Source organism: Bradyrhizobium sp. CCBAU 11430, from assembly GCF_028128855.1.
In the GTDB taxonomy this organism is placed as follows: domain Bacteria; phylum Pseudomonadota; class Alphaproteobacteria; order Rhizobiales; family Xanthobacteraceae; genus Bradyrhizobium; species Bradyrhizobium ottawaense.
On record NZ_LBJV01000063.1, the window covers coordinates 1 to 53,224 of the forward strand.

Sequence of the window (53,224 nt, forward strand, 5' to 3'; positions counted from 1 at the left end):
GCGGAGCGACGGTGGAGCCCGGCGGCGGCGCCAGCGGCTGGGTCTCGACCGGCCCTGGCATCACGTTGCCCTGCCGGCCCGGCGGCGGCGGCATCGGGCGCGACGGCAGCACGCGGCCCTGCGGCGGCAGCTCCGGCACCTCTTCGTCGTCGTCGGGGATCTGCTGCGGCTGGGGCTGGCCGCGTGGAATGTTGCCGGGCGGGCGCAGCGGCGGCGGATCGGAAAAGATCGTGCCGATCTGCGCCTGAGACGGCGTCGCAGCCGTCAGCGCGGTGGCGGCCAAAAGCGCCGCAAGACCTGTCAGGGTAATGGTTCGAAACATCTCGCGCGGCTTCAACAGCGAATCGGGCTTGTTGGACATTCTACAGGGGATACCGCCGCTCGCAGGCCCTCCGGTTAACACGGGGAATACGGCGGGGGAAGGGCGGCATCCCTGCCCTGCCCGCCGTCCGCTGGCCAGGGCGGCCGACCGGTGGGATAGTCGGAAAGCCCTCCCAGGGGCGCGAGGCGGGCATCGCCCGAAAATGACATTCAACGATAACCGGAACCCCCGAGGTGCCCCCCTCCATGCCCGTTGTGCTCGATCCCGATGCCGCCGCCGTCTACAAGGCTTTCCAGGAGGCCGGCCGCCCCGCCTACGAGACGCTGACAGCGCCGGAAGCGCGCGCCTATTATGCTCAGGCGCGCTTTGCCACCAACCCCGAGCCGCCTGAGCTCGCGCGCGCCACGCCGCTATCGATCCCGGCGCCGCACGGGGTGATCCCCGCCCGCCTCTACGTGCCGAAGGAGCCGCGCCGGCACGACGGCCTATCGCCGGCGCTGATGTTCTTCCACGGCGGCGGCTGGGTGATCGGCGATCTCGATTCCCACGACGTCGTCTGCCGCCAGTTGGCCCACGCCGGCGCGCTGATCGTGATCTCGGTCGACTACCGCCTCGCGCCCGAGCACAAGTTTCCCGCGGCTACCGAGGACGCCATCGCCGCGACCCGATGGGTCGCCGCGAACGCGCGCGAGCTCGGCATCGACGCCTCGCGCCTGTCGATCGGCGGCGACAGCGCCGGCGGCAACCTCACCGCGGTCGTTGCGCTCGCCGCGCGTGAAGCTGGCGGCCCCGCACTCGCGGGCCAGGTGCTGATCTACCCCGCCACCGATTTCGCCATGACGCACGGCTCCCACAGCGAGCCCGAGACCAGCGTGCTGCTGACGCATTCGGTGATCCGCTGGTTTCGCGACCACTACCTCAATGGCGCCGCCGACATCCATGACTGGCGCGCTTCACCGGCACGTGCGCAAGACCTTGCCGGCCTGCCGCCGGCCTATGTGCTGACCGCCGGCGCCGACCCGCTGCGCGACGAAGGCGACGAATATGCCGAGCGGCTGAAGCAGGCCGGCATATCCGTCACGACCAAGCACTATCCCGGCCAATTCCATGGCTTCTTCACCATGGGCAAGCTGCTGCAACAAGCCAACATCGCCGTCGACGAGATCGGCGCGTGGCTGAAGGGATTGGGATAGCAACGCCGCGAGCATTGGCTTCGTCCTTGACCAGAGCCGCCAGGAGGCGCATATTCTAGCCAGAATTTCTAGCTAGAAAGTCTGAGTATGACCAAGCGAGTCTGGTCGGTGCAGGATGCAAAAAACCGCTTCAGCGAGGTGGTCCATGCGGCGCAGCGCGCACCGCAAACGGTGACGCGGCATGGCAAACCCGCTGTGGTGATCTTGAATGCCGCAGAGTTTGAACGCTTGCAGGAGCTGCAACGCGCTCGGGCGCCCTCTCTGACCGATCTGCTTCTTGAAATGCCGCAAGACGACGGGGAATTTCCGCGCGCGCGTGTCGCGGATCGTGACATCGGCCTCTGATGTTTCTGCTCGACACCGTCACGCTGTCCGAGCTGCGTCGGACCAGACGCAACCCGTCGGTGGTCGCCTGGATGGAGCGGCAGCGAACGGCAGATCTTTTCCTCAGCGTCGTCAGCATCGGCGAAATCGAACGCGGAATCGAACGTCAGCGCGCTGCAGATCCGAGCTTTGCCGATGCGCTCGCCACCTGGCTGGATCGCGTTCTCGCTCTCTACGGCACACAGGTCTTGCCGTTTGACCTCCAGACCGCGCGTCGCTGGGGAGCTCTCAGCGCCGCGCTCGGCAATGACAGCGCAGATCTCATGATTGCCGCCACCGCGCTCGAGCATGGACTTACTGTCGTGACGCGCAATGTCTCGGACTTTGAGCCTACGGGAGTTCGCGTCGTAAATCCATTTGAAGGCAAGTAGCCAGCCAAGCTCTCGAGTTGCTCTCCCGGACGCCAAAATGCACCCTGCTCTCCTACATGCCCTCCCCATGCGCGGCCTGACATGGCTCGGCAGCCAGGGCACGCGCGGAGTCGCCGCTGTCGTCTTCATCGCGGCTGCGGTGCCACCGCTCGGCGCGCTGCTGCGTCCCTATCTGACCGAGGCGATCCTGTGCCTGCTCTGCATCTCCTTCATGCGGGTCGATCTGGCCGCCCTCTACGGCCATTTGCGCCGGCCGGCGCTGGTTGCAACCGCCACGGCCTGGACCACGATCGGCGTGCCGCTGATCGTCGGATTGATCGCCCACGCAACCGGGCTCACGGCTCGCGCCCCCGGGCTTTCGCTCGCACTGATGCTCCAGAGCATGGCCTCGCCGATGATGGCCTCCCCGGCCCTGGCCGCACTGATGGGTCTCGATGCCACGCTCGTGCTGATCACGCTGGTGACCTCGACCGCGCTGGTGCCCTTCACGGCCTCGCTATTCGCCGGCCTCTTCCTCGGCGACATGCTCAGCGTCACGCCGTTGACGCTCGGCCTGAAACTGCTCGGCATCCTCGCAGCATCGCTGCTGGCGGCGACCGCCATCAGATGGCTCTTCGGCGCGGCGGCAATCCAGCGTCACAAGACGCCGATCGACGGCCTCAACATCATCATCCTCTTCATCTTCGCTGCTGCGATCATGGGCGATGTCGTCAGCGACCTCATCACACAGCCGCTGTTCACCCTCGGCCTCGCAGCTCTCTCGTTCGCGATCTATTTCACCCTGCTCGCGATCACCACGCTGCTATTCCGCCGCATCGGCTATGAGCGCGCGCTGGCGCTTGGGCTGATGGTGTCACAGCGCAATCTCGGCCTGATGCTGGCGGCTACGGCCGGCGCATTACCGCCCACCACCTGGCTCTATTTCGCGATGACGCAGTTTCCGATTCACCTTGCGCCTTACATGCTGATGCCGATCGCGCGGCGCCTGACGGTACGCGCGAACACCTCCAGCTCTGCTGCGACAAGCACCCCCTAACCCGCCCTCGCCGCGCGCCGCAGCGCCTGCGGCGGCTGGCCGAAGGCGCGGATGAAGGCGCGCCGCATGCGCTCGGGATCGCCGAAGCCGGTCGCCTCAGCGACCAGCTCGATCGCCTCGCGCGAGGACTGCACGCGCTCGCGCGCGACTTCGAGCCGCAGCCGCTCGATCGCCTTCGACGGCGTCGCGCCGGTCTCGGCGGCGAACGCGCGGGCGAAATGCCGTGCGCTCATGCCGGCACGATCTGCGAGGTCCTCCACCGTCAGCGGCGCCTCGAGATTTTCGCGCGCCCAGGACAACAGCGCGCCAAATCGGCCGTTCGGCGTCTTCAGCTCCAGCAGGGAGGAGAACTGCGACTGCCCGCCGCTGCGGCGATGGTAGAGCACGAGCTGCCGCGCGGCTGCCTGCGCGATCTCCTCGCCATGGTCCTCGGTGACCATCGCGAGCGCCAGATCGATGCCCGCCGTAATTCCTGCCGACGTCCAGACATTGCCGTCGCGGGTGAAGATCTGGTCCGGCTCGAACTTCACCTTCGGATAGCGCGCGACGAAATCGCGCGTCCGCCCCCAATGCGTGGTGGCGCGGCGGCCGTCGAGCAGCCCCGCCTCGGCCAGCACATAGGCGCCCGAGCAGACGCTCGCCATGCGCACGCCGCGCCGCGCCAGCCGCTGCACGAAGGCGCGCGTGACCTCGCAGCGCGCGGCATCCGCAACGCCCGCGCCGCCCGCGATCACCAGCGTCGTGATCGCATTCGCCGACTTGAAATCACGCGCCATCATCTCGACGCCCGACGAGCTGCGCACCAGTCCCGCGCTCGCGGCCAGCACGCGCAGCGCAAGCGTCTTGCCGGTGCAGCGCGCCGCGACCTCGAACACCGAGATCGGGCCGGCCGCATCGAGCAGCTGGAAATCCGGGAAGATCAGGATGCCGATCATAGGGTATGTCCGAAATAGAGGGAATTACGCCATTTCAGACACAACCGCACCATGCCAGTCTTCGCACGTCAAGCTCATCTTTGGAGGACCTGCCGATGTCGTCACCGCTCCAGATCGGTCTTCTGGTATTTGCGCGCGTCACCCAGCTCGACTTCACCGGTCCCTTGCAGGTGTTCTCCATGGTGCCCGGCGCCAAGCTGCACCTGATCTGGAAGCGGATCGAGCCGGTGCCGAGCGATTCCGTGCTGACGCTGACACCGACCACGACGTTCGCCGACTGCCCGCAGCTCGACGTGATCTGCGTTCCCGGCGGCGGCGGCACCAACGACTTGCTCAACGATGAAGAGGTGCTGGATTTCCTGCGCAAGCAGGCCGAAGGCGCAAAATACGTGACCTCGGTCTGCACGGGATCGCTTGCGCTCGGCGCCGCCGGCCTGTTGAAGGGCTACCGCGCCGCCACCCATTGGAGCGCGATCGAGATGCTCGGCCAGTTCGGCGCCATGCCGACCAAGACACGCGTCTGCGTCGACCGCAATCGCATCACCGGCGGCGGCGTCACCGCGGGAATCGATTTCGCGCTGACGCTGGTCTCCCTCATGGTCGATCGCACCACGGCGGAGGCAATCCAGCTCCAGATGGAATACAACCCCGCCCCGCCCTTCAATTCGGGCTCGCCCGATACGGCGCCCGCTGAAGTCTTGGCCTTGCTGAGAGAGCGCGGCGCGCAAAACCAGGCGCGGCGCCTGGAAGCGGTCAAGCGTGCGGCGGAGCGGGTGAACTAGCGCGGGCCGATGCTCGCGTGTCCCGGACGCGCTGCAGCGAGCAACGCTGCTGCGCAGAGCCGGGACCCAGGGGCTACACGGGTCGCTGCAGCATGGGCCCCGGCTCTGCAGCGCTTCACTTCGTGCCGGGCAGCGTCCGGGGCAGTGACCGTCGTGCTGGTCCCCCCAAAAGAAAAAGGCCGCTCGGTTTCCCAAGCGGCCTTTCCTGTCTTACGGCGGCTGCACATTCCATCGGGCGATTTCGGAACTTCCAGACCGGGGGCCTATCTCCCGATCGAGTCCTTACTCGGCGGCCGCTGCATCTCGGGACAGTCGCGAACTGTTGCCCGAACCGAACGCGATGGTCTCCCATCTCCGTAAGATGGAGTCATTGAGCCGCATGGCTTGCCTGGCCGCAATGTCCGCGCAGACGCCGTCCCCGCTGTTCCCGTTGTCCACAGCAAGGTGAGTCGGATGCGCGTGCATCCAACCGAACGATCGAGAGTCGAAGGAGGACGGAAAGCCTAGCCAGGCGTCCAGGGCTGATAGTCGCCGGTCGCCTTCGGACGCTTGCCGCTGGCCAGGGTCGAGCCCGAGGGCCGATAGGCCTTTGCCGTGCCGGTGAGATTCGGCTGGTGCGGCTTTTCCCATTCGCGCGGCTGATAGTTGGCCTCGGTCGGTGGCACATCGACGACGTGATGAATCCAGCCGTGCCAGGACGGGGGGATCCGGCTGGCTTCCGCATAGCCGTTATAGACCACCCAGCGTCGCTCAAAGCCGAGCGTCGGATCGACCGCCCCGCCGCGGGTGCGATAGTAGAGATTGCCCTGCTCGTCCTGGCCGACCAGCTCTCCGTACCGCTTGGTCCAGAGCTGGGTGCCAAAAGTCTGGCCATTCCACCAGGTGAAGAACTTGAGGAAGAATTGTTTCATGCGGCAAGGGCCCTGCTTCGTCGGGTCCTGATGCCATCCGGGCGGCGAAATGTCCAGTTCGGCGGGACGGCGGCGCCCTCGGCAAATGCGCCGGGCTCGCCAGGAACGCTGCCGCAAATCGGACGCGATCCGTTCATGCCGGGTACAGCCATTGAGAGCGAGGCTCCGTTCACGCGCAAACCGGCGTGATCCCAGGAACCCCAGCCCTTTCATAGGGTTTGCTTCCGGGAAAGGAGTTTTATCATGAAAAGTCTGAAAGTTTTGAGTGCCGCCGCAGCGCTGGCGCTCGTTCTACCCATGACCTCACCGAGCTTTGCACAGGGGCCGGGCGGCGGTGGCCGTGGCGGCGGTGGTGGCGGCCACGTCGGCGGTGGTGGTGGTGGTGCTCACATCGGCGGTGGCGGTGGCGGCGGCGCTCACTTCGGTGGTGGCGGCGGCGCGCGCATGGGCGGCGGCGGCTTCGGTGGCGGAGCACGAATTGGCGGCGGCCCCGCGTTGCAGGGAGGTGGCGGCAACTTCGCGGCCGGCCCAGCGGTACGTCCGGGCGGCGGCACGTCCTTCACCGGTGGCGTCAGCCGCAACTTTGCAGCCGCCAACGGCGGCACCTGGCAAGGCCGCGGCGGCAACTGGAGCGGCGGAGGCTGGCATCATCATCATCGTCGCGGCGGCTTCTGGCCGGGCTTCGCGGCCGGTGCGGCGATCGGTGGCCTCGGCTCGTATGCCTATTACGGCGGCGGCTATTACGATGACCCCTACTACTATGGCGACAGCTACTATGATGAGCCGTCCGTGGCGGTGGTCCCGGATAGCGGCGGCGACCCGGCCTATTGCGCGCAGCGCTACAAATCATACGACCCGGCTTCGGGCACCTATCTCGGTTATGACGGCCAGCGGCATCCCTGCCCGTAAGACGGCCTGAACAATCGATACAACAAGTCGCATGGGCGGCACCGGTGATGGCCGGCGCCGCCCATGTCTGTTCTGCGAGCCACTGCATTTCGCCAGTCACTCCCGGGACGCCCTGCCGAGGGATGAAGCGGCCATGGCCCGTTTCGGGGCGCGCCGTTGTCTTGACCAGTGTCCGATTGTTGTCTTGCCGATCGCGTTCGGCCTCGCGATCCCCTCGACTTTGCTTCAACCTTTCATCGAAGCTGCTCGCACTTCGCGCGCCGCGTGCGCCTTCGCGCGAACCATGACGCATAGATGACGCGGGCCGAAATAAGAGAGGGAACACGCGCCGCAACCCTATGCACCGCACCGTGCATATCTACCCCGATCCAATCCAAAATTGACCCGAGGCACGATTCGCGGATATCACCAATCACAGTGGGGACTTCGATTACTGGGAAGTGTCATGCCGCGTATTCTCGTGGTTGATGACGATCCGATGGTCGGCGCGACCATCGAGGTCCTCCTCCAACGTCAGGGCTTCGACGTCACGCTGGCCGACGGCGGCGAAACAGGACTGGCTGCGCTGGAAGCGCAGGCCTTTGAGGTGATGCTCGTTGATATCTTCATGCCGCATATGCGCGGCTTCGAGTCCATCCGCATCTTTCACGAGCGCGCGCCAGCTACTCCGCTGATCGCAATGTCCGGCTATGCCTTCGCCTCATCCGCCTCGCCCTCTCCCGATTTCCTCCGCATGGCGCTGGAGCTCGGCGCAACGCGCTGCCTGCGCAAGCCGTTCACGCCGGACGCGCTGCTGACCACGATCCGGGAATGTCTCGCCGGTCCGGGCGAGAGCGCACAGCCGAAGGACAAGAAAGAAGCCCCTTGATTCCAACGCAGCGCGTCATTCTCGGTGCTGGACTTGCCATCCTCCTGATCATCACCGCGGCCTCGATCGCCCTCGACGTCAAGTCGCGGTCCGACGCGACGTGGGTCAATCACACCGTCCAGGTGCAGAAGAAGATCTCCGATCTGCGCGTGCTGCTGCGCCGCGCCGAGAGCGCCGCACGCGGCTACGAGCTCTATCGCAGCCAGACGCTCGCCGACGAGTTTCAGGGCGTGCGGGTCCAGATCGCACCGGCGCTGGCCGAGCTGAAGCGCGGCGTGCGCGACAATCCCGATCAGGTCGCGCTGCTGGAGGGCACCGAGCCGCTGGCGCTGCGCCGGGTCGAGATCGCCGCCGAAGCGATGCGCCTGCGCGCGGCGAACGACCAGGCCGGCATTACCGCGCTCAACAGCAAGGCCGAGGGCCGCGGTCTGATGGACACGGTGATGGGCAATCTCGACCATCTGAGCGCGGATGAAGAACGCCTGCTCACCGCGCGCTCCCAGGATTCACGCCGTACCGGCATCGTGCTGCTCGGCATCGACGTCGCCGGCGCCGTGCTGATCCTGCTGCTGGTGGCGCTGGTGATGCGCGAGAGCCAGCGCGCCACGGTGCAGCTGCAGAGCACGCTGACTGAGACCACGGCCGCCAAGGATGCGCTCGCGGCGGCGGTCGCCGAGCGCACCGAGCATCTGGTGACCGCGCATGACGAGCTGCGCCTGTCGATCAACGTGCTGCAAAGCACGTTTCACAGCATGGCGGAGGCGGTGCTGGTCATCGACGCCGAAGGCAACGTCCTGCTGTCCAATCCGGCCGCGGAGCGCATGCTGCTGCATCGCGCCGGCATGAACCTGCGCAATCTGCGCGCGATGTCGGATGTGTTTCACGGCGATGGCGTCACGCCGATGAAGGCCAGCGAGCTGCCCTCGGTGCGCGTGCTGCGCGGCGAGCAGTTCGAGGATCTGGAGATGATCGTCCGCCCGCACAGCGGCAATCCTCCCCGCCATCTCATGATCAGCGGCCGGCCGATGCTGGACGGCCAAGGCGACATCTCCGGCGCGGTGCTGGTCTATCACGACGCGACCATGTCGCGCGAGACCGAGCGGCAGCTGTACCAGTCGCAGAAGCTGGACGCGATCGGCAAGTTGACCGGAGGCGTCGCTCACGACTTCAACAACATGCTGACCGTGATCTCCGGCAACACCGAGACGCTGGTGGCGAGCCTGAAACAGCAGCCCGAGCTTCAGCGCGCGGCGCAGCTGATCGACGATGCCGCCGAGCGCTGCGCCGAGCTGATCCAGCATCTGCTCGCGTTCGCGCGCAGGCAGCCCCTGCAGCCGCGCAACGTCGAGATCAACGCCGCGATCGCCGACATCGCGAAACTCCTGCGTCCCACCCTCGGCGAGCAGATCCAGATCGAGACCGTGCTGGAACAGGGGCCGATGACCGCGCATATCGATCCGTCCCGGCTCACCAACGCCGTGCTCAACATGGCGATCAACGCGCGCGACGCCATGCCGAACGGCGGCAAGCTGCTGCTGGAGACCCACCGCGTCGTGCTGGATGAGGCCTATGCGCAGGCCCATGCGGACGTGGTGGCCGGCCCCTACGTCATGCTCGCCGTCAGCGACACCGGCACCGGCATGTCGCCCGATATCCAGCTGAAGGCGTTCGAGCCCTTCTTCACCACCAAGGAGGTCGGCAAGGGATCGGGCCTCGGCCTCTCCATGGTCTACGGTTTCGTCAAGCAGTCCGGCGGCCACATCAAGATCTACAGCGAGGAAAACCACGGCACCACGATCAAGCTCTATCTGCCGCCGGGCGAAGGCACGGCGGACGTGGCCGCGGCCGTCGCGCCGCAGGTCGAGGGCGGCGCCGAGACCATCTTCGTCGTCGAGGACGACAACCTCGTGCGCAACTTCGTCACCGCGCAGCTCGAGAGCCTCGGCTACAAGACGATTGCCGCGCCCGACGGCAAATCCGCGCTGGAATTGATCGAGGCCGGCCAGCCGTTCGATCTCCTCTTCACCGACGTCGTCATCCCCGGCGGCATGAGCGGGCGCGACCTCGCCGACGAGGTGGCCAAGCTGCGGCCGGGTGTGAAGGTGCTTTACACCTCCGGCTACACCGACAACGCCATCGTCCATCACGGCAAGCTCGACGACGGCGTGATGCTGCTGACAAAGCCCTATCGCCGCAACCAGCTCGCCGAGATGATCAGGAAGGCGCTGAATGGCGGGACGATGACGGCGAGCTAACGCGTGAACTACCGAAGGCGCGTTGCCAGTCACACCATATAACGGGGCGAGGGCACTGGCTCAGGATGTGAGTTCCGGTTGTCTCTTGAGACGCCGTGGCTAGCCCGGATCCGCGCCCGAGGTGTTTAGACACCGCGCCGTGAACGAGTAAGGCCGATTTGATCTCGATCGGGCCGGTCTCAAGCAAAAATCAAGCGCATCTCAAGGACAAATCGTCTCACCAGCCCAATCTCTGAGCATGCTCTCGGCGACAAATGTTGGAGCCGATGTCGCGACAGTCCGCTCGCGGAGCGCGATACCGAGCGCAGTCACCGGATGCACAGCTAGGATCTTGGTCTGCGGCCGGAATTGACGGCGCAGCTTCGACAGGTGCTCGCATGAAGAGACGAGAGTTCATCTTGTTGATTGGTGGAGGACTGGCCTGGCCTGCGATCGCGCGGGCGCAGGGCGGAGCCAAGCTGCATCGTATCTTCTGGGTCTCGACTCAGTCCGAACCGGATCCCTTCCTGGACGGCTTTCGCGAGGGAATGCGCGCGCTGGGATACGTCGAGGGCAAGACCGTAACCTTCGAGACGCATTATGCCCCCGGAGATCCGCAGGCACTGCGCAAGATCGTCTCCGAGTTGCAGCGAGGGGATATCGACCTTGTGGTCTCGGGCGGTCCGGCGACACGCGTCATGACTGCGGTCACCGACATCCCCGTACTGTTTGCACTGAGCGGTGACCCCGTCGCTTTGGGTGTGGTGAAGAGCCTTGCTCACCCCGGCACCAATTTCACCGGCAGCACATTCCTGTCGCTCGAGCTGGCAGGAAAGCGCGTTGAGCTGCTCAAGGACATTTATCCAAAGCTGCGAAAACTGGCGGTCTTCTCGAACACGGATCATCCGGGAGAGCCATTGGAATGGCGTGCGACTTTGGAGTCGTGCCGGAAACTCGGCATCGAGGCAGCCTACGTTCCGTTCTGTGGCGCTCGCGAAATCGAGAATGGGTTGATGGCTGCCGGCAAGGTGGACGCGGATGCTCTCCTCGTGTTTCCCGATGCTGTGACGCTGGTGCATCGTGCGAAGATCGCGGAGTTTGCAATCGCGCACCGGCTGCCTTCGATGTTTGGCTGGTCAGAATATTGTGACGCTGGAGGTCTCTTGAGTTACGGCGCAAACCAGCGCACGACCTATTTTCGGCTTGCCACTTATGCCGATCGCATCCTGCGCGGTGAAAATCCGTCAGATCTTCCGGTGATGCGCCCCGAGAAGTTTGAACTGGCAGTCAATCTGAAGACAGCCAGGCTTCTGGGTACGGACCTGGATGTGTCGTCGATCCTGTTTCGCGCCAGCAAGGTGATCTCCTGAGAGTAGTTATGTCGGACGGTGCTGCGCAGCCCTCTTCGTGTACGATGCCCCCGCGTCGCTCGCTGTTCTGCAAGTACTTCGCGACGTTGTTTGTCGCTGCGGTCGTGCCTCTGATACTCGGCGCGGCCGTCGAGGCTTCTTTCGGTTACCGAGACCAGCGCCGCCAGATCAGCGCGGTGCTGCAGGCCGATGCTCGCGCGGCGTCCGACAGGATCGAGGCGTTCACCGATGGCATCCGAGATCAGCTGGGTTGGATGGTGCAGCTTCCCTGGTCTGCCGGAGACGATGCGCAACATAAGATCGATGCCTTGCGCCTCCTCCAGCAGGTGCCCGCAATCGTTTCGGTTTCGCTTCTGGATGAGACCGGTACCGAACGGATCTTTGTTTCCAGGCTGCATCTGAACAGGACCGGGCGCGGCATTGATATGTCTACGGATCCCGCTGTTCTGGGCGCACGCGCCAACAAGGTTTGGTACGGACCGGTTCAGTACCAGCGAGATTCAGAGCCCTACATGAGGATCGCGGTTGCTGGGAGCCTGCCGGCCGCGGGGGTTGCGATCGCCGAGGTCAATCTGAAGCTGATCTGGGATGTCATCGCAGCCATTAGAATTGGCGAGACCGGCTACGCCATTGTTGTCGATGATTCCGGTCATCTGATCGCACATCCCGATATCAGTCTGGTCCTGCGCGGCCGCGCCAGCTCGGGCAGTTTCGGCCGGATCAAGCATCTCGCCGGCGCGGCGAGCGAAGCGGCGGTGATAACCGGGGACCAAGGCAACCCGGTGCTGGCGCTATCCGTTCAGGCCGCCGATGTGGGATGGACGGTGATCGCGATGCAGCCGGCCTCGGAAGCCTTTGCATCAATTCGCGCGGCGTTGTGGCGCTCGTCAATTCTCATTGCCTTTGGTGTTCTCATCGCGCTGGCGCTCGCCTATTGGCGCGCGCACAGAATGTCCGGCCCGATCAAGCAACTGGAAGAGGGCGTGGAGCGGATCAGAACCGGACAATTCGAGCATCGCATCAAAATCTTCAGCGGTGACGAGTTGCAGCAACTGGCGTTGCGCTTCAATGAAATGGCTTCTGAACTGGCGATCTCGCAGCAGAAATCTGTGCGGATCGAACGGCTGAAGCAGTTCCTGCCATCACAGGTCGCCGAATTGGTCGAGCATTCTCATGAACTGCTCGAAGGGCAGCGACGCGAAGTAGCTGTCATTTTTGGCGACTTACGCGGCTTCACGGCGTTCTCCACGCGCAATGAACCCGATGTCATCATGGCCGTCATGCGAGAGTACTACGAGGCCGTCGGCGCCGTGACGACTCGTCACGAGGCAACGCTCATCGGCTTTGATGGCGACGGAGTCATGCTCCTGGTCAATGCCCCGGTCGCATGCGAACAGCCGGCAACTCAAGCGGTCCGACTCGCGATTGACCTGCAAATGACGGTGCAGTCCCTTGCCGGCAAATGGTGCGACGCCGGCCACGCGATCGGCTTTGGTGTGGGCGTTGCCATGGGACCGGCAACGGTAGGAACGGTTGGTTATAACGGTCGGCTGGACTACACGGCGATGGGAGCCGTGGTGAATTTGGCGTCGCGGCTCTGCAATCTCGCGAAGGACGCGCAGATCCTGGCTGATCCCACTATCGCTGGAAGGGTAAGGGATAGCGTTCCGTTGGCATCGCTCGGACAGCGGACCATCAAAGGCTACGACCAGGCCCTCGAAGTCTTTGCTGTCGCACCTGCTGACCTGCCGTTGAAACCGCCGGGCTCGAGACAACACCGGCGAGAGAAAGAGCCTCAGGACCACTGATACCCCGGCGTCCGGACGGCTAGCGCGTCGCCAGCACCACGGCCGCCAGCGTGAAGACCAGCGCCGCGATCTGCCCTGCCCCCAGCGGCTCGCCAAGCGCGAGCGCGGAGGCGACGACGCCGATGACAGGCACCGCCATGGTGCCGATCGCGGCGACGGAGGCCGGCAGGCGGGCGAGCGCTGCGAACCAGCTGACATAAGCGATGCAGAACTGCACCACGGTCGAATAGACCAGCAGCCACCAGCCGACCGGCGTCACCTGGGACAGATGCGTGGTCTCGACCAGGAGGCCGATGATCGAGATCGGCAGGCAGCCGATCCCGATCTGCCAGGCCGCGGCCGTGATCGGCGGCAGATGGATCGGGTACTTCTTCGAGAACACCGTGCCGACGGCAAAGCCCAGCGCGCCGGCGAGCGCCATGACGATGCCCGGCAGCTTCTCGACGCTGGCGGCAATGCCGTTGCCGCCCATGATCGAGGCAAGCCCGACAAAGGCCATCACCAGCCCCAGCGTGCGCAGCACGGTCGGCCTCTCGCCCAGCACCGGCCATGCGATGATCGAGGCCCAGACCGGCATCGTGTAGGCGATCAGCGCCGCCTCGCTCGCGGGCAGCCAGAGCAGCGCCAGGCCCATCAGCACCATCCAGCCGGTGACGTTGAGCACGGCGGCGGTCAGGAGTCGCGGCCAGATCGCAGGGTCCACCTTGAGGCTCTGCCGGCGGATGATCGCCAGCGCCGCCAGCAGCACCGCCCCGAGCACGCCGGTCACCCCGCGCAGCGTCAACGGCGGCAGCTCGGAGAGCAGGAATTTGGTCACCGGCCAATTGAAGCCCCAGCCGATCGAGGTGATGGCAAGGAACATCAGGCCGGCCGGGGCGATGCGCGGCCGCGCATCCCGGCGAGTCGAATCAAGCATGTGGGTGGTCCGGCAAAATCGACCCTCAGCTTGGCCCGGATTCGCCCCTCTCGCCACGGCCTCGGCGGGCATGCCTGCCCTCACCTTCCGTAGGGCTACGTGAGTCCCGCTGACGCAATCCCATTGCTCAAAAATATACCTGCCCTGTGAACAGCGGGATGAAGCATCCGCAGCACCACGGGATGCAAATTTTTTCGGTTGGGAATCTCTGAGGACTCACTGATACTTGCCTCCACAACAGGCGCGGGCTTGCCCCCTGTTATCCCCCGCAATCCACCATATTTAGTATTTGATTCAGGAACTCGTACTAGTTCTTGACGGGCGCAACGGAGAGTCCTAGCTTTCGGTCCGTTCGGCGCGAGTGAGTTTGCGTCCCGCCGGCACTCCCCCAAAGGGTCTCGCAAATCTCAACTCCGCCAAGCCAGCCAAAGGCAGCGGATGAGGGCTTGTCTGCCCGCGAAAGCGGACTTTTCGGGCGCCAGAACGGGCCGGCAACAGGCTCGGATGGCATCGATAGAAGTTGTGATGGTGTGGGGCGTTGAACGCATGTCGCGCGCATCCCGTTGGGGCGGATGGGCGTGGACATGCCGGCGGATGATCGATGCAGGCATCGAAGAGTCGCGTCGGGAGAACAAGGGCCGGGTCCACCGGCTGAACTGCGATGCCCCAGGGCCGAACGGCCGCAAGGCATCGCGAAACGAAATGTCGACCCGGCACGCCCTCAACGAGGGGCGGATCCGGTCAAAGAATAGGACGGGGCAAGACGATGCGGATTGAGCGGCGCCACACCACCCAGGGACAGTCACCTTACGCGGGAATCGATTTCCGCCAGACCACGTCGGAGATCAGGAATCCCGACGGCTCGGTCGTGTTTAAACTTGATGGCGTCGAGGTCCCGACCGAGTGGTCGCAGGTCGCCTCCGACGTGCTCGCCCAGAAGTATTTCCGAAAAGCCGGCGTTGCCGCGCGCCTGAAGAAGGTTGAGGAGGAATCCGTCCCCTCCTTCCTGTGGCGCTCCGTGCCCGATACTGACGCGCTCGCTGCGCTGCCTGAGAAAGAGCGCTATGTCAGCGAGCTCAGCGCAAAGCAGGTATTCGACCGCCTCGCCGGCTGCTGGACCTATTGGGGCTGGAAGGGCAAGTATTTCTCGACCGACGAGGACGCGCAGGCCTTCTACGACGAGCTCCGCTACATGCTCGCCATGCAGATGGTGGCGCCGAACTCGCCGCAATGGTTCAACACCGGTCTGCATTGGGCCTATGGCATCGACGGCCCCGGCCAGGGCCACTATTACGTCGACCCCTTCACCGGCAAGCTGACCCGCTCGAAATCGTCCTACGAGCATCCGCAGCCGCACGCCTGCTTCATCCAGGGCGTGGGTGACGACCTCGTCAACGAAGGCGGCATCATGGACCTCTGGGTCCGCGAAGCCCGCCTGTTCAAATACGGCTCCGGCACCGGCTCCAACTTCTCGCGCCTGCGCGGTGAAGGCGAAAAGCTCTCCGGCGGCGGCCGGTCATCCGGCCTGATGAGCTTCCTCAAGATCGGCGACCGCGCCGCGGGCGCGATCAAGTCGGGCGGCACCACCCGCCGCGCCGCCAAGATGGTCGTCGTCGACGTCGATCACCCCGACATCGAGACCTATATCGACTGGAAGGTGAAGGAGGAGCAGAAGGTTGCCGCCCTCGTCACGGGCTCCAAGATCAACCAGAAGCACCTCAAGCTGGTGCTGAAGGCCTGCGTCAACTGCGAAGGCTCGGGCGACGACTGCTTCGATCCCGAGAAGAACCCTGCCCTCCGCCGCGAGATCAAGCTGGCGCGCCGCAGCCTCGTGCCTGACAATTACATCAAGCGCGTCATCCAGTTTGCCAAGCAGGGCTACAAGGACATCCAGTTCGACACCTACGACACCGACTGGGACAGCGAAGCCTATCTCACGGTCTCCGGCCAGAACTCCAACAACTCGGTCTCGCTGAAGGACGATTTCCTCCGCGCCGTGGAAACGGATGGCGACTGGAACCTGAACGCCCGCACCTCCAAGAAGGTGACGAAGACGCTGAAGGCGCGCGACCTCTGGGAAAAGATCGGCTACGCCGCCTGGGCGTCGGCCGATCCGGGCCTGCACTTCAACACCACCATGAACGACTGGCACACCTGCAAGGCGTCCGGCGACATCCGCGCCTCCAATCCGTGCTCGGAATACATGTTCCTGGACGACACCGCGTGCAACCTGGCGTCCGCGAACCTGCTGACCTTCTACAACACCGAGACCAAGCGCTTCGACGTCGAGGGCTATGAGCACCTCTGCCAGCTCTGGACCATCGTGCTCGAAATCTCGGTGATGATGGCGCAGTTCCCGTCGAAGGCGATCGCCGAGCTCTCCTACGAGTTCCGCACGCTCGGCCTCGGCTACGCCAATATCGGCGGTCTCCTGATGACCATGGGTCTCTCGTATGACAGCAAGGAAGGCCGCGCGCTCTGCGCAGCCCTGACTGCTGTGATGACCGGCATCACCTACAAGACCTCCGCGGAGATGGCGGCCGAGCTCGGCACCTTCCCCGGCTACAAGAAGAACGCCGCGCACATGCTGCGCGTGATCCGCAACCACCGCCGCGCCGCGCACGGTGAGTCCTCCGGCTACGAGGCGCTCAGCGTCAATCCCGTGCCGATGGACCTCGTGTCCTGCCCGCAGGCTGATCTCGTCAGCCATGCGCAGGCGGCCTGGGATGCGGCGCTCACGCTCGGCGAGCAGCACGGCTATCGCAACGCCCAGACCACGGTGATCGCGCCGACCGGCACGATCGGCCTCGTGATGGATTGCGACACCACCGGCATCGAGCCCGACTTCGCGCTGGTGAAGTTCAAGAAGCTCGCCGGCGGCGGCTACTTCAAGATCATCAACCGCGCGGTCCCCGCGGCGCTGCGCGCGCTCGGCTATCGCGAAGCTGATATCGCGGAGATCGAAGCCTACGCCGTCGGCCACGGCTCGCTGTCCAACGCGCCGGGCATCAACGCCTCGACCCTCAAGGCCAAGGGCTTCACCGATGAAGCCATCGCCAAGGTCGAGAAGGCCCTGCCGACCGCCTTCGACATCAAGTTCGCCTTCAACAAGTGGACCTTTGGCGAGGATTTTATTCGCGACCAACTGGGAATCGGCGCGGAAGCCATTGCGGCTCCGGGCTTCGACCTCCTCCAGGCCGTGGGCTTCACCAAGCGCGAGATCGAGGCCGCCAACGTCCACATCTGCGGCGCGATGACTGTCGAAGGGGCCCCGCATCTGAAGGCGGAACATTACTCCGTGTTCGATTGCGCCAACCCCTGCGGCAAAATTGGAAAACGTTATCTGTCGGTCGAGAGCCACATCCGCATGATGGCGGCAGCGCAGCCCTTCATCTCGGGTGCGATCTCCAAGACCATCAACATGCCGAACGACGCCACGGTGGAGGACTGCAAGTCCGCCTACATGCTGTCGTGGAAGCTCGCGCTGAAAGCCAACGCGCTCTATCGCGACGGCTCCAAGCTCAGCCAGCCGCTCAACTCGCAGCTCATCAGCGACGATGAGGACGAGGACGATGCGGTCGAGAGCCTCTACGAGAAGCCGATGGCGGCGCGTGCCGCCCAGGTCTCGGAGAAGATCGTCGAGAAACTGGTCGAGCGCATCATCGTGATGCGCGAGCGCGAGAAGATGCCGGATCGCCGCAAGGGCTACACCCAGAAGGCGGTCGTCGGCGGCCACAAGGTCTATCTGCGCACCGGCGAATACGATGACGGCCGTCTCGGCGAGATCTTCATCGACATGCACAAGGAAGGCGCGGCGCTGCGCTCCTTCATCAACAACTTCGCCATCGCGGTGTCGCTCGGCCTGCAATACGGCGTGCCGCTGGACGAATATGTCGACGCCTTCACCTTCACCCGCTTCGAGCCGGCGGGCCCGGTGCAGGGCAACGACAGCATCAAGTACGCGACCTCGATCCTCGACTACGTCTTCCGCGAGCTCGCGGTAAGCTACATGTCGCGCTTCGACCTCGCCCATGTCGATCCCAACGAGACCGGCTTCGACGCGCTCGGCAAGGGCGTCGAGGAAGGCAAGGAGCCGGACGAGAACGGCGGTCATCACGCGACCCGCCTGGTCTCACGCGGCCTCACCCGCTCCCGCACCGACAACCTCGTGGTGATGCGCGGCGGCTCGGCTGCCGTCTCGCAAGACAACGACGGCGCCCCCACCGGCGGCAGCAAGGTCACGGCCCTCGCCGCGCACGGCACCAGCGCCCGCGTCGGCGACGCCCTCGAAGGCGCCGTCGCCCTGAAGCAGGAAGCGGCCCACGACCTCTCCCCCACGGAGAAGCTCGAGGCGCTGCAGTGGAGCAAGGCCGGCAGCACCGCCCAGACCCTCGTCCCCACCAAGGCCGAGCGCCGCGCCGAAGCCAAGGCCAAGGGCTACGAAGGCGAGATGTGCAGCGAGTGCGGCAACTTCACGCTGGTGCGGAATGGGACGTGTATGAAGTGCGATACTTGCGGGAGCACGACGGGGTGCTCGTGAGGCGACAGGCCCTCAGAACCGGACTGCCAGGTTCTGGGGGCCTATACCTTGGTCTCTCATGAAGAAGCCACATCCAGCAGAATGTGTGTGCGCCACTTGCGCCAGCGAGAAAGATTTCGATTTTCCAGAACATCTTCTCGACAAAATCACGAGTGGCGATGTTGTCGTCTTCGCAGGAGCAGGCATCAGCACCGAAAACAGAGCGCACTGCAAATCTCCTCTAAAGGAATGCCCAAAGTGCATTCTCATTCTCACACCTAACTTTTTGACCAACAATGGTTGGAGCAAGCGGGAGTACGACTCAATCTTCACGCGCGAGTTAGTCGAAAGGCAGCAAGTTATTCTACCAGTTTGGTCTGACGTGGATGCGGCCGGTGTTTACGAGTACTCGCCGATCTTAGCTGACCGCGTCGCCGTTAATTGGTCCCTCGGTGTCGAAGAGGTTGCTCGACGTCTGGTGAGAGCGCTCGATACGTAGGCATAGCTCGAATTAAGGTGACAGCGCAGGAAATTCGTTCGCTATTACCGAATCGGCTACTTCGGCTAATTTTCGCCATGCGCCTCTGATAAGTGCACGCCGCAATTCCTCCGAATTGCCTTTGCGGTCGACCCCTTCACCCCTAAACTCCCAACCTCACCGGCATGGGTTCCGACGAGCCCGGTAGACGCGGAGTAGAAGTCATGCCCAAACCGGAAAGCTTCCCGATCGAGAAGATCTTCGTTCCCACGAAAATGAAGAAGGCCATCAAGCCCGAGGCCGTCACGGAGATCGCGGAAAGTATTCTGGACATCGGACAACAGGCCCCCATTTCCATTCGGCTCGACGGAGATCGCCTCGTTCTGGTCGAGGGACTGCATCGGTTAGAGGCCTGCAAGGCGCTCGGCGAGACGACCATTCTCGGCGTCCTGGTCCCGGCCGAGCTTGCTCAACCCAAGCCGCTGTTGGCCGAAAGACCTGAAGTCGAGGCGGAGCGCATCAAGATGGCGCGATTGAAACAGCTGCGCCTCGAGAAAGAAGCCGCAGAGGCATCGACGGCTGCCTTGAAGCGCGCTGGCGCAACGCAAGCGCCGCGCACCCGTCCGACGAAGGGCATCCGCGACAATCTGAAGGCATCACCGGGCCGGACTGCGAAATCGACACAGAAGACATTGTCGGACTGGATCACGCAGCAAAAGGGCAGCGGCGGCCGCTATTGATTGCGGGGATTGCGGTGAGATTGAACTAAATCGTCGATCATAAATCGATCAGCTCGCCGTCATCCTGCGGGAGCGATAGCCGCTAACCGCGGCGACCTCTCCTCGCATCAACCCCGAATTGCGGTGACGGTGCACTCAACTCTCGTCTCATCTTTGGAGACTGAATTCCAAATTCACGCCTCCCCCAACCCGAGAATGAAGCTCTCAAAATCCTGCGCGAGTACATTCGTATTCGGGAACTCTGCGAACATTTCGCCACCGTCCGGCGGCTCACGCTCGTGCTCCCAGTAGAACACCTGGCCATAGCTGTCCGGCTCCAGGCTGAGCAGGAACAGGTCGCCGCCGGGATCGGGAGCGAAGGGGCAGCTCAGGCGGGGGATTCGATTCATGCTCCGATACATGTCGTAATTGTCGATGACGCCGTAGCTGTCGGTCGGATGGGTCGTGAACAGCAAGTCCAGAACGGTGCGGTCGTTGCGCCAGGGCAGCTCGACGCCGCAGGGCTCGAAGCCGCCGCCGTCGGATTGCGCCAGCAGCGCCTGGTAGGGCGCGGGCAGCGGCGCGCCGATATGTTGCTCCAGCGCACGGATGGCGTCGGCGGACGCCGGTGGGCGTCGGTTGTCCATGAGATCGAGATAGTTCATGGGGCTAGCGTCCTGTCCCGTGTCATGAAGTCGCCGCTCCTGTGGGCGAGCTCTCTGTCTATGCTGCGTGGTACCAGCTGCATGGTCTTCATGTCTTGATGGTGGCGCCATGTATCATTGTCTCCGCGATTTACGCCCACAGCGCCCATGCCAAGGAAAAGCAAGCTCCTCCTCCGCCTTCGCAGAGTCCGGCGGAGCGTCCAGTGGGCGCGAAAGAAATTCGCGCGCGCGCCGCGGACGGTCCGGATCACGGGCGGCGTCTTGATCCTGCTGGCAACGCTCGCGCTCCTCAACATCGCCTATCAAATCATCCGCAAGCCGACCGAACTCTTCGCCGTCGTCGGCCACGCCCTCGACAAGGAGCCAGCGGAGACCTGGGCGAGCTACGGCCCCCTCTTCCGCACCTATTCCACCGCGACCATCACGCCCGAATTGCTGGCCGCGCTGGCGCAGGTCGAGAGTTCGGGCAATCCGGTGGCGCGCACCTATTGGCGCTGGCGATGGAGCTTCAATCCGCTGGCGATCTACAAGCCCGCCTCCAGCGCGGTCGGGCTCTTCCAGATGACCGATCCGGCCTACACGGAAGCCGCGCGGTTCTGTGTTCGCGGCAACACGGTCACGCAGACCGGCTGCGGGTTCACGTCCTTCTATATTCGCGCGATCCCGAGCCACTCCATCGAGCTGGCCTCGGTGTATCTGGACCGCCAGGTGGCGCTGGTTCTCGACCTCGCCGGCGATGCGAAGCCGAGCGCGCAGCAGAAGCAGGATCTGGCCGCCTTCATCCATCTCTGCGGCGCAGGTCCCGCGGCGGCCTATGCGCGGCGCAAGTTTGTGATGATCGCTGGGACACGCTGCGGCGATCACCTCGTCGCGGGCTATGTTTCCAGGGTCAACGCGATGAAGCGGCAGTTTGTGCGGCTGGCGGCGGACCACGATAATTGAGGAGCACAGCCCCGCTGTCGAGTCCGCCATAATTTTTCCTTTGCACGCGCGTTGTGTTGGACAGTGGCGAGACTTATCCTTCCCTTTGATCGGACTGCCTCCCATTGACGCCCGACCGGATGGAGAGCGCATCGGTGCCTGAAACGAACGACCCCAAACCTGATACCGGCAAGCCTGATACCGCCAAACCTGATACCGGCAAGCCGGACGAGGCGCGCGGCGACGGCGGGCTGGCGCGGGCCCTTGACCGGATCAGGAGCACACAGGCAGACCTTGCACGGCTGGACCAGCTGGTTTCCGGAATGGAACACGATGGCGAAGGCAAGCCAGCCTCGCGCGCAAGCGCCGGTGCGGCGGCAGCCGCCACTCCCGGAAACAAGGCGCCGACGCCGGATGCCAAGCCTTCGAGTGCAAAGCCTCTGAATACCAAGCTTCGCGATCAAGGCTTGAAAGGAGATCGGACCATGATGCGCGCTTTGGTTGGCCTCGTGCTGGCGATCGGCCTTCTCGGCGCCGCCTTCGCTTCGCAATATCGCGATGAGGCCAGCTCAATCAGCAAGTCGATCATGGCACGATGGGCTCCGCCGGCCGCGAGCAGCGCCCCGCAAGCGTCCGCGGTGGAAGGCCCAGTGCAGCCGCCGGCCGTGCTACTGGCTGCTGCGGGTGATCCGAGCCCGGCGCCCGCGCCGCCGGTCCTCAAGGAAACGGAAAGCGCCCCAAAGCCTGACACTCCAAGGCCTGACGCTCCAAGGCCTGCTGCCACGGCGCCCGACCCGTCATCGTCCGATCTCGCGCAATCGCTCAAGGCCATCACGAGCGAGCTTGCGAGCATCAGCGGCAAGCTCGAGCAACTGAAAAGCCGCAACGAGCAGACCCTGCGCGAGCAGGCCGACACCATTCAACAGCTCAAGACAGCGCAAGAGAAGGGTGCGGCGGACAATGCGCGCCTCGCTGCGCAGGTCCAGGCGCTGCAAACGCAACTGACCGCGTCACCCGCGTCTGCAGCCGCGAAGCCCGTCGTGCGCAGTGTGAACAACGATGCGGCTACGCGTGCCCGGCCGCACATCCCGGCGGCCGAACCCCGGCGGCCCAGACCGCCGCCGCGAGGCCCCTGGATGCCGCCGTATATGGACCCTTATTACGGCGATCCGGATTGGTGAGCGAGCTGCCGTAGGGTGGGCAAAGCGACTTGTCCGCCGTAGCTCGAAGAGCGAAGGCGGAAGCGTGCCCACGTCTTGGCTGATCGAGGAGAAGACGTGGGCACGGCGCAAGTGCGCCTTTGCCCACCCTACGAAGCTACTACGCTCTACGTTCGCCTCACCGTATCTCGTTCATCGTCACCTGGGCCGCGATCCCCGTCAGCTCGGAATCTTGCGCCGCAAGCTCCTCATCGGAAGACGGGCCAACCGAGACTTCAGTCATTCTGCGTTTGACCTGTTCGCAGGTCTTGCGCACGTCTTCGGTGAACAGCGCGCATTCTTCGATGCGCTTGAAGATCTTCCGTCCCTCTTCACGATACCCCGCTGCCGTTTCTCGCATGAAGGCGATCGCATCATGAACCTGGGCCGTCAGCGCCTCGCATTTTTGCGCGGCGTCGATCAACTCGGTGCCCATGGCCTCGATCTCTTTTGCAGCGGACTCATAGTCGCGAACGACCGCCTCTGCACTGAGCGCACCGACGCGCGAGACGCCCGCGGTGTGCTCGACGTAATCAGGCAGATTAATTGAAGTAATGGAGCTTCCCGAGCGGATCGACGTGATGTCGGCTTCGAGTTGGACCAAGTTCACTCCGTCCCGCCTGTGCAATTGTTCGACACTTGCCATGACCAATCCTCCCAATACGCGCGCCCAGCACCCCAAACAGCATTGGGTTTATTACGGGGATAAGTGTCGTTCTACCTCGATGTACTCTTGACAGTCTCCACTTTGCCATTTTCTCCCAATCGTCACCTCTGCACGCAGAGATGACGAGCCATCAAACTTCAACTTGTCGGCGTACCAGATGGAGGAGATGTTGTGTTCTCAAGCACCCGACCTGTCAAAGACATCGAGCGTGGCGGAATCGAGGGCTGCCGCACGCGCACAACCTGTCATCGGCGGCGTCTCAAGCCAACAGCGAGTATTCAGCCCTGCGTCCGCGCCGCCCGATCACATGCTCAGAATGTGATCGTGCCTCACCACCAATACGGCCAGCGCCATCCTTCATAGCGAACATAGGAAGGCACCAGCGGCGGGCCGTAGGGATCGACGCGGTCGTCCTCGGGGCGATACCGATAGCGCGGAACGACATTGTAATCCCACGGCGTTGGCCTGAGCACCGGCGCCGTGACGATGAGCCGCTCTTGCGGTGCGCGAACGACGACGGCTTTCCGCGTTCGGGCCTCAGCACCTGATGTTGCAAGGCTGCTCAGCACCAGGGCGGTCCCGAGCGCGCAGGCGGCGGTCATTTTTGTCATGCGGTGGTCTCCTTCGCGGCAAGAGTGCAAAAGGACTCGGGGCAAGGCAAGCAAATTTCGCGCGACTTTTTCTGCGGCCATCCTTCGAGACGCCCGCTTTGAGCGGGCTCCTGACAGGATGAGGGTGGAGTACGCGGCGACAGGTTCAGCAGGCCACGATCCCCCTTAGCCTCACCCTGAGGAAACCGCCACCGGGTCCGCAAAGCGCGGCGCGATGACAGGCCCCGCGATCATCTCGAAGGACGAGGCGCGCGCTCGGGCGTTTCAGCGGGCTACGAAGCCCTACACCGCGTCGACCTCCTCAGGCACCGGTCCGGCCACGAGCCCGTCGAGACTGACCATCAGCAAATCGGCGATGTGCATCAGCTGGTACAGCGGAATGTCCGCTTCGCCCTGCTCGGCCAGTGCCACGAAGGCCGGCGTGACACTGAGGCGCTCGGCGAGCTGGCCTTGCGTGTAGCCGCGCATCTCGCGCGCGGCCTTGACGCGCACGCCGATGCCGAGCCGGTGCCGGGCCTGCTCGTCCGCCGTCATCATCGCGGCCTGCTCGTCCGCGCTCGCATAGCCGTCCGCGAACGCGCCGCCGATCAGCCTCTCCTTGCGCCAGGCGAGCCGGCAGCCCTTGCGCAGACCGCTGGAGAAGATCAGCGAAAACTGTTCCGGCACCCATGCCGAACTGTTGAGAGCCACGCGCGCGCCGGTGCCGGAGACATCGCGGATCGTGCAGGGCACGCTGACGATGCTGCCGGTGCCGTTGTCGAACTCGACCATGCCGGTGCGCAACGTGTGATGCCTGACTGCGGCGCGATGATCGCTCATGACAGCTCCCGAAAACTTGCGGTGGCGCCGCATGGCGTATCCGACGCATCCGAAATCGGGGCGAAGATACCGCGGAATTTCTCCGTAACTCCTAAGCTTCCAGCGGTTCAGTCGTGACCGGATGCCATGGTAAAGGAATTGCTCCCGGGCGGCCGCTCTCGGCGGCGTTCGCGTAGCCCGGACGGCGCGCAAGCGTAATCCGGGAAAGGTGTCCGCAGCGCACGGATCGCCGGTCACTCCCGCGCGCGGCGCAGGGCGTGCTCCAGCGTCTTTCTTTGCTTGTCCCAACGGGCCTGCTCAGCCTCGGCGCGTTCGTCGAGCGCGGCCCGCTCGGCGTCGATCTCCTCTGCCCGCGCGTCGTGCTGCCGCCTCGCCTTGGCCAGCGCCGCCTCGGCGATGGCGACCGCCTTGTCGCGGCGGGCGCGCGCCTTGGTGCGGGCGGCCTCCTCCTTACGACGCTGGGCCTCCCGGCGCTTCTCCTCCCTCGCGAACGCCGCGGCGGCCTTGCGCGCCGCTTGATCGTCGATCTCAGGGGATGCTCTCCGCACCGTCCTGGCGGGACGCTTCGTCGATCCCGGCCTGCTCTTGAGCTCGGTCTTTGTCTTGCTCTTGCTTCCGGGTCTGGCTTCGCCCTCGGCGAGATCCGTCGGCAGGGCGGCACTCTCCGTGAACGGGCCGTCCGAGCCGACCGGGCGCCTGAGCACGACACCGGGCCTCGCCATGGTCGCCGCGACGATATCGCGATCCTCAGTCTCCTTCGCCGCGCCCTGATGGAACAGGTTGGAGCTCGCGCCCCAGGCCTCCAGCGCCGCCTTCATCGAAGGTGCCGCGATGGCCTGATCGTAGAAGCCGAGCGAGGTCTGGTAAGTCTTCAGCTTTCGTTTCGGTCTTGCCGGCATGTCGTCCCGATTGTGGTTTCGCTAATCCGGGCTACGAACTTCCAACCAACGCATCATACCCCTTCTCGCTGAACGCCAGCAGACAGAACCCGTGCCCGAACGGATCGGCCAGCATCGCGATCCGCCCATAGGGCGCATCGCACGCCGGCGCTTCCAGGATCGCGCCGGCACCGAGCGCACGCGCGACTGCGGCGTCGACATCATCGACGACGACGTCGATATGCACGGGCGTCCAGTGCCGCTCGTAGCGGCGGCGGTCTGCGCCGGCACCTAACGTGCCGGCCTGCTTGGTCAGGAGATAGACTGGCGCCGGCCAGCCAAGCAGCTCGACGAAGTCGGTGCCGAAGCGGCGGCCGACGGTGAGACCGAAGGCGGCGGTGTAAAAGCTCGTGGCCTGAGCGATGTCGGGGACGTCGATGTTGAGGAGGAAGGTCATGCCGGACTCGTTGCGCGGTTGCGCAGCGAGCGTAGCCCGAATGGAGCGCCAACGTCATCCGGGATGTTGCCGCTCGCTCGGCCCCGGATTTCGCGGAGCCTGTCATCGGGCCGCGCCTCGCGCCGACCCGTTGGCTCCGTCCGGGCTACGCCCTCCGCACAAAGCTCCTCGCGGACGGCACCATGGCATGATGCCACTGTTTTGCCCGACGCGGCAAAGAGAATTCGCAATAACCGAAAACACAAGCCTTATCAAGGCCGTATCTACTGTGCATGGGGTTGTTTTCGCAAAATCGCTTCCGGCGGCCTCACTTGCCTCTCAGGCTGAGGATATAGGCCGAAAGCGCATCCGCCTGCTCCGGCGCGATCACGAGGTTCGGCATGTTCTGGTGGCTGGTCCGCCAAAACACCTTGAGCGACAGCGCGGTGGTGCCGCTCCTGTCGGCGATGGCCTGGAAGCTCGGGGCCTCGTCGAAGAAGCCGGCCATGTGCGGCTCGACGGCGTGACAGCTCTGGCACCACGCCTCTGCCAGACGATGCCCTTCGTCGACCGCGCGCGGACCGGACCTCGGCGCCCCCGCGGCGGTGTGGACGACGCTGAACAGAAACAGCACCGACAACGCGATCAGGACGGCGAGGCCGATGTAGATTCGAGCGCTGTGCGACATGACTATCCCTCGCGATGGCCCGGCAGTTTAGCCAGCTTGACGCCTGGCCGGCACACCGAGTTGATCTGCGTCAACGGATTGCGCCTTCGCATCGCAGCTCCGCGCGCAACCTCAGCACGTCACGAGCTCGGTGTGGCCTCGTGGATCAAGCCGGTCGCAGGGATCGCGGCAACCGCGTAGGCTCGCGCCCGTCAACGACTCACGGAGGCACCACCATGAACGGCAATCGCTATTACGGCGTCCGCGTCGAGGGCGCGAAATACGGCGTCGGCTTCGGCTCCGCGCTCGCCATCGCGATCTCCTACACCAACAACCATTCTATACTGTGGGCGATCGTCCACGGCATACTGGGCTGGTTCTACGTGATCTTCGTCGCGCTGTTTCGGTGATATCGCACCGGCGGGCGATGGCGGTTGCAGGCCGGCGGCAGCTTTCCCTTGCTTTCCTCGACCCTGCCCCTAGGGTCGCGCCGCGAACGAAGCGATCTACGAGAGTTCAACGAGACTTGCCATGACCGACACGATGAAATGCCCCGCCTGCAGCTCCGAGCACGTCTATCAGGACCGCGATCTCTGGGTCTGCCCGGAATGCGGCCATGAGTGGAGCGGTGCGGCGGAGGCGGCGGCGGACACCGCGCAGGACGCGGGCGTGCGCGATGCCAATGGCAATGTGCTCGCTGACGGCGACAGCGTCATCGTAATCAAGGATCTCAAGATCAAGGGCTCCTCCTCGGTGGTCAAGGGCGGCACCAAGGTGCGCAACATCCGCCTGCAGGACGCCAGCGACGGCCACAACATCGCCTGCAAGATCGACGGCATCGGCGCGATGAACCTGAAGTCGGAGTTCGTGAAGAAGGCGTAGCTCGCGCCTACCTTTGCCGCTGCGCCAGATAGAAGCCGCACAGCACCGTCACCAGCCCCGCGGCCTGCAGCATCGTCGGCGGCTCGCCGAGCAGCAGCCAGCCGGTGAGCAGCGTCAACGCCGGCACGCAGGCCGGAAACACCGCGGCGCGGGCAACGCCGAGGCGCTGGACCGAGACGGCGTAGAGATAGAGCGCGGCGGGGCCGGCGAGCACGCCCTGCGCCAGCGCCTGGATCGCATTCTCGCTCACGCCGATCGCCGCAACATGGGCGAGCCCGACGGTTGCGATGTAGACCGGCAGCAGCAGCAGCGACAGCACGTTGATGACCAGCGCTGCCGACACGGCCGAGACGCGCCAGTGGCGCAGAGCTGCGCCGAAGCCTGCGAACATCAACCCGGTGAGCACGAAGATCAAATCGCCGAGCACGCCGTCGGCCCCGATATGACCGATCGATTCCGCGCCGATCACGCCGAGGCCGCCGACGATGACGACGGCGCCGGCAAGCCGTGAGGCCGAGATGTGCTCCTTCAGCACCACCACCGCGAGCAGCAGGCCGCCGAGCGTCGCGCAGGAGGGCTGGATCACGCTGCCATGGCCGAGCGGCACGAACAGGAAACCGGTGTAGGAGATCAGCGACATCACGGGGCCGCCGAGCACCATCAGCACAAGGCCCCTGCTCCAGCCGATGCCGCAGAGATCGGAGATGCCGGCGCGGAACACCAGCGGCAGGAACGCGATCCCCGACCAGACATAGCGATGCACCAGGAGATCGACCGGCGTGAAGCCGAGCTTGAGGCCATGCCGCGTGGCGGCAAAGCCCAGCGCCCAGAACAGCGCCGCGGCAAGGCCGCAAGTTACGCCGACCAGTGCCGGCGCCGCATCCTTGTTCTGAGAGAGAGCGTCTGCGCCGCTCGTCCGCTGATCCATGGACCAAGCCTTATGTCAGCGCATATACCGCCTCAACCCACGCGGCTGCAGGGCTGGCACGCGGCGGTGATTGTGGGCTCATGCATCACGCCTCCTGCTCGAAGACCATCCGCCATCCCTTGCGCGTATCCATGTATTCCCGCACCTGCCTGATCCGGTCGCCCGACACCGTGAACACGAAGCAATAGTCGTTCTCGTACGGCTTGCCGCCGCCCAGTGTGGCGCGCATCCGCTCCTCCACGATCACGACATCGCCGTCGGCGTAGACGCCGCGGAACGCGATATCGATGTTCGAGAACATCTTGTGCATCTCCTGCGCGATGAAGCGCGCGATCTGGTGCGGTCCGGCCATGTGGTCGGTGTGATCGAGCGCGACGGCGGTGGCATTGCCCTTCGGCGCGATCCATTCGGCGTCGTCGGTGAACAATGCGGCGATGCGCTCGGCATCGCGCGACGAAAAGATCTTCCACGCGTTCAGGACGATATCTTTTGGGCTGGACATGATGCGCTCCCTCGTTTTCGTTGAGGGGCGTCTTCTAGGGCGCGATGCGCCTTGCAGCTCGCCACAATCGGACTCGGTCATCCCGCAGCCCTTCCGCCGCTACCGGCATGCGCTATGATCCGGCCATGCTGTGCTTCGATGTCTGCAACGCCGCGCGCCTGCGCCGCGATCCCCGGTATGACGGCCGCTTCTTCACGGCGGTGAAGACCACGGGGATCTATTGCCGCCCGGTCTGTCCGGCCAAGCAGCCGCTGACGCGCAATGTCGCCTATTATCCGACGGCGGCGGCGGCCGAAGCCAGCGGCTTCCGGCCCTGCCTGCGCTGCCGACCCGAGACTGCGCCGTTCTGCCCGGCCTGGAACGGCACGCGCTCCACGGTGGCGCGGGCCATGAAACTCATCGATGGCGGCGCGCTCGACGAAGGCTCCGTGGTCGATCTGGCGATGCGGCTCGGCATCTCCTCGCGTCATCTGGCGCGCCTGTTCGAGCGCCACGTCGGCGCGACGCCTCAGCAACTCGCCAGGACGCTGCGGGTCCAGCGCGCCAAGCGCCTGCTCGATGCCAGCAACCACACCATGACCGATATCGCATTCCAGGCCGGCTTCGGCAGCCTGCGCAGATTCAACGCCGCCTTCGCCGAACTCTACGGCCGCTCGCCGTCAAGCCTGCGCGCGCGGAGAGCTTAGCGCGCCGCGGGAAGTCGCTCAGAAAAATCCGGGGCTGAGATCGAGGCCGTAGGTCAGGCTCAGCACGAACACGAACAAAGCGGCGGCGGCGAACAAAGCTGTCTGCTTGAGAATGAACGCACGCGGCGACGTGGTGGCGGCAACGACTTTCTGCGCAACGGGCATAATGGCCTCCATTATGACTTCAAAATTGGCCGCAACAATGCGGCGGCCGCATCAAGCAACGCGACGTGCAAAGCAACTGTTAAAAGGATCAAGCCCGTTATGAACGGGCATACATCACCGGCACCTTCACGCGAACTTGTTCGCGGCCGGATTCTCAATCAGCGCATCGGTGTCAATTCATCGTGCCAGACATTTGCACGATGCGCGAGCAGCGTCGATTTCGATCACGTGATGCAGATGGAGTCCCGCCTCTCCGCGGAACCCATCTGCCGTTCACGATGTCAGCTTAGTGGGCCACGCCAACGGTCGCGGTCTTCACCTTGCGAGGGCTGAGCACCTTCGCCTGGTGGACCGAGGCCAGCGTGGTCGACGCAGCGGTCTGCTGCTCGACATGCCCGGCGCCGAGGACGCGAACCTGCAAGGGCGTGACCGGAAATCCATTGGTCTCGTAAGTCGGCAGTTCGGCGGCGAAAGCCGCGGTGCTGCCCGCGATCGTCAGGATGGCGGCGGCGATCGACAGAGTCTTCTTGTTCATTGGTAATGCTCCTGAGTGGAAGAGTCGGAGCATATTTAGGCGCGTTTTGCTGCGTTGCGACATGTTTTGTTGCATTGCAACAGCGCGTGCTGTGCATGGCGATATGTTTAATGCGTACAAGGCGTTGGCCGAATCACCGCCGGCCGCGACATGACGGTTTTATGGACGGTGCTCAGCCACCGAGCACATTGCCCCAGCCATCGAAGAGATAGGCCTTCCAGGCCACGGTTCCGTCCTCGCCCGGGCGGCTGGCCTGGCGATAATCGTCGGCCTGGTCAGCGGTCCAGGTGATGATCGTGTCCGTGAGGCGATCGTGCAGGATGGCGGGCTCGGTGGGATCGAAGGCGTCCATGGGACGAAGCGAGGAATGCGTCATGGCCGACCAAACGCGCCAGCCGCAACAAAGTTGCCGCAACGCATCGGCAAGAGTGTTGCCCACCCCACACTCCAGCATTGATGCAGTTGCGCGAGGCGCCCCTATTTCAACGCCGTCGCCAGCGCCTGCAGCTTTGCGACGAGATTGGTGCCGAGCGCATAGATGATCTCGATGATTGCGAGCGCGATGCCGGCTGCGATCAGGCCGTATTCGATCGCGGTGGCGCCGGATTCATCGGCGACGAATTCAGCCCATTTGCATTTCAACTTCACAATCGTGTCCTTCCCAACTCTGCCGGAACGGCCGGCAGGCGAGAAATGCACGATTACAATCCAAGATTGAATGAATTCGATCGCTTCAAGTTACGACAATGAACGCCGCATTTGCTGGCGATTCCGTTGAAAACCGCAGTGGGAACTCGCGTTGCAGCTTGGCAACACCTCCGCGAAAAGCCCGATTTCGCCGAATTACGCCATTGCGTCGCCACACGGTCCCCCGAACAATCGACGCGCTGCGTGCCTTTCCGTGCAAGACTGTTTTTGCATCATGACTGTTCCGACAAAGCGTGTCCGAACAGAACCGTTTGGAGGCAGGGATCATGAACGATCGGCGGTCTCTTCTGGTGGCGGTCGCGTGCCCCTCGGCCGTTCTCGCCGGCTGGCTGGCACTTTCCCTCTCCGCCTATGCCCCTGCCCTCATCGAGAACAGCGGCGCCAATGCCGCTGCCGTGTCGCGCGCGAAAGATCTCAGCCGGCTCGACCTCGCGGACGTGCCGCACGCTGCGACGATCGAGGACGGCATCGCCTTGACCGCCGACATCGCGGCTGCGGTCGCTGCGGCACCAACCCCGACGATCACTGAAGCGGTGCCCGAGCCTCCCGCCATCAAGCTCGCCTCGGCAGATCCCGCGCTGATCCTTCCGACGGAGACGCCGCCCGCGCCGCAGATATCGCCTGAACCAGAACCCGTTGTCAGCGAGGCTGCCCCAGTTGCAGCGCCGGCGCCCGTCAAGCTCGCATCTGCCGATCCCACCGAGATCGTGACGACCGACGCGCTGTCCCCCGCGGCGATCGCGAGCGGCCCCGTCACGCCGGCGAGCAAGGCATCGCCGCCGGCCGACACCGTCGCCGTGCTCGACGAATGCTTCGTCATGGATGCCTGCATCGACCGCTACCTCTGGGCGCTCTATCAGCGCACCGCAAAAGAGGACTCGATCAAGGTCCAGGAGCGCCGCGCCGTCACCATCAAGCGCAAGGGCAAGACGGTCACGGTGATGCGCAGCTTCACCAAGCTGGTCGACCAGGATTTCACCTGGAAGGATCCGAAGGCCGCCGAGCACGCCGGCATGTCGATGATGGACTACGTCATCGGCGGCATGGACAAGAGCTTCAAGCGGAAGCTGTTCCGCACGCTGCTCGCCGCGGAAGCCGCTGGACTCTCGCCCGGCATCACCAGCGCGTTCCGTGACGATTATCGCCAGTCGATCGCGAGCGGTCTGAAGGCCGCCTCCGACCGCTCCTATCACGGCGGCAGCACGCGCGGCGGCTACGGCCATGGCATGGCGGCGGATATTGTCAGCACCCAGGGCAATAACCGCGCGCAGCGCTGGGTCTCGACGGAAATTCTGTGGAAGTGGGTCGACGCCAACGGCAAGGCCTACGGCATCGGCCGGCCCTATCTCGGCCGCGATCCGCCGCATGTCGGCCCGGTCGACGGCGCTGAATACATCTCAAAGCGTGGCACGAGCGAGCGCAAGGAAGTCGCCAGCGCCAAATCGAAGAAGACGAGGACTGTTGCGAGCGCCAAGCCGTCAAAGGCCCAAAAGGCACAAGCCGCGCGTGAGCAGAAGAGCCCGGCCAAGCCGCAGAAATCGGCGCAATCGACCGGCAAGCGCGCGACCTGAGACCATTACGGCGCGCGCCCCGGCGTCGGCAGCGGCACGAGCCGCATCTCGGCCGTGCCGGCGTCCTGCGTGCGCACCAGCACCGCAAAGATGGTCTCGACCGCCAGCCGCACTGCGACCTCCGTCGCCTCGCCCTTGGCCAGATGCGCGGCGATCAGGCCCGTGAGGAGATCACCGGTGCCGTAGGGGCGGATCGGCAGGCGCAGCGTCGCGAAGCGCGACAATAGCCCGTCGGCGCACAGGATAGTCTCCAGCTGTCCTTCGGGCGTATCGGCGAGCGTGCAGCCGGTGGCGACGATTTCGATGCGGCCGATCCCCGCCAGCGCCGCACACGCGACGCGCAGTCCCTCCGCATCCGCGGTTCTGAGGCCTGTGAGCAGCTCGAGCTCGAACTGGTTCGGCGTGGTGAGGTTTGCTGCCGGCAGCAGCCGGTGCCGGACCACGTCCAGGATGCCGTCGGCGACATAAACGCGGCCATCGTCGCCGATCACGGGATCGCAGAGATAGACGAGCTTCGAATTCCGCGCGAGCGCCCGCTCGACGAAATCGGCGATGACGGCGGCGTTGCCCGGCGAGCCGAGATAGCCCGTCACCAGCACGGCCGCTTCGTCAACAAGCCCGCGCTCCTCGACGCCGGTCAGAAGATCGGCAACGAGCTCGGTCTCCAGCACCCGCCCGTGCAGGCTCGGATAGCGCGGATGGTTGGACAGCAGCGTCGTCGGCACCGCCGCAACGTTCACGCCCTCCGCCTGGATGGCATAGGCGGCGGCGCTGTTGCCGACATGGCCGTGGACCACCTGGCTTTGAATGGAGATGACGAGCATGAAAGAGGTCCGTAGGGACAAACGACGGGCGATGCAAGTGTAGCCCGTCTCCGCCCCGCGAGCACGCGGCGCCCGCACTTCAGCGTCGCGCGAGTTCGCCGAGGTAAGCGCAGAACATGTCGGCCAACCCGTCGGCATGGCGCGCGATCTCGGCCTCGCTGCGCGGCGTCTCCGAAAACCGCTTGCCGACCTCGCTCAGCGTCGTCTTGATGAGCTCGCCGGCAAGCGCGCGGGTCGCCTCGGAGGCTTTGGGCAGCGCCTCCCGCATGAACGCCGCGATGATCCCCTCACCGGCGGCCCGCGCGTCCTGCGCCTCGGGCGCGTCGCGATAGAGCGGTGCAGCGTCGCTGAGCGCGCCGCGGATCGCGGCCTCCTCGCACTCGGACAGAATGAAGGCGTGGACCAGCGCGCGCAGCCGCACCGGCGGTGGCTTCGTCCGGTCCGCGAGGATGCCGCGCAAGAGGTCGCTCGTGCGCCGCCACTCATCGCTCTGGAGACGGAACAGGATCGCGGCCTTGTTCGGAAAATATTGATAGAGCGAACCGACGCTCACCCCGGCCCGCTCCGCCACTCGCGCCGTGGTGAAACGCTGCGCGCCCTCCTTCGTCAGGACCTGAACAGCGGCATCGAGAATGGCCGCGACAAGCACGCTGGAGCGGGCCTGTTGCGGCTGTTTTCGTGAAGAAATTGAACGGCTTCGACGCTCGGCCATGGCTCACTCGGGCAATGCGAATAGGAAATGCGACGAATTAGTCGTATTTCACTCGGCACGCAAGCACGCGTTTCTTCGCCAAACCTGGAGACCTCCAATGACCACCCCGACCATCACAACGCTTGCGCCGCTGCTGGACCGCCTGTTCGACGAGGCCGATGCAGCAAACGGCGCAACGCGCGCCGCCGTCGCGGATTTGTCCGACGCAGAGCGGGCGCGCTTGATGCGCAGCAAGACCGACTATCGCGACCTCTACGGACGCCTGAAGGACGCACCGCTCGCGGTCTCCCGCGAGACAGGCCACCTGCTCTACATGCTGGCACGCAGTTCAAGCGCCAGGGTGATCGTTGAGTTCGGCACGTCGTTCGGCATCTCGACGCTGCACCTTGCCGCAGGCCTGCGCGACAATGGCGGCGGCCGTCTCGTCACCAGCGAGTTCGAGCCGTCCAAGGCGGCGCGGGCGCGGGAGAATCTCGTCGCCGGCGGCTTGATCGACCTCGTCGAAATCCGTGAAGGCGACGCGCTGAAGACGCTCAGTACCGATCTGCCTGCTACGATCGACCTCGTGCTGCTCGACGGCGCCAAGGCGCTCTATCCGGAGATCCTTGATCTGCTGGAAGGCCATCTCGGACCGGGTGCGATCATCGTCGCCGACAATGCCGACGACAGCCCGGACTATCTGGCGCGCATGCGCGCGCCCGGCAGCGGCTACATGTCCACGCCCTTCGCCGAAGACGTCGAACTCTCCGTGCGGATCAGCTGACACCAGTCGAAACGCCACGAAATTTTGGAGCCGCCGCGCTATTCACCAGGCGGCGGCTTCATGCTGCGTTCCCTGGTGTCGCAGCCTCGTCACTCACACGTGATACCTCGTTCTGGCCAAAGCCTGGCCCGGCGTGCTAAACATACCTACCGCGCGGTATCTTTCCGTCCGCCCCGCGCCGGAGTTGATCATGACCTCCGCCTTCAATGCCTACGCAGCGCTCGCCCTCGCCATCGTTCTCGAGGTCACGGCGTCCGCCTTCCTGCAGCAATCCGCCCAGTTCACCCGACCGTGGCCGACGCTGGCGATGGTGCTGTTCTATGTCGCCTCGTTCTATGCGCTGTCGGTGGCGATCCGCGTCATTCCCTTGAGCATCGCCTATGCGATCTGGGGCGGGGTCGGCATCATCCTGACGGCGACCGTCTCCTTCGTGCTGTTCCGCCAGATGCTGGACGCCGCGGCCTTCGTCGGCATAGCGTTGATCGTATCCGGGGTCCTGGTTATCAACCTGTTCTCGCAGGCCAGTGTGCATTGATGGCGGAAAGCCGCTACACCCGCGCCAAGCAGCCGGAGCAGGTCCGGCGCGCCCTGCTCGACTGTGCCGCGGCAATCGCCATGGACCATGGCGTCGCCGGAGTTACCGTGCAGGCGGTGGCAGTCGCGGCCGGCGTCACCAAGGGCGGACTGTTTCACCACTTTGGCAGCAAGCAGGCGCTGATCGAGGGCCTGTTTGCCGACCTGCTCGCGCGCGTCGATGCCGAGATCGACGCCGCGATTGAAGCCGATCCGAAACCGCGCGGCCGCTTCACGCGGGCCTATGTGAATGCCGTGTTCACCGGCCAGGCCTTCGGCTTCGCGACCCCATGGGCGGCGTTGAGCATGGTCGTCGTCACCGATCCGCCGCTGCGCCGGCTCTGGAACGACTGGATCAAGGCGCGCCTGAAGCGTCATCGCACGACCGACGACGCGCCCGATCTGCAAATCGTACGTCTCGCTGCCGACGGCGCATGGCTCTCCTATGTCACGACGGGACAGACGCGGATGAGCGCCGAGCTACGCGCCGTGCACGCACGGCTGCTCGCGCAGACCTATCGGCGCAGATAGCGGCCCCGCACGTCCTACTGGCTCTGCACCGGCTTTGGCGGACGCGATGCGGATCGCGCGGGCTTCTTGGCGGGCTTGGTAGCAGCGCGCGGCGGCGGAGTATCGACTGACTCAAGATACGCCGCGAGCGCCTTGGCCGAGTCCGAGCTGGTCGCGTAATGATCCCTGAGAAACCAGGACAGCGTCAGGCTGAAGCGACCCTTGGCAAGGCCACGCGGACTGCGATGGCAGGTCGCACAGCCCTCAGCGAAGAGCTTTGCGGGCGGCTTGCCGGCGTCGAGATTTTGCGCGGCGCCGGCCGTCACCGTCAGAACAGCGGCGGCTGCAACGGTCAGCACGGGCACGATCCGGTCGCGCCCCGATCGAAACAGCGATCTCAAATGCCGTCCCCTCGCCCGCCCTTCGGTCACGCCGCCGACAGCTGATCGAACTCCGGCGGTGCGTAGGCCTTGCCGTCCTGGTCGGTGATGACGACCCGCCACCCCTCGCTCGCCCACACCTTCGCCTTCGCCACGATGAGCAGCCGGCTCTCTCGGGCGAAACTGTACTTCTCGTTGTCGCGTTCTGCGATCATCTTGTAGGCCAATTCGCATCCCCTTGCGTCGCCCTGCACCCGCCTCCTCGTGGCAGCGGGCTTTGGCGGCAATTCGCCGGGAGCGTGGCAATTTGGTGCCATCCGCAGGCATGGCGCAGATGATCGGCCGGCGACCGGCGTCGAGCCGTGCCCCGCAAGAATGCGATTCCAACCCGTCGCAGGTCTCCCCCTGCGACGACGGAGCCGTCTACAAGTCGTGCTGGGCCATGTCGTGCCGGATCGGCCGCCGGGGGCGGCCCGTCACGGCAGCAACGGAACCGATCGTCCCATGGCCGAGCCCCCGCTAGTGCACGCGGATGATGTGGGGTCGGCCGAGATCAATCAGCCCTTGCACCGCAGAGAGGCGGTCGTCGAGGGCTGCGATGGTGAGCAGCAGGTTGTTGCGGCGCTCGTCGAGCATGCCCATCTCGGCGCCGGTGAGCTTGGCGCTCGTCCGTTCCTTGTGGATTCCTTCGAGGGATTCGCGCAGTCCGGCAATCAAGCCGGTCAGCTGCTTGGCCTCCTTCGTCATCGAACGCTTCGCGACATTCTGGCGGCGCGTCTCCGCCTGGCTCTGTCTCATGTCATCCTCCCGTGCCCCGCTGCCCCGAGTGGATGCTTACAGCTTTGGGTAGACATGTTACGATCGATGAAATCTGCCCGCGAAGATCTGTCTTAAATTGTAAAGGCCTCGACACAGCGAAGAAAAAGCCCGGCACCAGGGCCGGGCTTTTGCTTGGCAATGCTAGTGCTTCTGATGTCCGCCAGCGGGGCCGCCCGCCGGGGCGCCGCCGCCACGCGGGGCGGCATTGATGTGCGGAGCACCGCCCCCGCCGCCGTGCGGCATTGCGGGCGCGGCCGCGCGCGGCGCCGGCATCTGCGCACGGGCATTCATCGGCGAACCATGGCTCACGCTTGGCTGGGCGACATGCGGCGTCGCGGGACGCGCTGAAGGCGCGGCCACACGCGGCGCTTCGTGCGCGCGGGCCATCGGCTGCGAGCGCACCGTAGCGCGGGTCGCGGCGTGCTCGCGCATCATGCGGGCTTGTGCATCACGCGGATTGCGGGTCTGCACATTGGTCCGCTCATGCGCGATGCGCTCACTTCGTCCAACGCGGGCCCGGTCGGGCGTAACCGCAGCGCCGCGCTTGGCGATCGCAGCGTCGCGCTTGGCGATCGCAGCGTCGCGCTGTGTGGTCGCGGCGTCACGCGTTGAGATCGCGGCGGCCCCCTTGCCGCGCACACCGCTGCGTTCGAGTGCGATCGCGGCGTCGCGCGTTGCCGCGCGGCCGATGCGGGCAGCACGCGGATCGATCGTCATCCGCGTCGCGACGCTCTGATGCGAGGTCCAGTAATTATTCCAATAGGCATGGCGTCGATACCAGGGACGTCCCCCATAGTAACTCGACCAATACGAGGTCAGCACGAAGGGAACGACGGGCACATCGATCTCGTCGACATAGTCGGGGAGATAGACGTAGTGATTGCGATAGAGATATTCGAGATATTGCGACGACACCCAGCCGCGATCATCAGAGAAGCTGACGTCGCACCAGGCATTGCCGCGCAGGCAGCCATGGATGTTGACGCGGGCGCCCCCGGGGACGCGATCGACCAGGGGAAAGCCCGAGCCCGGTCCGGCGCGCAGGCCGGTCGAGACGGTAACGATGCCCGGCGCGGCCAATGCGGCTGTCGGGACCAGCAAAAATGCTGCAACTAAAGCGGTTCTGAACTTCATGGCGCATTCCTCCTTTGAGAGGCGGAACGCGCCAGCGGAACAGGCGTTCCGCGCACGAGGGTCTCATCCGTCGAAAGACTGAAACGCACGCCGCGCGCGGTTCAATATTCATCCGCCGTTCATCGACCTGCGCAGACGCAGCTCGACCGTCACTTGATCCGCAACATGAACCCGTCGAAGTAGGACGCGAGCCCGGCATAGTCATCGAGCGGCAGTACGCTTGCGACATACTGGTCGGGCCGCACCACAACCGTGCAGCCCGCCTTCCGATCGATGCCGCGCATCGCAAAGACGTCGTGGCCGCTCTTGAGGTCCGGACAGAACATTTTCTCGTAATCATACAAGCCATAACGGCCCTTGCTTGGGAGCAACATGGGCGGCATTGCCTCGATCGCGAGCTCTCGATGATCCTGCTGAAACACTGCGCGCAGATCGATCACGCTGTCGATGTCGAGATTTCTGGACGTATATCGCCGGATCGGCGATTCCCGGGACTCGGCGAAAAAATTGCACAAGCGACGAATGGCCGAGTCCGAGGCAGCGGGATTCTCAGCGGGCGAGAACGCGTAGATCCGAAAACGACCGTCGGCCTGCGCGGCATGACCCAAATGCACCGGCTTTGCGTCCGCAAGTCGGATCACGGGCGCCGAGTGGAAGCGCTTGCCGATGATGAATCCCTCTGCGAGATGCTGATGCGAGGCTGCACCGGTGAGAATCGATGGCGTGTAATGTGTCGCCGTGCCCGCGGTGTAGCGGCCATGCCTGACAAAATAGTCCTGTGTCCTGGCGGCGTCGCCGCCACCCGCTTTTGCTGACGAAGCTAAAATTCCCGCCCACTCGCGATCGAAATCGATCAGCTCTTCCGCAACCGCCTGACGCTCCGCCGAATAGGAATGCATCAGGCTCGGGGCGCACTGCTTCCGGAGGACGGCGGCAAGCTTCCAGCCCAGATTGAAGGCGTCCTGCATCGAGACGTTCATGCCCTGCCCCGCCTTCGGGCTATGCGTATGGCAGGCATCGCCGGCGATGAAGACGCGCGGCAGGCGCGTTGCGATCTCGGCTTCCGGCACGTCGTCGAACTTGTCGGTGAGACGCTGGCCGATCTCGTAGACCGACCACCAGGCGATCTCCTTCACGTCGAGCGTATGGGGCTTCAGGATCCGCTGCGCTTTCGCGATCACGTCATCGGCGGTGACGTTGCGGCTGGCGACGCGCTCGCCGGCATCGAGCTTGGCGAGCTCGACATAGATGCGGACCATGTAGCCGCCTTCGCGCGGAATGATCAGCAGGCTGCCGTCCTTCGCCGATTGGATCAGCGACTTGAAGCGGATATCCGGGAAATCGGTCACCGCCAAGACGTCCATCACGCCCCAGGCGTGGTTGGCGGAATCGCCGTGCAGCTCGCGCCCGATCGACTTGCGCACGGTGCTGCGCGCGCCATCGCAGCCAACGACATAGCGCGCCTTGATCTGCTCGACCTTGCCCTCGCTTGCGGCATCGACGCGTTCGAGGCGCACGGTCACGGCATGGTCGGCTGGACCTGCAGCCGGATCGACCTCGAGGTCGAGCAGGCGGCGGCTGTAGTGAGGGGCGAGCTTGGCCGGCGATTTCCGCATCACGTCGAGAAAGCCGTCATGGATGCGCGCCTGGTTGAGGATGACATGCGGGAATTCGGACAGGCCGTCCTCGACGTCCTGCACCCGGCCGCTGCGGACGATGGTCTCGGGCTGGCCCTCGTCCGGCTTCCAGAATGTCGTCTCGTTGACCCAATAGGCCTCCTTCAGCACGCGCTCGCTGAAACCGTAGGCGTGAAACATTTCCATGGTGCGGCAGGCGATGCCGTCGGCCTGCCCGACCAGCAAGCGATCCGGCTTCTGCTCGACGATGCAGGTCTTGATCTCAGGGAATTGCGCAAGCTGGGCGGCGAGCGTGAGGCCGGCCGGTCCACAGCCGACGATGAGGACATCGACCTCGCCAGGCACGGCGCCCGCCGCGCCCGGGGCTTGAACGCGCTCGGCGGGGTCGGCGATGTCAGGGTCGCCCGGCTGAAATCCATTCAGATGGAATTGCATGAGGCTCTCCCGTCAACCTTCTGTTTTGATATTGCTCAGTATGCTGACTATCAGTATGCTTGTCAACGATCGTACGCCGTCCTGCCTCCGAGGAGAATTCGGTGAAAGACAACAACGACATGCCCGGGCATCTGGCGCGCCGGTTCCAGCAGATAGCCGTCGCGGTGTTCCTGGCCGAGGTCGAGGATGCCGGCTTCGATCTCACGCCGGTGCAATACGCCGCGCTTGCGACCATCAAGGCCAATCCGGGGCTCGACCAGGTGACGCTTGCAGGGCTGATCGCCTATGACCGCACCACCATCACCGGCGTGATCGACCGCCTCGTGCAGAAGGGACTGGCCGAGCGCCGCGCTTCCAGCCGCGATCGCCGCGCCCGCGAACTCGAGATCACCGACGAGGGCCGGCGCACGCTGCGCAAGATCACCCCGGCCGTGGAATCGGCCCAGCGCATCCTGCTGCGTGGCCTCAGCGCAAAGGAGGGCGAGGATCTGATGCGGCTGCTGCGCAAGGCGATTGCCGCCGGCAACGATCTGAGCCGCGCCCCGCTCCGCGATCTGCAGGCATGATCCGGTATTTTTGTACGTAATTGTCGCAGGCCTGCGAAACCAGGAACTAACCTTCGGCTGTTACGGTCGGCAACATTCTGCGCTTAACGCGCGATTAACTTTGCCGGTCGGGAGATCAGGATGTTCAGGTTCCTCATTGCGGCAGCGGCCGTCGCGCTCTCGACCGGTCATGCGCTCGCAAACGGCCATGGCGGCGGCGATGCCGCTCCTCCGCCCAAGCCCGAAGCGACGACCGCACCGGCGAAGGTGGTCCTGACCAAGCAGGGTCCCAAGCTCGTCGATCTCAAGGGCATGACGCTCTACTATTACGAGCGCGACACCACCGGAAAGACGTCGAACTGCAACGGCAAATGCACCGAGAGCTGGATGCCGTTGCCCGCAACGGCCGACGCCAAGGCCATTGGCGACTTCACCGTGATCAGCCGCAACGACGGCAGCAGGATGTGGGCGTACCGCTATCGCCCGCTCTACACCTCGGCCGCCGACAAGACGCCGGGCGACGTCAACGGCAATGCGACGACCCTGCAATGGCGCGTCGCCCGGCCCGGCGAATAAGCAAAGCCGCCATCAGCGTGCCCGCATGCGCACGATGATCAACTCGTCGGGATTGGGACGCTGTGCGCTCACCCGCGCCAGCGCGCGCCGGTCTCGGCCTGCGCGTTCTGTCCGGGCGGCAGCACCACGACCATCGAATTGAGCTTCACCCGGTCGTAGAGATCGATCACGTCCTCGTTGCGCATCCGGATGCAGCCGGACGAGATCGCCTGCCCGATATATTCGGGCTGGTTGGTGCCATGAATCCGGTAGAGCGTGTCCTTGTTGCCGGAATAGAGATAGATGCCCCGCGCGCCCAAGGGATTGGCGGGACCGCCGGGAACGCGCGCCGGGTACGGCCCGAGCCGCGCCTGGATATCTGCCGTCGGAACCCAGTCCGGCCATTCCGCCAGGCGACCGACCCGCGCGACGCCGGAGAACGCCATGGCTTCCTCGCCGACCGCAACGCCGTAGCGGATCGCCTTGCCCTCTGGCAGCACGTAATAGAGATAGCGTGCGTCGGTATCGACCAGGATGGTACCCGGTTGCTCCTTGCGCTGATAGTCGACGACGTGACGGAGATATTGTTCGGGCACATTCGCTTGCGCGTAAGGCGTGTGCGCAAGCAACTGCCGGTCGCGCGGCGTCATGCTCGCGTCGGTCGACGGCGAAAGCGTTGCCTGCATGCAGCCGCCCAGCGGCAACAAGGCAACGACGAACAAGGCGATTAAAGATCTTGGCACCGCCGGCCCCCGATAGCGGATAGCAGCGCCCCCAGCATCCCCAGATGCTGCCAAAATCGTGCTGAAAACAAGGCAGCGCGGAACACGTGCGCGTGTTCAACAAAAGGGGTTCCATCACCACAAACGGCGGAAGACCGTCGCATCATCTCCATCCCCTCGCCTTGCTTTGGTCAAACCCGGCTGGACTCGTGCGTCATCGTGCGAGGCTCATCCGGTTGGGATGGACTCACCCCAAATAGATCGGCTCGCGCCAATGCGGACGACCAGTATTTCAAGCGCCCGGCCTTCAAACACCGGGCTTCAAAGGAGCTGCGATGCTCGCGACGCTGAACCCCAAGCAAATCGTCGATGAGATCGTGAAGGACACGGTCAAGGACAACGATCCGCACGACGCGATTCAGATTTCGCCCGACATTGTGCTGGCCTCGCGCCCCATCAGCGTTGCGCCCGCGCTGGCGCCTGACATTGCGACGCGTCCGGAGCCGAAATTCGCGCCGGAGCCCAAAGCCTTGCTCGAGCGCAAGATCTCTATTGAGCCCAAGTTCAGTCCCGTCTCGGAGCCGCAGGCGGCGCCCCCGCCCTCTGTCGACACGGCCGTCCGTGTCGCGGCGAGCGATGGCCTCGGTCCGCGGAAGCGATCCCCCGCGGGCAAGTGGCTGCGCGGCGCTTTCGTCACGTTTCTGTTTGCAGGCGGTAGTGCGGCCGCCACCATCGCCTGGGAGAAACACGGCGACACCGCCAAACAGATGTTCGCCGAATGGACACCGGCATTGACGTCGCTGCTGCCATCGACATCGCAGACCGCGCCGGTCGCTGCCGCGCAGGCCGCACCGCCCGTGGAGCAGGCCGCCCCGCCCGCACCGCAAGCGGCAACCGATCAAACGGCCGATCAATCGGCGACACCGCCCGCAGTCCAGGTCGCGGCCGCTGCGCCCGCAGCGACGCAGTCCGATGCAGCGCAGTCGGTGCAAGCGATGACGCGCGACCTCACCGCGATGGCGCAGCAGATCGAAACGCTCAAGGCCAACATCGCCGAGTTGAAGGCCGGACAGGAGCAGATGGCGCGCGAGATGGCAAAACCGCCTGCGCCGAAGCCGGTAGCTGAGGTCAAGCCTGTTGATCCGCGCACACGTGCTGCTGCGGTCCCACCGCGAGCTCCGTCACCGCCGCCGGTTCGCAAACCGAAACCGGTCGTGTCGCACACCTACATGCCGGCCTATTCGCCCGCGCCGCTCGCAGCTTCGCCGCCGCCTTCGCAGGCTGCCGCGATGCCGCCGCCGCCAGCCGCACCTGTTACCACGACTCAAGCCGTCGCCGATGACGATGGACCGGTCGTGCGCCCGCCGATGCCGTTGCGCTAGACCGAGACCGCGCAAGCAGCACGGCGCGCTGCGACAACATCGCGTAGGCTGTCCGAGTCGATGTGATGCGTTGAGTCCGGACAATTACGGAAAGCGATTTTTCTCGCTTAAGAGAAAAGGCCGTCGGGATCTATGCCGGCGGCCTTCTCTTGCAGCTGCCGGTTCCCGGAGCCCGGTTCTGCTGCAATTCCATGCCTTATGATCACGCCAACATATTTAATTAAATGTTAAGGCCGTCAGACGCTGCACATCATTTCTGCGCCATAAGCACAGAGATTGCGCGGTCCGTTCATCGGTAGATGTCGACTCAGTGGTACCATCCGACATGTGTTGAGACTTCCACTGAAGCTCATCTCGTCACACCGGGGAATTCGGATGCCGTACTACTCTTTCGATCTTGTGGTTGGTGGAGAGTTCAGGAACCAGGGCGGAATCATCCTCGAAGACATCGAGGTTGCCTCCGATCGCGCCGACCAGCTCGCCACCGAGCTGTCGCAGGTGAAGCCGGAGCTGCAGCAAAAGGGTTGCGCGGTGCGCGTTACCGATCGCGACGACAACGAGCTTTACCGCACGCCGCTCGATCCCGTGCCGGCCTGGCGCCGCTGACTACTCGTCAAGCGCCGGCGGCTCGAACCAGTTCGTCAGCGACAATCCGCCGTCGACGACGAAGGCTGCGCCGGTGACGTAAGCGGAGAGCTTGTTCGACAGGACGGTAAGCGCCATCGGCGCAAGGTCATTGGCCTCGCCGAGACGCCCGCGGAATGTGCCGCGCCAGCGCGGGATCCGCGACGAACCCGCCGGCGGCGATCGCGCCGGGCACCAGCGCATTGACGCGGATGTCGTGGCGGCCGAACGTCTTGGCCAACTCCTTCACCAGCATCGCCATCGCCGCCTTCGCCGTCGAATAATGCGGCAGGTTGCGCGGCGTGCCCGCATGCAGCGAGGTGAGAAACAGGAACGAGCCCGGCCGCTTCGCCGCGATCAGCCGCTTTGCGAGTTCGCGCGCCAAGTGAAAGCCGGCATCGAGATTGACGGCATGCATCTGCTGCCAGATCCTGCGATCGACCGCGAGCGCATGATCGGCCTCTCGCCGCGGCGGCGATGCGCTGTGGACGAAATGCGTGATCCCCCCCAACGCAGCGTCTGCGGTAGCAAGCAGCGCGTCGCACGCATCCAATTCGGCGAGATCGCCGACCCAGGGCACCGCCAGTTCTGGCCTCTTGCTCGCGCCGATCGCGGCGCTCACCCGCTCCGCGCTGATGTCGGCAAACACGGTCCGGACGCCCTCGCCAACCAAGGCCTGCGCGATGGCGCGCCCGATGCCGTTGCCCGCGCCGGTGACGAGCGCTGTGTCGCGGGCAGGATCGAATGGCGTGCTGAACAGGCTCATGTCGCTCTCCGAGGCCGGGATGCGGGCCACGATAGCGCACCGCGCCGGGGCGCGACAAATTCGCTCCGGCACCATTGCGGAGCAGCCCGCCGGACGCTAGCCTCCCAAAAAAATGGAGGAGATACCAAGGATGCGCTACGGTTTCCTGATGGCTGGCCTGTTGCTGATCGCCGCTCCGGCCAAGGCCGAGGACCATCTACGCTCGACCTATGTGACCCTGGTCCTGCAGGCCTTTGCCACCAAGGTCGAATGCCCGGGCACGGACGTCGTCTACCAGGATCTCGTACAGAAGGCGGCGCAGATGAAGCTGCCCGACGGCACCACCGAGAAGGTGCGCAAGGCAATTGCCTGGATGCATACCGGCGGCAAGATGGGCGAGAAGCAGGACGACGATCTGATGGCCGAGGTCGCGGTGGCGACCCAGGCGACCGATCTCAACCAGCGCCGGCTCGGCATGCCCAACTGGTGCGAGGCCCAGAAGACCAACCTCGCCGGCCTGATCCGGGCCAAGGGCGGCTAGCAAGCCGGCTGTCGCGGCGTTAAGCACACCGCGACGGAACCTGCGTTTCGGCCAATAATCGTCACATTCCTCGCCAGCATGCGGGCTCCTTCGCACAGGAGAAGCCCCATGCGGATGACGCATCTCATGGTCGCCGGCGTGCTCGCGATGAGCGCAGCGCTGGCCGCCCCGGCACAGGCAAAGAACTCCGACGCCCAAAAGGGCGAGGACAAATCGACCACCTCATCGTCCTCATGCAGCGCCTATCAGCAGGCGCCGGACGGATCGTGGGAGCAGCTCCCCTGCAAGGAGGCGGGCGAGCGCGGCCAGCCGCAGACGCAGCAACGATCCCCGGCACGGGGGCCGGATCGCGAGGAACGCTGAAGCGTTTCCGGTCCGGCGATCAGCTCTGGTGCGGCCCGCGGATGATCTTCATGGCGTCGGCGATGTGACGCCATTCCTTGGCCTCGTCGGCCTCGCCGCGGCCGTCGCAGGCCTGGGCCTGCTCGGCGGCCTTCGCGATCGCAGCAAATCCATGCCGCTCGAGCATCTGCCGCGCGACGGTGTGGACCTGGACCTCGGACATCATGGGCGCTCTCCCGTCATGAGGATACCGCGGCGCCCGGCTCGGCGCTCCGCGTCTCACATAACGATCTCGCCGTGATCACCGTTCCGGCGTGCCGATCACATCGGCACGCGCTGGAATTGGACCGCCCATAAAGACAAAGGCGGCCCGCTATGCCCAGCGGACCGCCCTCTCACCCACCCCAAAGCTGGGAGTCGCCGGCCGCGTCCCTACGCGACCGCCGCTTTCTTGCGCTCGAAGTCGTTGGGTACCTCGATATCGACCTCCAGGGTCGATACCTCGTCGCCGCGCTCGAGCCGGACGATGACCTTGGTCGGGTCCAGCATGACGTGCTTGGACACGACGGCGAGAATTTCCTCGCGCAGCACGCCGAGCAGATCGGGCTGGCCACGCATTCCGCGCTCATGGGCAAGCAGGATCTGCAGCCGTTCGCGTGCGACGGGTGCCGAGGCCTTCTTGCCGCGGAGAAGTCGAAGCAGACCCATGCTCATGCAGCCCTCCGTCGCAGCAGACGATCCATCAGACCTCTGCGCTCGGCGGGAACATGCATCGTCACGTTCTCGCCGCAGAGGCGCTTGGCCGCGTCCATATAGGCCCGCGCCGGCGCTCCATCCGCATTCGACAGCGTCACCGGCGTGCCGACGTTGGAGGCCTTCAACACGTCCTGGCTCTCGGGGATGATGCCGAGCAGGGGCGTTGCGAGGATCTCGAGGATGTCCTCGATGGTCAGCATCTCGCCGCGCGCGGCGCGCGAGGGGTCATAGCGGGTGATGAGGATGTGCTTCTCGACGCGCTCGCCCTTCTCGGCCCGCACGGTCTTGGAATCGAGCATGCCGATGATGCGATCGGAATCGCGCACCGAGGAGACTTCCGGGTTGGTCACGATCACGGCCTCGTCGGCAAAGCGCATGGCCATGGAGGCGCCGCGCTCGATACCGGCCGGGCTGTCGCAGATGACCCAGTCGAAGCGGGCGCGCAGATCGTCGATGACCTTGCCGACGCCCTCTTCCGTCAGTGCGTCCTTGTCGCGGGTCTGCGAGGCCGGCAGCAGCCAGAGGTTCTCCAGCCGCTTGTCCTTGATCAGTGCCTGCGGCAGTTTGGCGACGCCCTGCACCACGTTGATGAGGTCGAATACAACGCGGCGTTCGGCGCCCATCACGAGGTCGAGGTTACGCAGGCCGACGTCGAAATCGACGACGACGACCTTGTCGCCGCGTTGCGCCAGCGCAGCCCCAAGGGCGGCGGTCGTCGTGGTCTTGCCGACGCCCCCCTTGCCTGATGTCACGACCAGTACCTTTGCCATTTCTGAAATCTCCTTCTGGTCAGTTCAGCGCGGTAATTCGCATGGTGTTGCCCTGCAGCCAGGCCTGGGCCGGCTTGCCGCGCAGGGCCTCGTCGATATCGTCGGCGGTCTGATAAAACCCATCGATTGCAAGCAGTTCGGCTTCGATCTTCTGACAATAGATGCGCGCGCTCGTGCGACCGTTCACGCCGGCCATGGCGCGGCCGCGCAGCGCGCCGTAGACGTGGATGGAACCGCCGGCGACGACTTCGGCACCCGAGCCGACCGAGCCGAGGATGGTCACGTCGCCTTCGGGAAAGATCACGGTCTGGCCCGATCGAACCGGGTTCTCCAGCAGCAGCGATGTCGGCTTGGCCTCGGACTTCGTCTCAGCCTTCTTCGGCGCGTTCGGATCGATCACGCAGCTGCGCCCGCCCGAGAGCAGCGGCGGCATCATCGGGGTCAGCCTCGCCTCCTCCACGCCCTCGATGCCGAGCACGCGGATGTTGCGGTCCTGAAGGCTGGTGAGCAGATGGCCGATCCCGGACTGGCTGAGGTCGACCGAGGACAGGTCGATCACTACGGGCCGGCCGGCAAAGAAGCCCGGCGAACGCGCAATGGTGGCATCGATCTCGTGCAGCCAGTCCTGCACCGGAACCGTCGGCGTGAACACGAAGGCCACATAGGAGCGCCCGCGCAGGCGCACCATTTGGCGTTGAGGTTTGACTGCAGCCTCCATATCGGCCGACTCGTTCCCAGTTATTGAATGGTTAACGATGCGGCGGATATGGTTAACGGCCGGTTAATTTCTCCGCGGGGTTACGTGGGGGCAGCCGGTATTGCGCTCTCGTGTCCCGGACGCGCTGCAACGCGCAAGCGTTGCTGCGCCGAGCCGGGACCCAAGCCACACGGGTTGCTCCGGCGAAATGGGCCCCGGCTCTGCAGCACACCGCCGAAGAGGCGCTGCGCTGCGTCCGGGGCACGAGACGAGGAATGCGGCGCACAGCGTTTGCAATGACGGGGGTGCCTCCCCCTACTTCTTCACCTTGCTCGCATCCATCTTGATGTTCGGATCCAGCATCTTCGTCGTGAACGCCGTCGTCACGTCGAACGGCTTCTCCATGCCGAGATAGGTCTGGACCAGTTCATAGTCCTTCTTCATCCGCTCGCCGTCGATCCAACCGAGCGATTTCGTCGTCGTGAACTCGTCCGTCATCAGGAACTTGATGCGCTCCCACTGGCGCTCCTGGTTCGCCTGGTCGAGACCTGAGACCTGGTCGAGCAGTGCCTTCAGGCACGGCGCGACGTCGGCAACGCAGGCCGCAAAGGCCTTCTGCGTGACGCGCACGAACTCTTCGACGACCTTGGGATTCTTCTGCAAGTACGCGCCGTTGACGATCAGCGAATTGCCGTAAGGGTTGAGCCCGATGTCCTTCCAGTTGACGTAGCCGAGGTCGGGACCGAACTCGATCACCTTCAGATCGTGCTCGTTGTAGAAGTCGCTGATGATGTCGACGGTGTGGCTCTTCAGCGCCGCGATCTTCGCGGTTGGCCCGACATTGACGAAGCCGACGGAATCCGGCGCGATGCCCGCAGCCTTGGCGAAGGCTGGCCACATCACGCGCGAGGCATCACCGGGCGGATTGCCGACCTTGTGGCCGGCAAAATCCTTCACGCCGTTCACGCCGTAGCTCTTCAGCCAGTAGAAGGTCTGCCCGGTATTGGCATAGACGCTCATCACCGCGACGGTATCGGCGCCCTTGCTCTTGGCCACCAGCATGGTGGCGAGATCGGCGACGCCGAAGGGCGAGCCGCCGGAGCCGACCTTGGCGGCGGAGACGCCCGAGCCCTTGCCGGTCTCGATCGTGAGGTCGATGCCTGCCTTCTCGTACCAGCCTTGCGCCTTGGCATAATAATACGGCGCGTGATCGGCCGTCGGCGTCCAGTTCAGGATCAGATTGACCGCTTCGCCCGCATGCGCGGGCGCCGCAGTTGCACCGAGCATCAGGGTCAAGACCAGGGCCGAGCCCACCGCCTGCAAACGCTTCATCGCATCTCTCCTCGTTGCCGTGACCCGGCTTGTCGCTCTCCCCTTGTGAGGATACCAATGCAACAAGCCTGTCCTCCACTTGTCAACTGTTTGGTTGGAAATGCCCGCAAAACGATCTGGCGACACCGTGCCGCAGCGCCGCGACCCCGTCGCCACCCGCAACAAGCTGCTGACCGCGGCGCGGCTGGAATTCGCCCGGCACGGCTTTGCGGGCGCCCGCGTCGACGAGATCGCAATGCGCGCCGGCGTCAACAAGCAGCTCGTCTACCATTATTTCGGCGACAAGGACGCGCTGTACCTCGCAGTGCTCGAATGGGTCTATGAGGATATCCGCGAGCAGGAGCGGAAGCTCAATCTCGAAGGCCTGCCGCCGGAGAAGGCGATCCGCAAGCTGATCGAGGCTTCGTTCGACCATCTGGCCGCACACCCTGATTTCATCGTGCTTTTGAACGACGAGAACCGCGGCGGCGCCCGCCATGTCCGCGGCTCGACACGGCTGGAAGCGATGCACTCCCCGCTGGTGAAGAGCGTCTCCCACATTCTCAACGAGGGGGTGCGCGCGGGCGTGTTCCGCAAGGGCATCGATCCCGTCCAGCTCTATATCTCCATTGCGGGCCTCAGCTATTTCTTCTTCTCCAACACGCCGACGCTGTCGGCGATCTTCGGCAAGGACCTGTCGAGCCGCACCGCACGGCGCGCCCGCCGCCGCCATGTCGCCGATCTGGTGCTGCAGTCGCTCCGGCCATAATCAACCATCTGGTTGAAACTTCCCCGGAAGGCGGCTAGGCTTGCGACCTGCGGCGTCGCCGCGCCAACAGGGAGCAATCGGTGACAGGAGACAGCGCACGCGCCTCGCGCAGCTTTGCGATCATCCTGATCGTGCACCTCGCCGTGCTCGTGCTCTGGCAGGTCGCGGTCGACGCCTTTCACGTGCCGAAATTCATCCTGCCCTCGCCGCTCGCGACGATCCAGACGCTGGGGACCGCGAACTACGCCTGGGGCGCCAACACGCTGGTGACGGCGATCGAGATCCTCGGCGGCTTCGCGCTCGGCGCCTTCGTCGGCGTCGCGCTGGCCGTGATCTTCAGCTGGGCGCCGCTGCTCAGCCTGGTGCTGCTGCCGCTGTTCGTGACGCTGAACATGATCCCGAAGGTCGCGCTCGGCCCGCTCTTCATCGTCTGGTTCTCCTACGGCATCATTCCGAACATCCTTATCGCCTTCAGCATCTGCTTCTTTCCGATCCTGCTCACCACCGCGCGAGGCCTGCGCGAGGTCGAGCCGGATTTGCTCGATCTCGTCAAATCCCTCCGCGGCTCGCGCTGGACGCTGTTCCGCAAGATCCAGCTGCCGGGATCGCTGCCTTACGTGTTCTCCGGCATGAAGGTCGGCGCCATCCTGGCGGTCGCCGGCGCCATCGTCGGCGAGTTCATCGCCTCCGAGCGCGGGCTCGGCTACCTCATGATCCAGGTGCAGTCATCGCTCGACACGCCCGCGATGGTGATGGCCGTCGTGCTGCTGACGCTGCTCGGGGTCGCTCTCTACGGCCTCGTCCTGGTCCTCGAACGCATGTTCGTGGTCGGTGACGCAAGACAAACCTGACAACGGCAGAACCAAGGGACAAATCCATGCTGCTCACCCGCCAGACGCTGCCGAAGACCATTCCCGATATCGCAGCCCTCGACGAGCTGCTGTGCCGTCCGACGCAAGCGCTGATCGACGACCTCGCCAAGGTCGAAGGCGACATCATGATCCTCGGCGTCGGCGGCAAGATGGGCCCGACGCTGGCCGGGCTGGCCAAAGCGGCCGCGCCCGATCGCCGGATCATCGGCGTGGCCCGCTTCAGCGACGCCGGCGTGAAGGACTGGCTGCACGCGCGCGGCGTCGAAACCATCAATTGCGACCTGATGGACGAGAAGGCAATTGCGGCGCTGCCGAAGGCGCCGAACATCATCTTCATGGCCGGCCGCAAATTCGGCGCCGAGGGCGATCTGTCGCTGACCTGGGCGATGAACGCACACGTGCCCGCCCTGGTCGCCCAGGCCTTCCCGTCCTCGCGCATCGTGGCGTTCTCGACCGGCTGCATCTATCCCTTCGTCGCTGTGGACGGCAAAGGCTCGACCGAGGACATGGCGCCGAACCCGCCCGGCGAATACGCCCAGTCCTGCGTCGGCCGCGAGCGCATGTTCGAGTATTTCTCGCACAAATTCGCAACGCCGGGCCGGCTATTCCGTCTCAACTACGCGATCGACATGCGCTATGGCGTGTTGCACGACATCGCGACGAAAGTGCTTGGCGGCACGCCGATCGACGTCAGCCTCGGTCATGTCAATTTCATCTGGCAGGGCGATGCCTCCGCGCAGGCGCTGCGCTGCCTTGCGCACTGCACCGCGCCCACATCGCCGATCAATGTCAGCGGCCACGAGATTTTGGCGGTGCGCGATCTTGCCCAGAGATTCGGCGTAAGGTTCGGCCGCGCGCCGGTGCTGACAGGCAAGGAAGAGCCGACGGCATGGCTGACCGACACGTCGAAGGCGGTCGAGCTGTTCGGCCTTCCGGTCGTCGACACCGAACAGTTGATCGCCTGGACCGCCGATTGGGTCTCGCGCGCCATGCCGAGCCTCGGCAAGCCCACCAAATACGAGGTGCGCGATGGCCGTTACTGACGTCCCGCACATCGTCCAGCTCGGTGTCGACGACGCGATCGCGGGGCTGGCGTTGTCGACGGAAGCGCACTGGAACCAGACCGACGAGGACTGGCGCATCTTCCTGCGCGACGGCGTCGTGTTCGGCATTCGCGACGGCATGCGGCTGGTCGCAACCGCAGCACTGCTGCCCTATTCCGGCAACAACGCCTGGATCAGCATGGTGCTGGTATCAGGCACGCATCGCCGCCGTGGCCTTGCCACCCGTCTCGTCGATGCCTGCCTGGAGACGGCGCGTCAGAACGGCCTGACCAGCTGGCTCGACGCCACGCCCGACGGCGCTGCCGTCTACGGACCGCTGGGGTTCACGCCGACCCTGCAATTGCGTCGCCTGAAGCTGTTGAAGCCTGCGCGGGCCGAAGCGCCGCCATCGTCATCCGCGACCATCGAAGCGCTTTGTGTGCGGGATCTGCGGGCCACCGGTTTCGACCGGACTGCGCTCCTCTCCGCCTTCGCACAACGTTCCGGCTCGCGCATCGTCGGCGCCAACGGCGCCATCGCGCTGGTTCGCGACGGCCGGACCGCCCGCCATATCGGCCCGTTGTTGGGCAACAATGCCGCGGCAGCTCTGGCTTTGGTTGACGCGATCGTGCGCTCCGAGACCAGCCCGCTCCTGCTCGACGTCGTCGCGTCGCAAGACGCGTTCCTGGAAGGATTGACCGCCTCCAGCTGGACCATCGAGCGCCCGTTCCAGCGCATGCGGTTCGGTCCCGCCACCGTCACGGGCGAGGAAATGCCATTCGCCGTCGCCGGCCCTGAATTCGGATAGGACATCATGCATCACAGCCAGATCAACAGCGACATCCGCAACCTGATCACTGAGGGCACCGTGATACCGGCGCATCCGCTCGCACTCACTGCTGCGCGCCAGCTCGACAAGACGCACCAGCGTGCGCTGACGCGCTATTACATCGACGCCGGCTCAGGCGGCCTAGCGGTCGGCGTGCACACCACGCAGTTCGCGATCCGAGACGTCGGTCTCTACCGTCCGGTGCTCGAGCTCGCCGCCGAGACCGCGGCGAGCTGGACCAAGCGACCGCTGGCGATGGTCGCAGGCCTCGCGGGTCCGACAAGACAGGCGGTTACCGAAGCCCGCACCGCGCGCGACATCGGCTATCATGCCGGCCTC

64 protein-coding genes and 1 pseudogene (1 of these 65 cut by a window edge) are annotated in these 53,224 nt (G+C 64.8%); 33 read left to right on the forward strand and 32 right to left on the reverse strand.

Annotated elements, in window-relative coordinates:
- Positions 1–361: pseudogene (locus XI04_RS22295) on the reverse strand (DUF2155 domain-containing protein); the annotation flags it as partial.
- Positions 362–567: 206 nt separating this feature from the next.
- Between XI04_RS22295 and XI04_RS22300 the strand changes: the two are divergent.
- The 4 genes from XI04_RS22300 (at position 568) to XI04_RS22315 (ending at position 3,306) form a co-directional block, all read left to right on the forward strand.
- On the forward strand, positions 568–1,515 hold the full coding sequence (locus XI04_RS22300) for an alpha/beta hydrolase (RefSeq protein WP_271609423.1): 948 nt from the start codon (positions 568–570) through the stop codon (positions 1,513–1,515).
- A gap of 87 nt (positions 1,516–1,602) precedes the next feature.
- A complete protein-coding gene (locus tag XI04_RS22305) occupies positions 1,603–1,860 on the forward strand; it encodes a type II toxin-antitoxin system Phd/YefM family antitoxin (protein WP_028144858.1) in 258 nt (85 codons plus the stop codon).
- A complete protein-coding gene (locus XI04_RS22310) occupies positions 1,860–2,270 on the forward strand; it encodes a type II toxin-antitoxin system VapC family toxin (protein WP_028144859.1) in 411 nt (136 codons plus the stop codon). Before XI04_RS22305 ends, XI04_RS22310 begins: the two co-directional genes overlap by 1 nt.
- Before the next feature lie 37 nt (positions 2,271–2,307).
- Positions 2,308–3,306: a Na+-dependent transporter gene (locus tag XI04_RS22315; RefSeq protein WP_271611578.1), complete on the forward strand. Its 999-nt coding sequence runs from the start codon at positions 2,308–2,310 to the stop codon at positions 3,304–3,306.
- Here XI04_RS22315 and XI04_RS22320 read toward each other — a convergent pair.
- On the reverse strand, positions 3,303–4,241 hold the full coding sequence (locus XI04_RS22320) for a GlxA family transcriptional regulator (RefSeq protein WP_038970181.1): 939 nt from the start codon (positions 4,239–4,241) through the stop codon (positions 3,303–3,305). The genes XI04_RS22315 and XI04_RS22320 overlap by 4 nt on opposite strands.
- Positions 4,242–4,336: 95 nt before the next feature.
- Here XI04_RS22320 and XI04_RS22325 point away from each other — a divergent pair, with 95 nt between their 5' ends.
- Positions 4,337–5,023, forward strand: coding sequence for a DJ-1/PfpI family protein (locus tag XI04_RS22325; RefSeq protein WP_271609425.1), 687 nt, complete (start codon positions 4,337–4,339; stop codon positions 5,021–5,023).
- Positions 5,024–5,526: 503 nt separating this feature from the next.
- Here XI04_RS22325 and XI04_RS22330 read toward each other — a convergent pair.
- The gene (locus XI04_RS22330) at positions 5,527–5,934 is read right to left on the reverse strand and encodes an NADH:ubiquinone oxidoreductase subunit NDUFA12 (RefSeq protein ID WP_028144863.1); all 408 of its coding nucleotides are present in this window, start codon (positions 5,932–5,934) and stop codon (positions 5,527–5,529) included.
- Positions 5,935–6,177: 243 nt separating this feature from the next.
- On the opposite strand from XI04_RS22330, the gene XI04_RS22335 reads away from it, so the two are divergent.
- The 5 genes from XI04_RS22335 (at position 6,178) to XI04_RS22355 (ending at position 13,123) form a co-directional block, all read left to right on the forward strand.
- Positions 6,178–6,843, forward strand: a complete 666-nt coding sequence (locus tag XI04_RS22335) for a BA14K family protein (protein WP_271609426.1) — start codon at positions 6,178–6,180, stop codon at positions 6,841–6,843.
- Positions 6,844–7,288: 445 nt separating this feature from the next.
- Entirely contained in the window at positions 7,289–7,711 is a 423-nt protein-coding gene (locus tag XI04_RS22340; RefSeq protein ID WP_028144865.1) for a response regulator, read from the forward strand.
- Entirely contained in the window at positions 7,708–9,966 is a 2,259-nt protein-coding gene (locus tag XI04_RS22345) for a CHASE3 domain-containing protein (protein ID WP_028144866.1), read from the forward strand. The genes XI04_RS22340 and XI04_RS22345 overlap by 4 nt, the downstream gene beginning before the upstream one ends.
- Before the next feature lie 377 nt (positions 9,967–10,343).
- Entirely contained in the window at positions 10,344–11,315 is a 972-nt protein-coding gene (locus XI04_RS22350; RefSeq protein WP_028144867.1) for an ABC transporter substrate-binding protein, read from the forward strand.
- A gap of 8 nt (positions 11,316–11,323) precedes the next feature.
- A complete protein-coding gene (locus XI04_RS22355) occupies positions 11,324–13,123 on the forward strand; it encodes a cache domain-containing protein (protein WP_271609428.1) in 1,800 nt (599 codons plus the stop codon).
- A gap of 19 nt (positions 13,124–13,142) precedes the next feature.
- On the opposite strand, the gene XI04_RS22360 is transcribed toward XI04_RS22355, so the two are convergent.
- Positions 13,143–14,039 (reverse strand): DMT family transporter, encoded by an 897-nt coding sequence (locus XI04_RS22360; RefSeq protein WP_038970176.1) that lies wholly within the window; start codon positions 14,037–14,039, stop codon positions 13,143–13,145.
- Between the two features lie 766 nt (positions 14,040–14,805).
- On the opposite strand from XI04_RS22360, the gene XI04_RS22365 reads away from it, so the two are divergent.
- The 3 genes from XI04_RS22365 to XI04_RS22375 all read left to right on the forward strand — a co-directional run bounded on the left by XI04_RS22365 (position 14,806) and on the right by XI04_RS22375 (position 19,776).
- The gene (locus XI04_RS22365; protein ID WP_271623766.1) at positions 14,806–18,579 is read left to right on the forward strand and encodes a vitamin B12-dependent ribonucleotide reductase; all 3,774 of its coding nucleotides are present in this window, start codon (positions 14,806–14,808) and stop codon (positions 18,577–18,579) included.
- A gap of 58 nt (positions 18,580–18,637) precedes the next feature.
- Positions 18,638–19,057: a hypothetical protein gene (locus XI04_RS22370; RefSeq protein ID WP_271623767.1), complete on the forward strand. Its 420-nt coding sequence runs from the start codon at positions 18,638–18,640 to the stop codon at positions 19,055–19,057.
- Positions 19,058–19,260: 203 nt separating this feature from the next.
- Positions 19,261–19,776, forward strand: coding sequence for a ParB N-terminal domain-containing protein (locus XI04_RS22375; RefSeq protein WP_271609430.1), 516 nt, complete (start codon positions 19,261–19,263; stop codon positions 19,774–19,776).
- 173 nt (positions 19,777–19,949) lie between these two features.
- Here the strand turns inward: XI04_RS22375 and XI04_RS22380 are convergent, their stop codons facing one another.
- Both XI04_RS22380 and XI04_RS38880 read right to left on the reverse strand, forming a co-directional pair.
- Positions 19,950–20,420, reverse strand: a complete 471-nt coding sequence (locus XI04_RS22380) for an SMI1/KNR4 family protein (protein ID WP_212429149.1) — start codon at positions 20,418–20,420, stop codon at positions 19,950–19,952.
- Positions 20,417–20,569: an HNH endonuclease gene (locus XI04_RS38880; RefSeq protein WP_095424256.1), complete on the reverse strand. Its 153-nt coding sequence runs from the start codon at positions 20,567–20,569 to the stop codon at positions 20,417–20,419. The genes XI04_RS22380 and XI04_RS38880 overlap by 4 nt, the downstream gene beginning before the upstream one ends.
- On the opposite strand from XI04_RS38880, the gene XI04_RS22385 reads away from it, so the two are divergent.
- Both XI04_RS22385 and XI04_RS22390 read left to right on the forward strand, forming a co-directional pair.
- A complete protein-coding gene (locus XI04_RS22385) occupies positions 20,568–21,362 on the forward strand; it encodes a transglycosylase SLT domain-containing protein (RefSeq protein ID WP_212429147.1) in 795 nt (264 codons plus the stop codon). The genes XI04_RS38880 and XI04_RS22385 overlap by 2 nt on opposite strands.
- Positions 21,363–21,481: 119 nt before the next feature.
- Positions 21,482–22,522 (forward strand): hypothetical protein, encoded by a 1,041-nt coding sequence (locus tag XI04_RS22390; RefSeq protein ID WP_028144874.1) that lies wholly within the window; start codon positions 21,482–21,484, stop codon positions 22,520–22,522.
- A gap of 157 nt (positions 22,523–22,679) precedes the next feature.
- Here the strand turns inward: XI04_RS22390 and XI04_RS22395 are convergent, their stop codons facing one another.
- From XI04_RS22395 to XI04_RS22420, 6 genes are all read right to left on the reverse strand, one after another.
- Positions 22,680–23,186, reverse strand: coding sequence for a hypothetical protein (locus XI04_RS22395; RefSeq protein WP_028144875.1), 507 nt, complete (start codon positions 23,184–23,186; stop codon positions 22,680–22,682).
- A gap of 350 nt (positions 23,187–23,536) precedes the next feature.
- On the reverse strand, positions 23,537–23,818 hold the full coding sequence (locus tag XI04_RS22400; protein ID WP_028144876.1) for a hypothetical protein: 282 nt from the start codon (positions 23,816–23,818) through the stop codon (positions 23,537–23,539).
- A 282-nt stretch (positions 23,819–24,100) separates the two neighbouring features.
- Complete coding sequence (locus tag XI04_RS22405; RefSeq protein WP_271609431.1) at positions 24,101–24,637, reverse strand: helix-turn-helix domain-containing protein; 537 nt, start codon at positions 24,635–24,637, stop codon at positions 24,101–24,103.
- 233 nt (positions 24,638–24,870) lie between these two features.
- Entirely contained in the window at positions 24,871–25,536 is a 666-nt protein-coding gene (locus XI04_RS22410) for a hypothetical protein (protein WP_038946619.1), read from the reverse strand.
- A 31-nt stretch (positions 25,537–25,567) separates the two neighbouring features.
- On the reverse strand, positions 25,568–25,972 hold the full coding sequence (locus XI04_RS22415) for a VOC family protein (RefSeq protein ID WP_271609432.1): 405 nt from the start codon (positions 25,970–25,972) through the stop codon (positions 25,568–25,570).
- Positions 25,973–26,279: 307 nt separating this feature from the next.
- Positions 26,280–26,639 carry a c-type cytochrome gene (locus XI04_RS22420; protein ID WP_173015851.1) on the reverse strand — a complete coding sequence of 120 codons (360 nt, stop codon included), beginning with the start codon at positions 26,637–26,639 and terminating at the stop codon, positions 26,280–26,282.
- Between the two features lie 215 nt (positions 26,640–26,854).
- On the opposite strand from XI04_RS22420, the gene XI04_RS22425 reads away from it, so the two are divergent.
- Together XI04_RS22425 and XI04_RS22430 are read left to right on the forward strand one after the other, a co-directional pair.
- Entirely contained in the window at positions 26,855–27,028 is a 174-nt protein-coding gene (locus XI04_RS22425) for a hypothetical protein (RefSeq protein WP_162832229.1), read from the forward strand.
- A 121-nt stretch (positions 27,029–27,149) separates the two neighbouring features.
- Positions 27,150–27,500 carry a zinc ribbon domain-containing protein YjdM gene (locus XI04_RS22430; protein ID WP_028144881.1) on the forward strand — a complete coding sequence of 117 codons (351 nt, stop codon included), beginning with the start codon at positions 27,150–27,152 and terminating at the stop codon, positions 27,498–27,500.
- Between the two features lie 7 nt (positions 27,501–27,507).
- On the opposite strand, the gene XI04_RS22435 is transcribed toward XI04_RS22430, so the two are convergent.
- Together XI04_RS22435 and XI04_RS22440 are read right to left on the reverse strand one after the other, a co-directional pair.
- Positions 27,508–28,428 carry a DMT family transporter gene (locus tag XI04_RS22435; protein ID WP_028144882.1) on the reverse strand — a complete coding sequence of 307 codons (921 nt, stop codon included), beginning with the start codon at positions 28,426–28,428 and terminating at the stop codon, positions 27,508–27,510.
- 85 nt (positions 28,429–28,513) lie between these two features.
- Complete coding sequence (locus XI04_RS22440; protein WP_271609433.1) at positions 28,514–28,930, reverse strand: nuclear transport factor 2 family protein; 417 nt, start codon at positions 28,928–28,930, stop codon at positions 28,514–28,516.
- 107 nt (positions 28,931–29,037) lie between these two features.
- On the opposite strand from XI04_RS22440, the gene XI04_RS22445 reads away from it, so the two are divergent.
- Complete coding sequence (locus XI04_RS22445; protein ID WP_271609434.1) at positions 29,038–29,616, forward strand: bifunctional transcriptional activator/DNA repair enzyme AdaA; 579 nt, start codon at positions 29,038–29,040, stop codon at positions 29,614–29,616.
- A gap of 18 nt (positions 29,617–29,634) precedes the next feature.
- On the opposite strand, the gene XI04_RS22450 is transcribed toward XI04_RS22445, so the two are convergent.
- The 4 genes from XI04_RS22450 to XI04_RS22465 form a co-directional block, all read right to left on the reverse strand.
- Positions 29,635–29,781: a hypothetical protein gene (locus XI04_RS22450; protein ID WP_162832230.1), complete on the reverse strand. Its 147-nt coding sequence runs from the start codon at positions 29,779–29,781 to the stop codon at positions 29,635–29,637.
- A gap of 286 nt (positions 29,782–30,067) precedes the next feature.
- Complete coding sequence (locus XI04_RS22455) at positions 30,068–30,316, reverse strand: hypothetical protein (RefSeq protein WP_271623768.1); 249 nt, start codon at positions 30,314–30,316, stop codon at positions 30,068–30,070.
- Between the two features lie 172 nt (positions 30,317–30,488).
- Positions 30,489–30,755 carry a hypothetical protein gene (locus tag XI04_RS22460; protein WP_240536257.1) on the reverse strand — a complete coding sequence of 89 codons (267 nt, stop codon included), beginning with the start codon at positions 30,753–30,755 and terminating at the stop codon, positions 30,489–30,491.
- A 38-nt stretch (positions 30,756–30,793) separates the two neighbouring features.
- Entirely contained in the window at positions 30,794–30,958 is a 165-nt protein-coding gene (locus tag XI04_RS22465; protein WP_028144887.1) for a Flp family type IVb pilin, read from the reverse strand.
- Between the two features lie 332 nt (positions 30,959–31,290).
- Here XI04_RS22465 and XI04_RS22470 point away from each other — a divergent pair, with 332 nt between their 5' ends.
- Positions 31,291–32,595, forward strand: coding sequence for a hypothetical protein (locus tag XI04_RS22470; protein ID WP_152103041.1), 1,305 nt, complete (start codon positions 31,291–31,293; stop codon positions 32,593–32,595).
- A 5-nt stretch (positions 32,596–32,600) separates the two neighbouring features.
- Here the strand turns inward: XI04_RS22470 and pdxY are convergent, their stop codons facing one another.
- Both pdxY and XI04_RS22480 read right to left on the reverse strand, forming a co-directional pair.
- Positions 32,601–33,419, reverse strand: a complete 819-nt coding sequence (gene pdxY / locus XI04_RS22475; protein ID WP_038970165.1) for a pyridoxal kinase — start codon at positions 33,417–33,419, stop codon at positions 32,601–32,603.
- 79 nt (positions 33,420–33,498) lie between these two features.
- Entirely contained in the window at positions 33,499–34,131 is a 633-nt protein-coding gene (locus XI04_RS22480) for a TetR family transcriptional regulator (RefSeq protein WP_038970164.1), read from the reverse strand.
- A 97-nt stretch (positions 34,132–34,228) separates the two neighbouring features.
- On the opposite strand from XI04_RS22480, the gene XI04_RS22485 reads away from it, so the two are divergent.
- The 3 genes from XI04_RS22485 to XI04_RS22495 all read left to right on the forward strand — a co-directional run bounded on the left by XI04_RS22485 (position 34,229) and on the right by XI04_RS22495 (position 35,998).
- Positions 34,229–34,894 carry an O-methyltransferase gene (locus XI04_RS22485; RefSeq protein ID WP_038970163.1) on the forward strand — a complete coding sequence of 222 codons (666 nt, stop codon included), beginning with the start codon at positions 34,229–34,231 and terminating at the stop codon, positions 34,892–34,894.
- Between the two features lie 190 nt (positions 34,895–35,084).
- Positions 35,085–35,429: a DMT family transporter gene (locus tag XI04_RS22490; protein ID WP_038970162.1), complete on the forward strand. Its 345-nt coding sequence runs from the start codon at positions 35,085–35,087 to the stop codon at positions 35,427–35,429.
- Positions 35,429–35,998, forward strand: coding sequence for a TetR family transcriptional regulator (locus XI04_RS22495; RefSeq protein ID WP_038970161.1), 570 nt, complete (start codon positions 35,429–35,431; stop codon positions 35,996–35,998). The genes XI04_RS22490 and XI04_RS22495 overlap by 1 nt, the downstream gene beginning before the upstream one ends.
- Positions 35,999–36,012: 14 nt before the next feature.
- Here XI04_RS22495 and XI04_RS22500 read toward each other — a convergent pair whose 3' ends face one another.
- The 5 genes from XI04_RS22500 to XI04_RS22520 all read right to left on the reverse strand — a co-directional run bounded on the left by XI04_RS22500 (position 36,013) and on the right by XI04_RS22520 (position 40,382).
- Positions 36,013–36,333 (reverse strand): hypothetical protein, encoded by a 321-nt coding sequence (locus XI04_RS22500; RefSeq protein ID WP_271623771.1) that lies wholly within the window; start codon positions 36,331–36,333, stop codon positions 36,013–36,015.
- A gap of 71 nt (positions 36,334–36,404) precedes the next feature.
- Positions 36,405–36,611: a hypothetical protein gene (locus XI04_RS22505; protein WP_028144895.1), complete on the reverse strand. Its 207-nt coding sequence runs from the start codon at positions 36,609–36,611 to the stop codon at positions 36,405–36,407.
- Between the two features lie 265 nt (positions 36,612–36,876).
- The gene (locus XI04_RS22510; RefSeq protein ID WP_038946607.1) at positions 36,877–37,155 is read right to left on the reverse strand and encodes a hypothetical protein; all 279 of its coding nucleotides are present in this window, start codon (positions 37,153–37,155) and stop codon (positions 36,877–36,879) included.
- A 162-nt stretch (positions 37,156–37,317) separates the two neighbouring features.
- A complete protein-coding gene (locus tag XI04_RS22515) occupies positions 37,318–38,310 on the reverse strand; it encodes an SH3 domain-containing protein (protein ID WP_038970160.1) in 993 nt (330 codons plus the stop codon).
- Between the two features lie 149 nt (positions 38,311–38,459).
- Positions 38,460–40,382: an FAD-binding monooxygenase gene (locus XI04_RS22520; protein ID WP_271611577.1), complete on the reverse strand. Its 1,923-nt coding sequence runs from the start codon at positions 40,380–40,382 to the stop codon at positions 38,460–38,462.
- Positions 40,383–40,483: 101 nt separating this feature from the next.
- On the opposite strand from XI04_RS22520, the gene XI04_RS22525 reads away from it, so the two are divergent.
- Positions 40,484–40,948 (forward strand): MarR family winged helix-turn-helix transcriptional regulator, encoded by a 465-nt coding sequence (locus XI04_RS22525; RefSeq protein WP_028144898.1) that lies wholly within the window; start codon positions 40,484–40,486, stop codon positions 40,946–40,948.
- A 120-nt stretch (positions 40,949–41,068) separates the two neighbouring features.
- The gene (locus XI04_RS22530) at positions 41,069–41,503 is read left to right on the forward strand and encodes a COG4315 family predicted lipoprotein (RefSeq protein ID WP_028144899.1); all 435 of its coding nucleotides are present in this window, start codon (positions 41,069–41,071) and stop codon (positions 41,501–41,503) included.
- A 68-nt stretch (positions 41,504–41,571) separates the two neighbouring features.
- Here XI04_RS22530 and XI04_RS22535 read toward each other — a convergent pair whose 3' ends face one another.
- Positions 41,572–42,168 (reverse strand): L,D-transpeptidase, encoded by a 597-nt coding sequence (locus tag XI04_RS22535; RefSeq protein WP_162832231.1) that lies wholly within the window; start codon positions 42,166–42,168, stop codon positions 41,572–41,574.
- Between the two features lie 371 nt (positions 42,169–42,539).
- Between XI04_RS22535 and XI04_RS22540 the strand changes: the two genes are divergently transcribed.
- Both XI04_RS22540 and XI04_RS22545 read left to right on the forward strand, forming a co-directional pair.
- The gene (locus tag XI04_RS22540; protein ID WP_028144901.1) at positions 42,540–43,586 is read left to right on the forward strand and encodes a hypothetical protein; all 1,047 of its coding nucleotides are present in this window, start codon (positions 42,540–42,542) and stop codon (positions 43,584–43,586) included.
- Between the two features lie 375 nt (positions 43,587–43,961).
- On the forward strand, positions 43,962–44,192 hold the full coding sequence (locus XI04_RS22545) for a DUF6894 family protein (RefSeq protein ID WP_018322949.1): 231 nt from the start codon (positions 43,962–43,964) through the stop codon (positions 44,190–44,192).
- Between the two features lie 127 nt (positions 44,193–44,319).
- On the opposite strand, the gene XI04_RS22550 is transcribed toward XI04_RS22545, so the two are convergent.
- The gene (locus XI04_RS22550; RefSeq protein ID WP_271623769.1) at positions 44,320–44,976 is read right to left on the reverse strand and encodes an SDR family NAD(P)-dependent oxidoreductase; all 657 of its coding nucleotides are present in this window, start codon (positions 44,974–44,976) and stop codon (positions 44,320–44,322) included.
- A gap of 130 nt (positions 44,977–45,106) precedes the next feature.
- On the opposite strand from XI04_RS22550, the gene XI04_RS22555 reads away from it, so the two are divergent.
- Both XI04_RS22555 and XI04_RS22560 read left to right on the forward strand, forming a co-directional pair.
- Positions 45,107–45,496: a hypothetical protein gene (locus XI04_RS22555; protein ID WP_028144903.1), complete on the forward strand. Its 390-nt coding sequence runs from the start codon at positions 45,107–45,109 to the stop codon at positions 45,494–45,496.
- 108 nt (positions 45,497–45,604) lie between these two features.
- Entirely contained in the window at positions 45,605–45,859 is a 255-nt protein-coding gene (locus XI04_RS22560; protein ID WP_028144904.1) for a hypothetical protein, read from the forward strand.
- A 19-nt stretch (positions 45,860–45,878) separates the two neighbouring features.
- On the opposite strand, the gene XI04_RS22565 is transcribed toward XI04_RS22560, so the two are convergent.
- From XI04_RS22565 to XI04_RS22585, 5 genes are all read right to left on the reverse strand, one after another.
- Positions 45,879–46,064, reverse strand: coding sequence for a hypothetical protein (locus XI04_RS22565; protein ID WP_028144905.1), 186 nt, complete (start codon positions 46,062–46,064; stop codon positions 45,879–45,881).
- Between the two features lie 206 nt (positions 46,065–46,270).
- Positions 46,271–46,552 carry a cell division topological specificity factor MinE gene (minE, locus tag XI04_RS22570; RefSeq protein ID WP_028144906.1) on the reverse strand — a complete coding sequence of 94 codons (282 nt, stop codon included), beginning with the start codon at positions 46,550–46,552 and terminating at the stop codon, positions 46,271–46,273.
- The gene (minD, locus tag XI04_RS22575) at positions 46,549–47,364 is read right to left on the reverse strand and encodes a septum site-determining protein MinD (RefSeq protein ID WP_028144907.1); all 816 of its coding nucleotides are present in this window, start codon (positions 47,362–47,364) and stop codon (positions 46,549–46,551) included. The genes minE and minD overlap by 4 nt, the downstream gene beginning before the upstream one ends.
- 19 nt (positions 47,365–47,383) lie before the next feature.
- Entirely contained in the window at positions 47,384–48,082 is a 699-nt protein-coding gene (gene minC, locus XI04_RS22580; RefSeq protein WP_271609737.1) for a septum site-determining protein MinC, read from the reverse strand.
- 294 nt (positions 48,083–48,376) lie between these two features.
- Positions 48,377–49,393, reverse strand: a complete 1,017-nt coding sequence (locus XI04_RS22585; protein WP_271609738.1) for an ABC transporter substrate-binding protein — start codon at positions 49,391–49,393, stop codon at positions 48,377–48,379.
- Between the two features lie 100 nt (positions 49,394–49,493).
- Between XI04_RS22585 and XI04_RS22590 the strand changes: the two genes are divergently transcribed.
- The 5 genes from XI04_RS22590 to XI04_RS22610 form a co-directional block, all read left to right on the forward strand.
- Entirely contained in the window at positions 49,494–50,141 is a 648-nt protein-coding gene (locus XI04_RS22590) for a TetR/AcrR family transcriptional regulator (protein WP_028144910.1), read from the forward strand.
- Between the two features lie 80 nt (positions 50,142–50,221).
- A complete protein-coding gene (locus XI04_RS22595) occupies positions 50,222–50,992 on the forward strand; it encodes an ABC transporter permease (RefSeq protein WP_028144911.1) in 771 nt (256 codons plus the stop codon).
- A gap of 26 nt (positions 50,993–51,018) precedes the next feature.
- Entirely contained in the window at positions 51,019–52,056 is a 1,038-nt protein-coding gene (locus XI04_RS22600; protein WP_097668200.1) for an NAD-dependent epimerase/dehydratase family protein, read from the forward strand.
- Complete coding sequence (locus tag XI04_RS22605) at positions 52,043–52,864, forward strand: GNAT family N-acetyltransferase (protein WP_038946596.1); 822 nt, start codon at positions 52,043–52,045, stop codon at positions 52,862–52,864. The genes XI04_RS22600 and XI04_RS22605 overlap by 14 nt, the downstream gene beginning before the upstream one ends.
- 6 nt (positions 52,865–52,870) lie before the next feature.
- A protein-coding gene (locus XI04_RS22610) for a dihydrodipicolinate synthase family protein (RefSeq protein ID WP_095424269.1) crosses the window boundary here: on the forward strand, positions 52,871–53,224 show its start. 702 nt of this gene lie beyond the right edge of the window; only the first 354 of its 1,056 coding nucleotides appear in the window; its start codon is at positions 52,871–52,873; its stop codon lies off the right edge, out of view.

Coding starts and splice junctions, on each gene's coding strand:
- XI04_RS22440 (WP_271609433.1), bottom strand. CDS start 28,930: ATGTCCAGCCCAAAAGATATCGTCCTGAACGCGTGGAAGATCTTTTCG.
- XI04_RS22510 (WP_038946607.1), bottom strand. CDS start 37,155: ATGAGACAGAGCCAGGCGGAGACGCGCCGCCAGAATGTCGCGAAGCGT.
- XI04_RS22480 (WP_038970164.1), bottom strand. CDS start 34,131: ATGGCCGAGCGTCGAAGCCGTTCAATTTCTTCACGAAAACAGCCGCAA.
- XI04_RS22585 (WP_271609738.1), bottom strand. CDS start 49,393: ATGAAGCGTTTGCAGGCGGTGGGCTCGGCCCTGGTCTTGACCCTGATG.
- XI04_RS22565 (WP_028144905.1), bottom strand. CDS start 46,064: ATGATGTCCGAGGTCCAGGTCCACACCGTCGCGCGGCAGATGCTCGAG.
- XI04_RS22395 (WP_028144875.1), bottom strand. CDS start 23,186: ATGGCAAGTGTCGAACAATTGCACAGGCGGGACGGAGTGAACTTGGTC.
- XI04_RS22605 (WP_038946596.1), top strand. CDS start 52,043: ATGGCCGTTACTGACGTCCCGCACATCGTCCAGCTCGGTGTCGACGAC.
- XI04_RS22300 (WP_271609423.1), top strand. CDS start 568: ATGCCCGTTGTGCTCGATCCCGATGCCGCCGCCGTCTACAAGGCTTTC.
- XI04_RS22380 (WP_212429149.1), bottom strand. CDS start 20,420: ATGAACTATCTCGATCTCATGGACAACCGACGCCCACCGGCGTCCGCC.
- pdxY (WP_038970165.1), bottom strand. CDS start 33,419: ATGCTCGTCATCTCCATTCAAAGCCAGGTGGTCCACGGCCATGTCGGC.
- XI04_RS22485 (WP_038970163.1), top strand. CDS start 34,229: ATGACCACCCCGACCATCACAACGCTTGCGCCGCTGCTGGACCGCCTG.
- XI04_RS22375 (WP_271609430.1), top strand. CDS start 19,261: ATGCCCAAACCGGAAAGCTTCCCGATCGAGAAGATCTTCGTTCCCACG.
- XI04_RS22560 (WP_028144904.1), top strand. CDS start 45,605: ATGCGGATGACGCATCTCATGGTCGCCGGCGTGCTCGCGATGAGCGCA.
- XI04_RS22405 (WP_271609431.1), bottom strand. CDS start 24,637: ATGAGCGATCATCGCGCCGCAGTCAGGCATCACACGTTGCGCACCGGC.
- XI04_RS22490 (WP_038970162.1), top strand. CDS start 35,085: ATGACCTCCGCCTTCAATGCCTACGCAGCGCTCGCCCTCGCCATCGTT.
- XI04_RS22545 (WP_018322949.1), top strand. CDS start 43,962: ATGCCGTACTACTCTTTCGATCTTGTGGTTGGTGGAGAGTTCAGGAAC.
- minD (WP_028144907.1), bottom strand. CDS start 47,364: ATGGCAAAGGTACTGGTCGTGACATCAGGCAAGGGGGGCGTCGGCAAG.
- XI04_RS22330 (WP_028144863.1), bottom strand. CDS start 5,934: ATGAAACAATTCTTCCTCAAGTTCTTCACCTGGTGGAATGGCCAGACT.
- XI04_RS38880 (WP_095424256.1), bottom strand. CDS start 20,569: ATGGGCGCTGTGGGCGTAAATCGCGGAGACAATGATACATGGCGCCAC.
- XI04_RS22325 (WP_271609425.1), top strand. CDS start 4,337: ATGTCGTCACCGCTCCAGATCGGTCTTCTGGTATTTGCGCGCGTCACC.
- XI04_RS22535 (WP_162832231.1), bottom strand. CDS start 42,168: ATGCAGGCAACGCTTTCGCCGTCGACCGACGCGAGCATGACGCCGCGC.
- XI04_RS22400 (WP_028144876.1), bottom strand. CDS start 23,818: ATGACAAAAATGACCGCCGCCTGCGCGCTCGGGACCGCCCTGGTGCTG.
- XI04_RS22355 (WP_271609428.1), top strand. CDS start 11,324: ATGTCGGACGGTGCTGCGCAGCCCTCTTCGTGTACGATGCCCCCGCGT.
- XI04_RS22445 (WP_271609434.1), top strand. CDS start 29,038: ATGCGCTATGATCCGGCCATGCTGTGCTTCGATGTCTGCAACGCCGCG.
- XI04_RS22540 (WP_028144901.1), top strand. CDS start 42,540: ATGCTCGCGACGCTGAACCCCAAGCAAATCGTCGATGAGATCGTGAAG.
- XI04_RS22450 (WP_162832230.1), bottom strand. CDS start 29,781: ATGCCCGTTGCGCAGAAAGTCGTTGCCGCCACCACGTCGCCGCGTGCG.
- XI04_RS22430 (WP_028144881.1), top strand. CDS start 27,150: ATGACCGACACGATGAAATGCCCCGCCTGCAGCTCCGAGCACGTCTAT.
- XI04_RS22435 (WP_028144882.1), bottom strand. CDS start 28,428: ATGGATCAGCGGACGAGCGGCGCAGACGCTCTCTCTCAGAACAAGGAT.
- XI04_RS22590 (WP_028144910.1), top strand. CDS start 49,494: ATGCCCGCAAAACGATCTGGCGACACCGTGCCGCAGCGCCGCGACCCC.
- XI04_RS22495 (WP_038970161.1), top strand. CDS start 35,429: ATGGCGGAAAGCCGCTACACCCGCGCCAAGCAGCCGGAGCAGGTCCGG.
- XI04_RS22340 (WP_028144865.1), top strand. CDS start 7,289: ATGCCGCGTATTCTCGTGGTTGATGACGATCCGATGGTCGGCGCGACC.
- minC (WP_271609737.1), bottom strand. CDS start 48,082: ATGGAGGCTGCAGTCAAACCTCAACGCCAAATGGTGCGCCTGCGCGGG.
- XI04_RS22425 (WP_162832229.1), top strand. CDS start 26,855: ATGAACGGCAATCGCTATTACGGCGTCCGCGTCGAGGGCGCGAAATAC.
- XI04_RS22310 (WP_028144859.1), top strand. CDS start 1,860: ATGTTTCTGCTCGACACCGTCACGCTGTCCGAGCTGCGTCGGACCAGA.
- XI04_RS22415 (WP_271609432.1), bottom strand. CDS start 25,972: ATGACCTTCCTCCTCAACATCGACGTCCCCGACATCGCTCAGGCCACG.
- XI04_RS22520 (WP_271611577.1), bottom strand. CDS start 40,382: ATGCAATTCCATCTGAATGGATTTCAGCCGGGCGACCCTGACATCGCC.
- XI04_RS22370 (WP_271623767.1), top strand. CDS start 18,638: ATGAAGAAGCCACATCCAGCAGAATGTGTGTGCGCCACTTGCGCCAGC.
- XI04_RS22320 (WP_038970181.1), bottom strand. CDS start 4,241: ATGATCGGCATCCTGATCTTCCCGGATTTCCAGCTGCTCGATGCGGCC.
- XI04_RS22515 (WP_038970160.1), bottom strand. CDS start 38,310: ATGAAGTTCAGAACCGCTTTAGTTGCAGCATTTTTGCTGGTCCCGACA.
- XI04_RS22550 (WP_271623769.1), bottom strand. CDS start 44,976: ATGAGCCTGTTCAGCACGCCATTCGATCCTGCCCGCGACACAGCGCTC.
- XI04_RS22470 (WP_152103041.1), top strand. CDS start 31,291: ATGAACGATCGGCGGTCTCTTCTGGTGGCGGTCGCGTGCCCCTCGGCC.
- XI04_RS22315 (WP_271611578.1), top strand. CDS start 2,308: ATGCACCCTGCTCTCCTACATGCCCTCCCCATGCGCGGCCTGACATGG.
- minE (WP_028144906.1), bottom strand. CDS start 46,552: ATGAGCATGGGTCTGCTTCGACTTCTCCGCGGCAAGAAGGCCTCGGCA.
- XI04_RS22390 (WP_028144874.1), top strand. CDS start 21,482: ATGGAGAGCGCATCGGTGCCTGAAACGAACGACCCCAAACCTGATACC.
- XI04_RS22305 (WP_028144858.1), top strand. CDS start 1,603: ATGACCAAGCGAGTCTGGTCGGTGCAGGATGCAAAAAACCGCTTCAGC.
- XI04_RS22420 (WP_173015851.1), bottom strand. CDS start 26,639: ATGTCGCACAGCGCTCGAATCTACATCGGCCTCGCCGTCCTGATCGCG.
- XI04_RS22410 (WP_038946619.1), bottom strand. CDS start 25,536: ATGCCGGCAAGACCGAAACGAAAGCTGAAGACTTACCAGACCTCGCTC.
- XI04_RS22335 (WP_271609426.1), top strand. CDS start 6,178: ATGAAAAGTCTGAAAGTTTTGAGTGCCGCCGCAGCGCTGGCGCTCGTT.
- XI04_RS22600 (WP_097668200.1), top strand. CDS start 51,019: ATGCTGCTCACCCGCCAGACGCTGCCGAAGACCATTCCCGATATCGCA.
- XI04_RS22365 (WP_271623766.1), top strand. CDS start 14,806: ATGCGGATTGAGCGGCGCCACACCACCCAGGGACAGTCACCTTACGCG.
- XI04_RS22360 (WP_038970176.1), bottom strand. CDS start 14,039: ATGCTTGATTCGACTCGCCGGGATGCGCGGCCGCGCATCGCCCCGGCC.
- XI04_RS22350 (WP_028144867.1), top strand. CDS start 10,344: ATGAAGAGACGAGAGTTCATCTTGTTGATTGGTGGAGGACTGGCCTGG.
- XI04_RS22555 (WP_028144903.1), top strand. CDS start 45,107: ATGCGCTACGGTTTCCTGATGGCTGGCCTGTTGCTGATCGCCGCTCCG.
- XI04_RS22385 (WP_212429147.1), top strand. CDS start 20,568: ATGCCAAGGAAAAGCAAGCTCCTCCTCCGCCTTCGCAGAGTCCGGCGG.
- XI04_RS22530 (WP_028144899.1), top strand. CDS start 41,069: ATGTTCAGGTTCCTCATTGCGGCAGCGGCCGTCGCGCTCTCGACCGGT.
- XI04_RS22455 (WP_271623768.1), bottom strand. CDS start 30,316: ATGAACAAGAAGACTCTGTCGATCGCCGCCGCCATCCTGACGATCGCG.